The following is a 45,514-nucleotide window of genomic DNA, read 5'->3' as shown; positions in this document are numbered from 1 at the left end:
ATTTCCGTCTTTGAGGCATCAGTCCCTCTCTCAGGACTGTCCCTTATATCCTTGTCTCAGTTTTGGGGTGCACTCCACAGCCCTACTGCCTACTGCCTACTGCCCTCCTCAAATCCCCAACCACCGCCCGCCGGTCATTCCGCCGCCAGGCGAGGTGGACCGACACGCTGCGTTTGAACCAAGGCAGGTCGCGGAAGACAACGCCCGCGGGAGCGGCGCTTCGCAAGCTTTCCTGAACCGTCGCCAGACCGAGACCGGCGCTGACCAGGCCGAGCGAGGTCAACGGATCGGCGGTCTCATAGGCGATGTCGGGCATGAAGCCGGATTCGGCGCAGGCCGCCAGGAACTGCGCGCGATTGGTGTCGCCGGGCTGACGCACGACGGTGATCCAGACGCGACCGTCGAGCTGACCGGGTTGGATGTCGGCGACACCAGCCAGCGGATCGCCCTGCGGCATTGCCAGAACCAGCGGCTCGCGCCGCACCAGCATGCTTTCAAGATCGGAGTCGCCTTCCGGTGCGGGCGAATAGACGAAACCAAGGTCGAGGATGCGCTGCCGCAGATCCTCGAACTGCGCGGCCGTCCGCCGGCTGCGCAGTTGCAGATGGAAATCCGGCCGCGCGCGGCGGAAATCCCTCAGCATGTCCGCGACCAGTCCCGAATGCACCGCGCCTTCGACATAGCCGATGGCGAGGCTGCCGGCGGCGCCGCTGGCGAGGTTGCGGCCGAGCTCTTCCAGCCGCGCCGCATTGGCAAGCAAGGCACGGGCCTCGGCAAGGAAGGCCCTGCCCTCGGCATTGAGGTGGACGCGCTGCTTCGCCCGCTCGAACAACGCGACGCCGAGTTGCTCCTCGAGCTGGATGATCTGCCGGCTCAAGGGCGACTGCGAGATGTGCAATTGCTCGGCCGCGCGGCCGACATTGCCAGCCTCGGCGACGGCGACGAAATATCTTACCTGGCGCAGGTCGAGCATTTTTAGCCTCCAACAATTAAGACCTTTCCGATCTCAACTATAGCCTAAGCAGTCTTGGACAGTCTGACCAGCCAGCGCGATATCTCCGGGCATCAACCGGCCACAAAGGAGACCGCCATGCAGTTCTTTGCCCTGCTCACCCGCAATACTCAAAAATTCAGCGACGCCGATTTCGCGCCGCTGCTGCCGCCCGAATCCGAACAGCGCAGGACGCTCTACGCGCAAGGCGCCGTGCGCCAGATATGGAACCGCGGCGACGTTCCTGGCACCGGCATGATGTTCGAGGCGGTCGACGACGCCGAAGTGCGCGGCCACCTTGCCACGCTGCCGCTGATCGAAGCCGGCATGATGGACATCGCGGCGCTCGTGCCGCTCAACCCCTATCCGGGTTTTGGGCCGAAGCGCTGAACGTCGGATGATCGGGGCTGTCGTGCCCGCGGCAGCCTCACACCGGCCAGCGTTGCTGCATCGAAATCCATACGATCAACGGCACGGCGACCAGCAGCGCCAAGTCCAGTCCGGCCCTTCTGGCCTTGCCGGCATTTTGCCGTTGCACCTGTCGCCACACCCGAAATCCCGCGGCAGGGACAAGCAGCACATAGACGGCGCCCAGTATCCAATAGAGGGCCGTATCGGTCGCTGGAACGCCTGCCAGCTTCAGCACGCCGCCAATCAGGATCATCGGCACCGCAGCGGCGAGACCTGCCACCAGCCAGGCGGCAAAGGCAATCAGGACGCCCGGAAACGACGTCGCCGACAGCGCGACAAGCACCGCCAAAAAGATGAGCGAAGCGATAAAAGCGCGCTGGCTCACGGCCAGGCGTCCTGCATCGCGTTCAGCGACAGCCAGGCCATCGAAGGCAGCGCCACAAGCAGCGCCAGCCGCAGCCCTACGGATCGTGCCTGATCGGCCTCGCCGCTTTGGAGACGCCGCCAGATCTGGAGCACCGCAAAGAGGACGAACAGGGCATAGAATCCGCCCAGCATCCACAGAGCCGTCTGACCGGATATCGCCATGCCGTTATTCTCAAGCACCTTGCCGATCAGCATGACCGGCCCGGCGACGAAGAAGGCGATGGCGATGCCGAACAGGAAGCCGATCATCGCGCCCGGGAAAGGTGTCGCCGACAGCGCCACAAGCACCGCCAGCAGGATGATCAGGGTAATGAACGCGCGCTGGCCCATGGCCATATTCCCTCATCGGACGGTGTGTAACGTACCGGTTCGACCTTAATTGCGCGTAACGGCATGGCCGGCCTTCGAGCCGCAGGCCGGAGCCAGAGACCGCCCTCCCCTTGCCGACAACGGAACCGGCGCTATTGTCGGCGGCCATCGAAACAGGGGCGAAAACTTCCATGAGACTTGGCTTTGTCGGCACGGGCACATTGAGCTCGGCCATCGTCACCGGGTTGAAGTCGCTGCCGGGCGAGACGACGCCGGTGGTGGTCTCGCCGCGCAACGAGACGATCGCCGCCGAGCTTGCCGCGCGCCACCCGGACGTGCGCATCGCCGCCGACAACCAAGCCGTGCTCGACCAGTGCGACACCGTCATGCTGGCGGTGCGGCCGCAGATCGCGCGCGAGGTGGTGAAGGAACTGCGGTTCCGGCAGGACCATCACGTCGTCAGCCTGATCGCCACGATATCGCGCGAGGAGATCGCGGGCCTCGTGGCGCCGGCGGCGCATGTCTGCAAGGCGCTGCCGATGCCGATGATCGCCCGCCTGCAGGGCGCGACGATCATCTGCCCACCGGACCCGATAATGGCGGCGTTCTTCGGCAGGCTGAGCGGTGTGATCGAGGTCGAGGACCAGGCCGAGTTCGACGCGCTCAGCGTCGTCACCGCGAACTACGCCAGCTATTTCAGGTATCTCGACACGATCCACACCTGGGTGCGTAGCCAGGGTGTGGCTGGAGACAAGAGCCGCGCTTATATCACCAGCATCTACAAGGCGCTGGCCAACGCTCCGGATACGGCGCCGGACGAAGACTTCATGCATCTTTCGCGGGAGTATGCGACGCGCGGCGGCATCAACGAACAGGTTCTGCGCGAGTTGACGGAACACGGCACGTTCGAGGCTTTTGCCGAGATCCTCGGCCGCGTGCACCAGCGTATTACCGGCGCGTGATCGGGATTACTCCGCTGGAGCGAGCCTCGGCAAGGGTCTGCGCGCGCTGAGCCGATCGAGATAAAGATAGACGACCGGCGTGGTGTAGAGCGTCAGCAGTTGCGAGACGATGAGGCCGCCGACGATCGCCGCGCCGAGCGGCTGGCGCAATTCCGCGCCGGTGCCGGTCTCGATCGCCAGCGGCAACGCGCCGAGCAGCGCCGCGAAGGTCGTCATCATGATCGGCCGGAAGCGCTGGACGCTCGCCTTGTGGATGGCCGCGCGGGACGAGAGCCCTTCCTGGCGTTCGGCCTGCAGCGCCATGTCGATCATCATGATGGCGTTCTTCTTGACGATGCCGATCAACAGGATGATGCCGATCAGCGAGATCACGTCGAACTCCATGCCGGTGACGATGAGCGCGAGCAGCGCGCCGATGCCCGCCGAAGGCAGCGTCGACAGGATGGTGATCGGGTGCACATAGCTCTCATAGAGCACGCCGAGCACGACATAGATCGTGGCAAGCGCGGCTGCGATCAAAAGCAACTCGTTGAGCAGATTGGCGCGGAAGGCGAGTGCGGTGCCGGCCAAGGAGCCGTGGATCGTGACCGGCATCTTGAGCTCGGCCATGGCGCGGTCGATCGCGGCCGAGGCGTCGCCGAGCGTCGCGCCATCGGCGAGGTTGAACGAGATGGTCGTGGCGACGAAATGGCCCTGGTGGTTGACCGAGAGCGGCATCGTCGCCGGTCCATAGGTGCTGAAGGCGGCCAAGGGCACCATCTTCTCGGCCGAGGTGCTGACCGCCGCACCGCTCGACGCGCTGCCATGACCGGTGACGGCGATGGCGTTGGTCGCCTGGTTCTGCAGCGAGCCCGTCAGGCTGCCGGCGAGCGCGTTGGTCTGCTGCGTGCCGCTGGCCATGGCACCGGAGGTGCTGATATAGATGCCGTTCAAGGCGCTCGGGTCCTGCAGGTAGCGCGGCGCCACCTCCATGACGACATGGTACTGGTTGCGGGCGTTGAAGATGGTCGACACCTGGCGCTGGCCGAAGGCGTCGTAAAGCGTGGCGTCGATGCTGGCCGGGGTCAGGCCAAGCCTGGCCGCACTTTCGCGATCGACCGTGATGTTGGTTTCGAGCCCGGCCTCGTCGCGGTCGGAATTGACGTCGGTGAGCTCGGGCGCCTGCTTCAGGAGATCGACCAGCTTCGGCGTCCATTGGTCGAGATCGGCGGTGGTGTCGGCCTGCAGCGTGTACTGGTAGGTCGCAAGGCTCTGGCGGCCGCCGACCCTGATCTCCTGGCGCGGATTGAGGAAGAGCTGCGCGCCGGGCAATTGCCCAAGCTGCGCGCGCAGCCGCGTCAGCACCTCTTGCAGCGGCGCCCGCTCGCCCTTCGGCTTCAGGGCGACCTGAACGAAGCCGGAATTGGTCTGCCGCCCGCCGATAAAGCCGACCACGTTCTCGACCGCCGGGTCGCTCTTCAGGATCTGCTCCAGCTGCTCGAATTTCTGCCGCATCAGCTGGAAGGAGATGGCCTGGTCGGCGCGCAAGCCGCCCATCAGCTCGCCGGTGTCCTGCTGCGGGAAGAAGCCTTTCGGCACCACCGTATAGAGATAGACGTTGAAAACGATCGCCGCGAAAAGCACCACCAGCATGATTTCGGCATTGTCGAGCGACCAGGCGAGCGAGCGGCCGTAGAAGGCGCGGACGCGTTCGAAGACGCCTTCGCCGAAGCGGGCAAGGACCGAGCGTCTGGCCGATGGGCTCGCGCCCGGGTGCAGGAAATGCGCGCACATCATCGGCGTCACGGTCAGCGACAGCACCAGCGAAATGGCGATCGACAGCGAGAGCGTCAGTGCGAATTCCTGGAACAGGCGGCCGAGTATGCCGCCCATCAACAGGATCGGCAGGAAGACGGCGACCAGCGAGGCGCTCATCGACAGCACCGTGAAGCCGACTTCCTTGGCGCCGACCAACGCCGCCCTGCCGCGCGGCGTGCCGTCCTCGATGTGGCGCGTGATGTTTTCGAGCACCACGATGGCGTCGTCGACGACGAAGCCGGTGGCGATGGTGAGGGCCATCAGCGACAGATTGTCGAGCGTGAAGCCGAGCAGATACATCGCGCCGAAGGTGCCGAGGATCGAGACGACCAGCGCGACGCTCGGGATCAGCGCCGCGCGCCAGTCGCGCAGGAAGCAGAACACGACGAGGATCACCAGAAGCACCGCCAGCACCAGCGTCAGCTCGGTGTCGTGCAGCGAGCCGCGAATGGTGGTCGAGCCGTCGGTCGCAATGCTGAGCCGCGCATCGGCCGGCACCGAGGCCTGCAGTGTCGGGATCAGCCCACGGACGCGGTCGACGGTCTCGATGATGTTGGCGTTGGGCTCGCGGTAGAGCACCAGAAGCACCGCCGGCTCGCCATTGGCGAGGCCGAGATTGCGCACGTCCTCGACGGAATCCTCGACATCGGCGATGTCGCGCAGCCTGACCGCCGCATTGTTGCGCCAGGCAATCACCAAGTCGCGGAAATCGGCGGCGTGGCTCGCCTGGTCGTTGGTGTAGAGCTGGTAGCGCAGCGCGCCGTCTTCCTCGAAACCCTTGGGGCTGCGCGCATTGGCAGAGGCAAGGGCGGCCCGTACATCCTCCAGGCCGATGCCGTAGTGGAACAGCGCGCCGGGATTGAGCTCGACGCGCACCGCCGGCAGCGATGAGCCGCCGAGGTCGACATTGCCGATGCCCTCGACCTGCGACAGGCGCTGCTGCAGCACGGTCGCGGCGGCATCGTAGAGCTGGCCGGGGGTAAGCGTACGCGAGGTCAGCGCCAGGATCATCACCGGGGAGTCGGCGGGGTTGTATTTGCGATAGGTCGGGTTGCTGCGCAGGTCCGACGGCAGGTCGGCTCGGGCGGCGTTGATCGCGGCCTGGACATCCCGCGCGGCGCCGTTGATGTCGCGATCGAGGTCGAATTGCAGCACGACATTGGTCGAGCCGGTGCCCGAGCGCGAGGTCATCTCGGACACGCCGGCGATCTGGCCGAGATGGCGCTCGAGCGGAGCGGCGACATCGGTCGACATCGTGTCGGGGCTCGCGCCCGCCATCGAGGCCTGCACCGAGATGGTGGGGAAGTCGACCTTGGGCAGAGGTGCCACAGGCAAATTGAAATAGGCGATCAGGCCGGCGGCGGCGAGGCCGATCGCGAGCAGCGTGGTGGCGACCGGCCGCGCGATGAACGGCGCCGAGAGGTTCACGGCACGGACCCGCCGGCAGACGCTTCGGCGACGCCGGCGCCGCGCCGCGTCAGCCGGTCGAAGGCAAGGTAGATGACCGGCGTGGTGAACAGCGTCAGCACCTGGCTGACGATCAGCCCGCCGACGATGGTGATGCCGAGCGGCTGGTGCAGCTCGGAGCCGGCCAGGCCGCCGACCAGCAGCGGCAGCGCGCCGAACAACGCTGCAAAGGTCGTCATCAGGATCGGGCGGAGCCTCAGCAGGCACGCCTCGTAGATCGCCTCGCGCGGATCGAGCCCCTGCAGCCGCTCGGCCTGCAAGGCAAAGTCGATCATCATGATGGCGTTCTTCTTGACGATGCCGACGAGCAGCACGATGCCGATGATGCCGATGACGTCGAGGTCATGGCCGGCGAGCATCAGCGCGACCAGCGCGCCGACTGTCGCGGATGGCAGCGTCGACAGGATGGTCAGCGGATGGATGAAGCTTTCATAGAGCACGCCAAGCACGACATAGACGGTGGCGACGGCGGCCAGCACCAGAAGCAATTCATTGGACAGCGAGCTCTGCAGCGCAAGGGCCGCGCCCTGGAAACCGGTCGTCAGGCCGGCCGGCGGCTGCATGTCCTTTTCGGCGGAGGTGATCGCCGCCGTGGCGTCGCCGAGCGAGACGCCGGGGGCTAGGTTGAAGGAGATGGTCGCGGCCGGGAACTGCGCAAGGTGGTTCACCAGCAACGGCGCCTGGCGGACATTGATGCTGGCGATCGCCGACAGCGGCACCTGGCCGGAGCCCGAGGACGGCAGATAGATCGAGCCCAGTGAGGCTGGCGTCTGGCCGACCGAAGGATCGGCTTCCAGGATGACGCGGTATTCGTTCGACTGGGTGAAGATGGTCGAGATGATGCGCTGGCCGAAGGCGTCGTAGAGCGCGTTGTCGACGGTCGCCGGCGTGATGCCGAAGCGCGCGGCGGTAGCCCGGTCGATGGTGACGTCGACGGCAAGCCCGCTCTGCTGACTGTCGCTCGCGACATCGGCAAGCTCGGGCAGCGCCGAGAGCCTGTCGGTGAGCCTGGTCGTCCACGCCGCGAGCTCGATCGGATCGGAATCCTGCAGCACATACTGGTATTGCGAAGCGCTGATGATGGAATCGACCGTCAGGTCCTGCACCGGCTGCATGTGCAGCGAGATCCCGGTGACTTGGGCGGTCTCCTGCGTCAGCCGCCTGATGATGGCGCTGGCGTCGGCCTGGCGCTCGTCGCGCGGCTTCAGGTTGATCAGCATATGGCCGCTGTTGGCGGTCATGTTCTGGCCGTCGACGCCGATGAAGGACGACAGGCTCGCCACGTCCGGATCCTTCAGGATCGCGTCGGCCAGCGCCTGCTGATGCGCCGCCATGTCGGCATAGGAGGCCGAGCCCGCCGCTTGCGTGATCGCCGAGATGGCGCCGGTATCCTGCACCGGGAAGAAGCCTTTCGGGATGGCGATGTAGAGATAGACGGTTAGCGCGAGCGTCGCGACCGCCACCAGCAGGGTCAGCGCCTGGCGGTCGAGCACCCAGCGCAGCGCGGCGGCGTAACCGTTGGCGATCGCATCGAAGGCGCCTTCGCTCCAGCGCGCCAGCGCGCCCGGCCGGCGCTCGGCCGGTGGCTTCAACAGCCTTGCGCACATCATCGGCACCAGGGTCAGCGAGACGATGGCCGAGATGACGATGGCAATGGCCAAGGTGATGGCGAATTCGTGGAACAGGCGGCCGACCACGTCGCCCATGAACAGAAGCGGGATCAGCACCGCGATCAGCGAGACGGTGAGCGAGATGATGGTGAAACCGATCTGGGCCGAGCCTTCGAGCGCGGCGGTCACCGGGTCGTCGCCATGCTCGATGAAGCGCGAGATGTTCTCGATCATGACGATGGCGTCGTCGATGACGAAGCCGGAAGCGATCGTCAGCGCCATCAGCGACAGATTGTCGAGGCTGAAGCCCCACAGATACATGACCGCGAAAGTGCCGACCAGGGACAGCGGCACCGAGAGGCTCGGGATGATCGTCGCCGGGATGTTGCGCAGGAACAGGAAGGTGACGAGCACGACCAGCAGCGCGGCCATCGCCAGCTCGAACTCGACGTCGTCGACCGAGGCGCGGATGGTGGTGGTGCGGTCGGTCAGCGGCTCGACGGAGAGTGCCGCCGGCAGGCCGGCGCGCAACTGCGGCAGCAGCGCCTTCACGCCATCTACGACGCGGATGACGTTGGCGCCCGGCTGGCGCTGGATGTTGAGGATGATCGCCGGCGTGCGGTTTTCCCAGGCGCCGAGCCTGGAGTTCTCGGGCCCTTCGATGATGTCGGCCACCTCGCCCAGCCGCACCGGCGCGCCGTTGCGATAGGCGATCACCATGTCGGCATAGGTCTTGGGATCGGCGACCTGGTCGTTGGCGTTGATGGTGTAGGAGCGCGCCGGCCCGTCGAAGCTGCCCTTGGGCGTGTTAACGTTGAGGGTGCCGATGGTGGTGCGCAGGTCGTCGATGTTGAGGCCCATGCCGGCCAGCGCCTTGAGCTTGACCTGCACGCGCACGGCCGGCCGCTCGCCGCCGGAGATCGAGACCAGGCCGACGCCCGGAAGCTGCGAGATCTTCTGCGCCAGCCGCGTCTCGGCATAGTTCTCGACCTGCGTCAGTGGCAGCGTCTTGGAGGTGATCGCCAAGGTCAGGATCGGTGCGTCGGCCGGGTTGACCTTGGCGTAGATCGGCGGCGCCGGCAGGTCGGCAGGCAAAAGATTGCCCGATGCGTTGATCGCCGCCTGCACCTCCTGCTCGGCGATGTCGAGGCTGAGGTCGAGGCTGAAGCGCAGCGTGATCACCGAGGCGCCGGCGGAGGAGCCCGACGACATCTGCTCCAGTCCCGGCATCTGACCGAACTGCCGCTCGAGCGGCGCGGTCACCGAAGTGGTCATCACCTCCGGGCTGGCGCCGGGATAGAAGGTCTGCACCTGGATCGTCGGGTAGTCGACCTCAGGCAAAGCCGAGAGCGGCAGGAACAGATAGGCGATCATGCCGACGATCAGGATGGTGGCCATGATCAGCGTGGTCGCCACCGGCCGCAGGATGAACGGCCGCGACGGATTCAGCCAGCCGGAAACCAGGCCGCTCGGCGTGTTCATTGGCTTGCGCCGCTGTCGCCGCCATTGTCGCCAGCGCCGGCATTGCCGCCGCCGTCGCGGCGATGGTGGCGGTGATGCTTGCGGCCGGCAGCATCGCCCGATGCGTCCGTGCCCTCGCCCGCCTGGCCGCCTTGGCCGGTGGAGGCTGCGGAAGCGTTGCCCGAACTGGCAGCGTGCGTGTTGCCGGAGTTGGCCGGCGGCGTGCCGGCAGCCGGGCTGCCTGTCCCAACCGCTTGCGGCTGCGCGGGCGCGGCGCCGGCGGCCGGCACTGTCCCCGAAGCTGGCGCGGCGCTATTGTCGGGCACGGTGACCTTGGCGCCGTCCTTCAGCCTATCGACCCCGTCGACCACGACCTTGGCGCCAGGCGCCAGACCGGAGAGCAACTGCGTGACGGTGGCGCTGCCCGGGCCGAGCGCAACGGTCTTCACCGAGACGGTGCTGTCGTCGTTGAGCTGATAGACGAAGGTGCCTGGCGCGCCGTGCTGGATAGCGGCGTTGGGCAGCACGCTGACCCCGGTCAAGGTGCGCACAAGCAGATGCACGTTGACGAACTGGTTGGGGTAGAGCACGCCATCGGTGTTGGGGAAGACGGCGCGCAGCTTCACCGTGCCGGTGGTCGGATCGATCTGGTTGTCGATCGTCTGCAGCGTGCCTTCGGCGATCTGTTTGGTATCGTTGCGGTCGAACAGAACGGCCTTGAGCCCGGCATTGCCATGCGTCTGTTCCAGCACTTGCGCCAGGCTGTCCTCGGGCAGCGAGAACAGCACCGAGATCGGCTGCATCTCGGCAATCACCGCAATGCCGGTGGCGTCGCCCGGCGTGACGTAGTTGCCCTGGTCAATAAGGCGCAGGCCGATGCGGCCGTCGGCGGGCGCCGTGATATGGCTGTTGGCGATGTTGACCTGCACGGCCTCGATCTGCGCCTGGTCGGACACGACGGTGCCCTCGTCAGACTGGACGGTGGCGCGCTGCAGGTCGACGGCCTGCTGCGTGATGGCGTTGGAGGTGAGCTTCAAATCGCGGTCGAGGTCGAGCTTGGCATCGGCAAGCAGCGCCTGGTCATGCTCCAATTGGCCCTGCCACTGATGCAGCGAGGCGTTCAGCGTGCGGTCGTCGATCTGGGCGAGGAAGTCGCCCTTCTTTACATTCTGGCCTTCGGTGAAGCCGATCTGGGTGATCTGGCCGCTGACCTGCGCGCGCACCGTAACCGTCGAGAGCGGCGTCACGGTGCCCAGCGCCTCGAGCACGATCGGGATATCGGCCTGCGTCACCGGCGCCACGGCGACCGGCTGCGCCAGATCGCCACCGCGGAAACGGCCGCCGCCGCGGTGGCCGCCTTGCTGCTGAACCTGAACGGGATGCAGCCAGAACGCGGCGCCTGCCGCCGCCAGGACGAGAAGCAGCGCGACGATCCAGCCGCGCCGCGAGCGGCGCGCGACCGCCGGCCGGACCTCGGTCGCGTCTCTGTCGGGGAGCATGTGCTCGCTGCGGGCCAGAGGCTCGCTCAGCGGCATTGGCTCGGTGCGGCGCTTGCGCCGGCTGACGACTTCGTCGTCCACTTCTGTCACCTACTTCATCAAGCCGCATCAGGGAGGTTCGCCGCGCGGAGCCGCCCGCCGAACCGTCGCCGATCGCGCCGTCAACATGCTCGAGGCAGGTCATAGGGGCGCGATCTTGCCCGAAGCATAGGCTCGCGGATTTTGCCGCGCAATTCCGACGCACATTAAATTCCTGTAAGAAATTGAATGGGTTAGGACCAAAAAATAGCCTTCAATTCCCGAGAAAAGACGCGATTTCGGGACGAAAATCGGAGGCGGCGGACAATGCCGTCCATCGCTTTAGACAAATGGCCACAAGGCCTTAAGAGGCGAGACCGGGGGTGGCCGAAAGCGGCACGCTCCCGCGCCGGACCTGGCCCGCAATCACCTCAGGATTGCCGGAGGGATACTCGCGAAGGTGTGAAGTCCGCCAACCGCGCAGGCAAGAGATGTGGCTTTGGAACCAAGCCCGCGCGTTAGCGTTGCCTCACATAACGACAATTTGGAGATCGTCATGCTGCGAGGCGGATTGCTTTGGCTTATCGGGATTCCGTTGCCCATCATCATCATTCTCTGGCTGCTGGGCTACCTGCACTAGAGCGTTTCACCGTTTCACGGAAACGGCGAACCGCTCTATTCCTTTGTTTGTACGCAATTCCGGACGGAAAACCGCCCACACTTTTCCTGGAATTGTTCTAGCAGCATCCCACCCACGTCCAGGCGGGCGCGGAAGGCGAAGGCACAATCTACTTGCCGTCCTTCTTCCGCCGGCTCGGCAGGGCTTCGATCTCTTCGGCGGACAAGTCCTTCACCTTGTTCCAGAAGCGCGATTTCGCCGAGTTGAGCAGGCCATCCGGATCGAGCCGTTTCTTCCACGCCAGATGCTTGAAATCCGGCTTCATGCTGCCGCCCTCGACATAAGGCACATGCGGGCTTGAGGTGCCCAGGCCATGCGCCTCGTAGACGGCCGTGATTTCCGCCAGGCGCATGTCGGTGGTGTAGCGCAGGATCGGCAGGTCGAAGGCGACCAGCCTGCCGTCGAGCAACGCGAATTCGTGATGCATCAGCACTTCGTCGCCAAAGGTTTCTTGCAGCGGGTCGATCAGGGCGCTGTCGAGCGGCGCGGGGTACGTCACCTGCAGGTTGGTGACGGTGCGGTCCTGTTTCAGCGCCTGCAGCGTGGTGTGGTTGTAGGAGAACTCGGACAGCGCCGGCAGGCCGGAAGCCGCGATACCTTCCGCATCGAGGTTGATCTCGACGGTGCCGCCATGGTCGCGCAGCGCATCGCGAACCGCTGCCGCATCCGGCTCGGCGACGATGACGATGGCGAGGTCGCGCCCTCGCCGCGCAATTTCTCCCAGCTTGGCGATCGAGGCCGCGATGCGGCCGTCGACCGTGGTCAGCAGCTTGAGGTTCAGCGCGCGCGCGTTGCCGAGCGCCATGCCAGCCTCGAAAGCCTGCCGATAAGTGTCGAACGAAGCGATGATGTTGCGCCAGCGCGGCGACGCGACAGTGCCGAGCGTCACTTCTGTGATGACGCCGTTCAGCCCCCAGGCATGATGGATGGCGAGGATTTCGGGGCCGGTGAAGACGTGGCGTTTCGGCTCTTTCTCCATCGACAGCACCGCGATCGCCTGGATGTTGCGGCCATCGCGCAGCATGCCGTGGCGGATCGAGCCGATGCCGCCGGAGCCGCCGGCGATGAAGCCGCCTATTGTGGCGATGGCTTCGGTCGAGGGCACGATCGGCAATTCGCGGCCGTGGCGCGCGAGTGCTGCGTTGATGTCGCCAATGCGGGCGCCGGCTTCGGCGCGCACAGTGCCGGGGCCGATCTCCAGCACACGCGAGATGCCGGTCATGTCGACGATCAGCCCGCCATCCATCGGCACGGCCTGGCCGTAATTGCCGGTGCCGCCGCCACGGATGACGACCGGCACATGCCACTCCGCCGCCACTGAAAGGCAGCGCGCCAGCTCGTCCACCGTTGCGGGTGCCGCGACGAGATCGCCGAAACAGGACGACAGCTCGCGGCTGAGGATCGGGCTGTACCAGAAGAAATCGCGCGAACGCTTCTTGACGATCGAGGGGGTGTCGAAGGTCTCGATGCCGTCAAGCGCCTTGGCGAAGGCCTGCCAGTCGATGTCGGTTTTGCCGGAGATGGACATGGGTCGCCTCGCCTACCGTCGGCTCGTGGTGAAACGAGCACGGGCCAGTGGGCGTCCGCAATAGTCACTGCAGCTTGGATGAGTCCGGCTTTCGTCGAGCATCTCGCTTCTCCGCTGGTCGCGCCGCGACCGGTCGAATTGCGGCTCGTTTCTTGAAAGCCCTGTGCCATGGGGTGGCGCGACTGTCGTTGAGCCTGCGCCATCTGTCAACCGCCTGCCGGCGCTTGACAAAGCCGCCTGCCTGTTGGACGTTTCTTCTTACCATGGCACCGGGTTCGAGCCGCTTTCTCCGACCGGCAAGGCGTCGGAACGAAACGGACCCGCGATGCCAGGCAATCCAGAAATCCCTACCGACATCGAGCAAGGCCAGCGCCTGATGGCGTACGCGTGCGTGTCGGCGAATTCGATTGCGGCATGCCGGTTCCCAAGCATCGCAAGGATCGCAAGATGAGTGAGACCGTCCCCGCCATCGACATCGCGCCGCTGTTCGGCCCGCCCTCGCTCGCCCGCGACGAGGCCGACCGCCAGATCTTCACTGCTGCCTCCGGCATAGGCTTCATGACCGCGCGCGGCTTTCCTGGCGCCGAGCTTCTGACGCGCGAGCGGCGCGGCGAACTCCTGAAGATTTTTGAGCTGCCGGATGCGGAAAAGCAGAAGCTGCTGCGCTGGAATTTCGATCCGTCGAAATCGAACTACTATCGTGGCTGGTTCCCGTTGCAACCGACTGCCGTGTCCTACAAGGAAGGCATCGACATGGGGCCGGACATCGCCCATGCCGATGCCGAATTCGCGGCCGACGATCCGCTGCTCGAACGCACGCCACTGCCGGCCGAAGGCGATGTTCCAGGATGGAAGGCGGCGGCAGCGCATTACTACCGCTCGATGGAAAAGGTCGGTGCGGCGCTGATGGCCTCGATCGCGCGCAGCCTCGGGCTCGAGGACGACATTTTCGACGGCCATTTCCAGGGCGGCATCTCGACGCTCAGGCTGATCCGCTATCCGCTGCGCACCGAGGATGGCGCGGTCGACCTGTCGAAGCCTGAATATTCGGTCATGCACAAGGGCGAGCGGCGGCTGGTCATCGGCCGCGAGCACGCCGATTCCGGCTTCGTGACGCTGTTGGCGCAGGACGGGGTCGAAGGTCTGCAGGCCAAGAGCCATGCCGGCGAATGGATCGACGTGCCGCCCGCCGACGGCACGCTGGCGGTGAATTTCGGGCAGTTGCTGGAGCGCTGGACGGGCGGCGTGGTGCAGGCGACGCGCCACCGGGTGATCGCGCCGAAGACGGCGCGCTATTCCATCCCCTTCTTCTACGAGCCGCGCGTCGACGCCGAGATCGCGCCGCTGCCGATCAAGGGCTTCAGCGACTTCGCGCCCTTCCTCTATGGCGACTATCTCTGGGAGTCGGCGACCAATTTCGTCGAGATGGCCGGCGTGAAGAACCTGCGAAAGCCAAGGCGACCGGCGGCCGCCTGATCCTGATCAACCAACAAGGGGGACGAACAATGAGCACAGACATGCGCAAGCTGCCTTCCATCCTCGGCGGATGGGAGGCGGCCGTGAGGCGAGGCAGGGTCGATCGTCGCGAGTTCCTTGCCGTGGCGAGCGCGCTCGGCGCCTCCACCGCTGTGGCTTACGCCATCGCCGGCCTTGCCGCGCCGACCGAGGCGCGAGCCGACGAGCCGAAGCGCGGCGGCGTGCTGAAAGTGGCCATGCTGGTGCCGGGGCTGAAGGACCCGCGCACGTTCGATTCCTCCGATCTCGGCAATATCGGCCGGCAGTTCCTCGAGCCGCTGGTGCGCTACACCGAAACCTTCACCTTCAAGCCGATGCTTGCCGAGCGCTGGGAGGTGAATGACGACGCCACCCGCTACACGCTGCATCTGCGCAAGGACGCAACCTGGAACAATGGCGATGCCTTCGGCGCCGACGACGTGATCTTCAACTTCACCCGCTGGTGCGATACAGCGGCCGCCGGCAACTCGATGGCGCGGCGCTTCGCCGGCCTCACCGAGGGCGACAGCGGCAAGCTGCGCGCCGGCGCGATCGAGAAGGTCGACGACCATACGGTCGTGCTCAACCTTTCGGCGCCGGACGTCACCGTGATCCCCAATCTCGCCGACTATCCGGCGCTCCTCGTGCATCGCGATTTCGACGCCGGCGGCGGCGATCTCGCCAAGCATCCGATCGGCACCGGCGCCTTCGAATTGGTGTCGCTTGATGTCGGCCAGCGGGCCGTGTTCAAGCGCCGCGCCAACGGCAAATGGTGGGGCGGCGAAGCGCTGCTCGACGGCATCGAGATGATCGACTACGGCGTCGATCCGAACGCGCTGGTCAGCGCTTTCGAGGCCGGCGAGGTCCACACCAATCTCGACAGCAATGGTGACTTCATCGCGGTGTTCGACGGCATGGGCCTGACCAAAAGCGAGATCCTGTCGGCCTCGACCGTGGTCGCCCGCGCCAATGCGACGACCGCGCCCTATACGGACGAGCGCGTGCGGCGCGCATTGCAGCTTGCCGTCGACAATTCGGTGGTGCTGAAGCTCGGCCTCGCCGGCGCCGGCGAGGTGGCGGAAAACCACCATGTCTGCCGCATCCATCCCGACTATGCCGAACTGCCGCCGATCAAGCGCGACCTCGACGAGGCCAAGCGCCTGATGAGCGAGGCCGGGCAGATGGACTACGAGCACGAGTTGTTCTCGATCGATGACGACTACCGCAAGAACACCGCCGACGCGATCGCCTCGCAGCTGCGCGAAGCCGGCTTCAAGGTGAAGCGCACCGTGCTGCCTGCCTCGACCTACTGGAATGGCTGGGCGAAGTTTCCCTATTCGACCACCAACTGGGCGATGCGGCCGCTGGGCGTCCAGGTGCTGGCGCTCGCCTACCGCTCGGGCGAGGCGTGGAACGAGAGCGGCTTCGCCTCGAAGGAATTCGACGCCAAGCTCGACGAGGCGCTGAAGACCGCCGATGTCGAGAAGCGCAAGGCGGTGATGAAGGATGTCGAGACGATCCTGCAGCAGTCCGGCGTGATCATCCAGCCTTACTGGATGAAGCTCTATTGCCACTCGGCCAAGCAGGTGATGAACCGCCACGCGCATCCGACCTACGAATTAGACTTCACCGACGTGTGGCTCGCGGCTTAAGGCAGGTTCAGCTAGCCCCGGTCAACTCGACGGCTGTCCGCACGCGGGCGAGCACCTCGCTCAGCATATCGTGCATGGCCTTGCGCGCCCTGGCGGCGTCGCCGGCCTCGATCGCCTTCAGCACCTTGCCATGCGCCTCGAGGTCGCCGACCGGGTGACCGAACAGCGCGTTGGTGGTCGGCACACTGTATTGCAACGCGGTGTGGATCAGCGCCGAGAGCGGCAGGAAGAACCGGTTGCCGGTGGCGGCAAGCACGGCTTCATGGAAGGCTGCATCCGACGACACCGGATCGCCCTGGCCGGAGGATGCGGCGCGCATCGCCTCGAAGGCCTCGCGGATGGCGGCGATATCCTCGGGATTGTTGCGGCCCGCGGCAAGCGCTGCCGCCTCGCATTCGAAGGCCAGACGCACCTCCAGAAGCTCGGTGATGAAATGGCGTGGCGTCGCGCTCTCGCGCAGCCATCCCAGCACCGACGGGTCGAGGAAGTTCCAGTCCTTCAGCGGGCGGATGCGCGAGCCGCGCCGCGGGCGGGTCAGCAGCAGGCCCTTGGCCGACAGGATCTTCACCGCTTCGCGGGCGGCACTGCGGCTGGCGCCGAAGCGGGCGCATATCTCCTCCTCGCCGAGCAAAGTCGCGCCGGGGGGAAACAACCCGCCAAGAATCTCGCGGCCGAGGATGTTGGTTATCTCATCTGTTACCGACGAGGTCTGAGTACCTGCCATGGTCCCGCCCGTTTGAGTCTTCACGCAGTGTTACACGTGCGGATCGATACCGCACCGACTAATTATCGGCGCTGCGGTCGCCGGTCAGCCGCGCGAAGATCAGCGCCAGCAGGATGATGGCGCCGTAGACGGCGTCGATCCAGAAGCTCGGCACCTGCGACAGCGTCAGCACATTCTGCAAGACGCCAAGCAAAAGCACGCCGGTCAGCGCGCCGATCAGCCGCCCTCGCCCGCCATTCAGGTTGACGCCGCCGATCACCGAAGCGGCAAAGACGTAGAAGATCATGTTCTGGCCCTGGCTCGACACGACAGAGGCGATGCGGCCGGAAAGCATCAGCCCAGCGAGCGCGGCGAGCAGGCCAGCGACGATGTAGGTGCCCCAGACGATGCGGTCGACCTGGATGCCGGCGACGCGGGCCGCTTCCGGGTTGCCGCCGATGGCGTAGAGCGCTCGGCCGAGGCGGTGGTAGCGCAGCACGATGCCGAAGACGAGATAGAGCAGCGCCGCGATCCAGATCGAGGCCGGCACGCCGGCCCATTTGGCGTTGCCGAGATAAAGGAAGGAATCCGGCAGGTCGAACAAGGTCGTGCCGTTGGTGAGGCCGAGCGTCATGCCGCGCAGCAGGATCAGGATCGACAGCGTGACGATGAAGGGCGACAGCCGCATCGTCACCACCAGGAAGCCGTTGATCGCGCCGACCGCGGCCCCCGTGACGAAAACCAGCGCGATCGCCAGCGCCGGGTTGAGGCCGATGCCGGAACCGCCAAGCGACGGGTCGGTGGCGATCAGCCAGGCGCCGAGCATCGGCGCGAAGCCGACGATCGATTCCAGCGACAGGTCGATCTTGGCCAGAAGCAGGATCAGCGTCTCGGCGATGACCAGGATCGACAGCTCGGACGACTGCTGCAGGATGTTCACGATGTTGTCGGCGGTGAGGAAGGCCGGGTTGTTCAGCCAGCCGACGAAGCCGATCAGGATCAGCGCCGGGATCAGCGTCAGCTCGCGCAGGCCAAGGCCGGCAAGGCGCGTCCTGAAATTCTGCTGGTTGACGGCCACTGCGCTCACGCTTCCACTCCCTCGATTGCCGCGATCAATTCGCGCTCGTTCCAGCCGGCGGCGAATTCGCGCACGATGCGGCCCTTGAAGACGACCAGGACGCGCTGGCAGTTGCGCAGCTCGTCGACCTCGTCGGAGACGACCAGCGCCGCGGTGCCGCCTGCCTGCGCTTTCGCCACGATGTCGAAGATCGCTTCCTTGGCGGCGACGTCGACGCCTTGCGTCGGGTAGACCAGCACCAGCGCGCGCGGGCTGGAGGCGAGCGCGCGGCCCATCACCACCTTCTGCTGGTTGCCGCCGCTGAGCTCGACCACAGGCTGGCGCGGCGAGCTCGCCACCACCGAAAGCGCGTCGTAGAGCCGGCGCGCCGCCGCGTTCATCCTGCCCGGCGCGATCCAGCCGAAGCGGCCAAGCGTTCCCTGGACCGTCAGCGTCAGGTTTTCCGCCACCGAAAGCTGCGGCAGGATCCCACGGCCGCGCCTGTCGCGCGGCACATAGCTGACGCCGAGCCTTTGCGCGGCCGGCACATTGCCGAAGCCGAGCGGCTTGCCGGCGACATGGACCTCGCCGGATTTCGGTTTGACGAGGCCGACGATCGCTTCGGCGACTTGTTCCTTGCCGGAGCCGCCAAGACCGGCAAGGCCGACCTGCTCGCCGGCCGCGACGGTGAACGAAATGTCCCCGAAGACGCCGGGCAGGTTCAGGCCTTCGACGGTCAGCGCCGGCGTCGCCGCCTTGTCCAGCACCGGCGCCGGACGCGCGGCGCGCGCGATCTCGGCGCCGACCATCGCTTCGACGATTTTCGGCTTCGGCAGGTCGGCGACGGCGGCGTCCGGCACGATGACGCGGCCGTCGCGCAGCACGGTGACGCTGTCGCAGATCTCGTAGATCTCCTGCAGATGATGCGAGATGTAGAGCAGCGTGACGCCGTCGCGCTTCAGGCGGCGGATGCGCTCGAAGAGCCGCGCCACCTCCTTCGATTCCAGCGCCGCCGTCGGCTCGTCGAAAATGATGAAGCGCGAACCCTTGGCGAGCGCCCGCGCGATCTCGACCACTTGGCGCTGCTCGACGCGCAGATCGGAGGCGCGGGCGTCGACATCGATGCCGAGCTCCCATTCCTCGCAGATACGGCGCGCTTCGACGCGCAGCCTCGACCAGTTCACCCAGCGCGAGGATCCCGGATAGGCGTTGGCGAACAGGTTTTCCGCCACCGTCATGGTCGGCACCAGCGTGGAGCGCTGGTAGACGCAGGCGACCTTGTTGCGCCATTCCTCGCTGGTGCGCCTTGCGGGTGCTGCGACATCGCCAAACAGCACGCTGCCGCTGCTCGGTTCGGCGAGTCCGGTGAGAATGCTCACCAGCGTCGACTTGCCGGCGCCGTTGCGGCCGACGAGGCCACGCGCGACGCCTTGCGGAATTTTCAGCGAAATGTCGTGCAGCACCTGAACCGCCCCGAAGAGCTTGTTCACATGCCTGACTTCGACGGCGGCTGGCTGCATGTTGGACCCGACAAAAAAGACCGGAGCGCTACCACCAGGGATGAGGATAGCGCTCCGTAAGCTGCGGAGAATGCCTATTTGGCGGCGTTGCCCCAGAGCGCGGGATCGCTCGCATTGGCGGCGGTCACGACGGGCGCGGGCAGCAGGTCCTGCAGGCTGCCGTCCTGCTTGACGATCTCGCTGTCGTGGTCGGTCGGGCCGGCCTTGAACTTCTTCCCGGCAACGGCGGCCTGCAGGTAATAGAGGCCGTATTTGACGTAGAGGTCGACCGGCTGCGATATGACGGTGTCGACATAGCCGTCACGCACCTGCTTCAGCGCGCCCGGCGTGCCGTCGATGGTGACGAGGAAGATATGCTTGTCCTCGCCGACCTTGCTCATCTTGTTGGCGCTCTTGAGCACGCTCAGCACGCCGGCCAGCATGACGGAGTCGCTCTGCATGTAGATGGCACCGAGATCGGGCGTCGACGACACGATGGTCTGCGCGGCGGCGACCGCCTTCTCCGTCTTCCAGTTGGTCGGCTGGGCATTGACCTTGATGCCCTTGAACTGCGACTTCATGCAGTCCTCGAAACCTTTGGTGCGCTCGCGTCCCGCGGTGGTGGCGAGATCGCCCTGCAGTTCCAGCACCACGCCCTTGCCGCCCAGCGCCTTGCCGATCGCCTCGCAGGCGGCCTTGCCCATCTGGACGCTGTTGGAGCGCACCACCATGAACACCTTGCCGCCGGCGACGCCGTTGTCGATCGACACGACCGGCACTTTCTTGCCGGCCGCGAAGGCGACGGCGGGCTCGACCGCCTTGCTGTCGGTCGGCACGACGATGATGCCCTTGGCGCCGGCGGCGATCAGATTGTGGATGTCGGTGACCTGGCGGCCGGCATCGCCGTTGGCGTTGGCGACGGGCAGCGTCTTCAGCCCGGCTTTCTTCGCCGCATCGATCGTCATGTTGACCTCGATGCTCTGGAACGGGTCGGTGAGATAGCCGGCCGAATAGCCCATGGTGAAGCTGTCGTCGGCCAAAGCCGGCGCGGCAAAGAGCATTGAGGCGCCGAGCAGCGCCCATTTCCTCGAAATCATTGTCCTTCCTCCCAAGCAGCGGTTGTCAGCTTAATCTGCTTAATCTGATTTATCAGATGAATCGAGTTGAAACAAGCCGGGCTTTCCTGCTAGCTGTGGGGAACGAAATCTCGGAGAGCCGGTTTGTCGCCAACATCCTCCATGCGCGCGGTGGTGCTGCGCCAGCCGCTCGACCTCCATGTGGAGGAGCGGTCCGCCCCCTCGCCCGGCCCCGGCGAGGTACTGGTGCGCATTGCGCGCGGCGGCATCTGCGGCTCTGACCTGCACTATTTCCGCCATGGCGGCTTCGGCACTGCCCGCATGAAGGAACCGATGATCCTCGGCCACGAGATCGCCGGCCGCGTCGAGGCGCTCGGCGCGGGCGTTTCCGGGCCAGCGGTGGGCACGGCAGTCGCCGTCAATCCAGCCAACCCCTGCGGCGCCTGCGACTTCTGCAGGACCGGACAGCCGATCCATTGCCTCGACATGCGCTTCCTGGGGTCGGCGATGCGCACGCCGCATGTGCAGGGCGGCTTTGCCGAGCATCTCGTGTGCCGCGCCGAAAACGCCGTGCCGCTGCCGAAGGGCTCCGACCCTACCGCCGGCGCCTTTGCCGAGCCTCTTGCCGTGACGCTGCATGCCGTCGCCCAGGCGCCGGTCTATGGCAGCCGGGTGCTGATCATGGGTGCCGGGCCGATCGGAACGCTCCTGGTGCTCGCGGCGCGCTTCGCCGGCGCGCGCGAAATCGTCGTCACCGACGTGCAGGACAAGCCGCTGCAATATGCCGCCAAGGTCGGCGCCGACCGCACCGTCAATGTCGCTACGAATGCCGAGGCGATGGACTTCTATGCCGCCAACAAGGGATATTTCGACGTCGTCTTCGAGGCCGCCGGCCAGGGCGCCACGGTGGCCAGCGCATTGCAGTTCATTAAGCCGCGCGGCACCTTGGTGACCGTCGGTCAGGGCGCGACGGCGGAGCTTTCGATTTCGATGATCGTCACCAAGGAAATCCAGGTGAAGGGCAGCTTCCGTTTCGACACGGAATTCGCCCTCGCGGTCGACCTGATCGGCTCCGGCCGGATCGACGTCGCGCCGCTGCTCAGCAACACTTTGCCGTTGGCCGAAGCGCGAAAAGCCTTCGAGCTGGCCAGCGACAAATCGCAATCGATGAAGGTGCAAATTGCGTTCGACTGATTATCTCGGCCGTCTCTTCGGCCTCGAAGGCAGGCATGCCTTCGTCACCGGCGCCAGCCGCGGGCTGGGCCTCGCCTTCGCGGAGGCGCTGGCCGCCGCCGGCGCGCGCGTCACCATCGGCGGCCGCAAGGCCGACGAGCTCAAGGCCGCCGCCGACCGGCTGCGCGCCGAGAGCTACACGGTGGCGGAAGCCGTGATCGACGTCACCGACACGCAATCGGTCGACGCTGCCATCGCGGCTTCGGAAGCCGGCACCGGGCCGATCGACATCCTGGTCAACAATGCCGGCATCCAGCGCCGCGCGCCGCTCGAGACCTTTTCCGACGCCGACTGGGATGCCCTGATGGCGACCAATCTCGACGGCGTGTTCAAGGTAAGCCGCGCCGCGGTCAAGGGCATGATCCAGCGCCGCAAGGGCGTCATCATCAACGTCTCCTCGGTGCAAAGCGCGCTCGCCCGCCCCTCGATCGCGCCCTACGCGGCGAGCAAGGGGGCGATCACCATGCTGACCAAGTCGATGGCCGGCGAATGGGGCCAGCATGGCATACGCGTCAACGCCATCGCGCCCGGCTACTTCAAGACCGAGTTGAACGCCGCTCTGGTCGCCGACGAGAAATTCTCCAGCTGGCTCACCGGCCGCACGCCGATGCGGCGCTGGGGCGATGTCGAGGAATTGGCGGGCGCCGCGGTGTTCCTGGCGTCAGACGCCGCGAGCTTCGTAACGGGGCAGACGCTGCTGGTGGATGGCGGCATTACCAGCGTGTTGTAGCGCCCTCACCTCGACTCCCACGTCACATCCGCCGGCATGCTGTGCTCCAGCACAAGGTCGACATTGGGCAGGTCGTTGCCGCGAACCTTGGCGACCGCATACTCATCCGGGTAGCTCAGGTCCGTCCAGCGCTTCAGCAGCCTTCGCTCGAGCTCGGCGCGCGGCGCGGTGAGGAAGACCGACAGGTCGAACAGGCGGGCAAGGCCGGACCACGGCGCGCGGTCGAGCAACAGGTAATTGCCCTCGACGATGACATAGCGGGTCGTTGGCGCGATCAGCCTTGCGCCGGCGCGTGACAGGTCGAGCGGGCGGTCGAAGGTCGGCACCGCGACGCTTTGCGTGCTGTCGCGCACGCGCCGCAAGGTCAGCTCGAAATTGTCGAAGTCGAAGGTCTGCGGCGCGCCCTTGCGCTGGCGCAGGCCGAGCTGGTCGAGCACCGCATTGTCATAGTGGAAGCCGTCCATCGGCAGGATTTCGGCGCCCTCCGAAGCGAGCTCGGTCTGCAGCCGTTCCGAGATGGACGATTTGCCCGCGGCGGGCGGCCCGGCAATGGCGATCATGGTGCGCACGCCGCCAGAATCGGTCGCAAGGATGCGCGAGACGAGATCGTTCCAGTCGCTCATGGTCGGTCCTCGGGCCTTGGCCGGTTGCGATGATGAAAAGGGTTTGACCAGCGCCGCCTCGCCAAGGCGGTCAACTCGGCGCTGCGCCCGCAGGGAGTGTCGGGCGGCGACGCTGGTCAAAGCGGTGAGGTCAATCGCCCGCAATCCAGCGGATGATGTTGCCCATCAGCCGGCCATAGAGCGGCCATGCGAGGAAATCCTGCGACAGCCAATGCGGGCCGATGTCGGTCGTCCAGGCGGCGGTGCGGCCCTTGCCAAGCTCGCGTACCGAAAGCAGCGGCCAGTCCGCGCCGCGATAGTGGCAGGAGGCGAGCAGCCGCGAGCTGCCGTCGCGGCGGAAATCGGTCTTGTTCATGCCGAGGACCGGCGGCAGCGGCCCCTCGATGCCGGCAAGGATCGGATGCGATGCCTGAAGGATGGAGGGCTGCAGCCCTTGCGGCACTTCCAGCCCGTCGCTGAAAGGCAGGCAGCGCACCGGCAACACATCCTCCACCGGCGTGTCGTGGAAGCGCGCCGTGCCGAACATGCCCTGGAAGCCCATATAGCCGCCGGCCAGCATCAGCCCGCCGCCGCCCTCGACATAGGCTTTCAGAACGTCGAGGCGATTGACGCCGACGCGGCCGGCGCGCGCCTCGGGCGTCACCAACAGGCTCAGCGCGCCGACATCGGAGATCACCACCGCCTTGCAGGGCGCCAGCGCTTCGAGGTCGTAAGGGAATTCGGCCGGGCAGCGCTCGCCGCCGATCTGGGTGACCGAAATGCCTTCGGCGGCCAGGGCCGCGTTGAAGGCGGTGGCGCCGTTGACATAGGCGGCGCTGGTCAGCACCTCGGCGCCGGAAGCCACCGATGTCGTGGCCGAAAAGGTTTCGCCCGCAAGCAGGATCTTCATTGCGCACCCGTGCTGTCGATCGAGAGAATGCGGCGGGCGCCGCGGCGCCCGCCGGGTTTAGGGGATCAGAACTTGAACTCGGCCAGATTTTCCGGTGTCACGATCTTGGCCGGGCCGAGCACCAGCTCGCCGCCGGCGCCGATCGTGTATTCGCCGAGACGGCCGGCCTTGAACTTCTCGCCTTCCTTGCCGGTGATCTTGCACTGCGCCAGCGCCTGAGCGGTCTGGTAGGTCAGGTAGCCAAGATCGGAGACGTTCCACCAGATGTCCTGGGCCGAGCCGTCCTTGATGTATTTCGAGATCAGCGTGGCCGGCGCCAGGCCCGTCAGCTTGACCTTGCCCATCAGGCCGGCTTCTTCCAGCGCGCGCGCCGCGGCCGGCAGGCCGATGCCGGCGGGAACGATGATCGCCTTCAGATCGGGGAAGGCCTGGACGAGCGCCAGCGCCTGCTGCTGGTTGACCTGCTCGCTTTCCTCGCCATAGGCGACCTGCACCAGCTTCATCTTCGAAAATTTCGGCTCGGCCGCCATCTTCTTCTTCATGAAGTCGATCCAGGCGTTCTGGTTGGTGGCCGTCGGCGTCGACGACAGGATGGCGAAGTCGCCCTCGCCGCCCATCAGATTATAGGCGCTTTCCAGCATCATCTCGGCAAGGCTGTCGCCCTTGGCCTGGTTGACGAAGATCGCGCGGGCATCGCCTGCGACATCGGAATCGTAGGACACGACCTTCACGCCCTGCTGCGCCGCGCGCTTCAGCGCCGGCGCGACGGCGTTGGCATCATTGGCCGAGATCGCGATGACGCCGACCTTCTGCGTGACCAGGCTGTTGATGAAATCGATCTGCGCTTCCGCAGTGGCCTGCGAGGGCGCGACCTGGATCGCCTTGCCGCCGATCTCCTTGGCGGCCTCCTCCGCGCCCTGCTGGGCGACCTTGAAATAGGGATCGGTATCGAGCTTGGGCAGGAAGCCGACGGTCACCGGCTCCTTGGCGCATTCGTCGGCGTAGGCCAGCGAAGCAGGGGCAAGCAGAACCGAGGTTGCGAGCAGAGCTAGTCGAAACGCTTTCATTGTTACTCCTCCATCAGACTCCGGGCTTCGAAAAGGGGCCCGAGATCACCCCTTGGTCTCGCGCAAGGCGCGCGATCTTGAGAGACGCTCCTCCAAAGAGCGCCAGTAATTGCCGACCAGCAGCGAGCCGATCAGAAGCAGGCCGATGATCATCCCTTGCGCGTCGCCGCCGATCTGGTTGAGCGCGAGCACGTTGCGGATGATGGCGATCAGCACCAGCGCCAGCATGACGCCGGTCAGCTTGCCCTTGCCGCCGAAGACGCTGACGCCGCCGAGCAGCACGATGGTGATGACGTCGAGCTCCATGCCGAGCGCGTTGTTGGCGCGCGCATTGGCAAGGCGGGCCGTGTAGACGATGCCGGCAATGGCTGCGACGACGCCCGAGACGACGAAGAGCGAAAGCACCATGCGGCGCGTGTTGATGCCGGAGTAGCGCGCGACTTCGGGGCTGCCGCCCAGCGCGTAAAGCCGCTTGCCGGTCGCGGTCTTCTGCAGGACGATCGCGAAGACCGGCGCCAGCAGCACGAAGGGCACGATGGTCCAGGGGATCTGCGTTCCCGGCAGATTGTTTATGCCGAAATCGACGATCTCGGGCGGCAGGATGTTGACCGAGCCGGTGCCAAGCAGGATGTAGCCGATGCCGCGATAGAGCGCCATCGTGCCCAGCGTCACCACCAACGACTGCAGGCCGAGCGCCGACACCAGAAAGCCGTTGAAGGCGCCGAGCAAGGCGCCGAAGAGCAGAGTCAGCGGGATCGCGGCGAAGGTGGGCGTGCCGGCCTGGACAGCCAGGCCGAAGATCACCGAGGTCAGGGCCAGCACCGAGGCGATCGAAAGGTCGATCTCGCGGCAGATGATGAGCAGCGTCATCGGCAGGATCAGCAGCGCCTTTTCCGACGCGCTGGCGGCAAGCTGCGAGAGGTTGAAGCCGGAGACGAAGTTCGGCACGAAGATCGCGGCGTAGAGGAAGACGGCGAGACAGGCGGCTGCCAGCAACAGATCCCAGAAGTCGATCGAGCGGAGGAACTTCGTCATCTCATCCTCGCCTGTCTTGCCTGCTCGGCGCGCCGCACGATGAAGGTGTCGATGCCGATAGCGACGAGGATCACCAGGCCGTAGACGCCCTGCAGCCACAGCGGATCGACGCGAACCAGGGTCAGCCCGTTCTTGATGACCAGCAGCGTAAGCGACCCAAGCACGATGCCGAGAAGCGTGCCGGAGCCGCCGCGGATGGCGACGCCGCCGACCACGGCGGAGGCGATGACAGTCAGCTCGAAGCCGAGCGCGACGCGGGCGTCGATGGTGGCGTAGCGCGAGGCCCACAGCGCGCCGCACAGGCCGCCGAGCAGCCCAGCCAGCCCGAAGGCCATCAGGATGCGCCGGTCGACAGGAATGCCGATGAGACGCGCGCCGTCGGGATTCGAGCCGGTGGCGAACAGCTCGCGCCCGATCGCCGTGCGGTAGAGCAGCACATAGCCGGCGCCGAGGATAACAATGGCGATGGCGACGATCAGCGGCACGCCAGCGAGCTTCAGCCCGGTCATGTCGAGCCATCTCTGCGTCACCTCGTCGGCGCTGACCTGGTCGCCGGCGGCCCAGATCGAATTGAAGCCGCGGAAGATCGACATCGAGGCGAGCGTGACGACGATCGCCGGGATCTTTCCCCGGGTGACGACGAGGCCGTTGATGAGCCCGCAGACCGTGCCGACAGCGCAGGCGGTCGCGAGGCCAATGGCGATGTCGAGGCCGGGATAGGCCTGCACCATGCTGGCCGCCATATAGGCCGACAGGCCGATCACGGAGGCGATGGAGAGATCGATGTTGCGGGTGATCAGCACCAGCATCTGGGCCAGGGCCGCAACCACCAGCAGCGCCGCGTCCATCGAGACCGCGGTCAGGTTCGCGGCGCTGACCATGCGCGGGTTGATGATGGTGACGGGAATGGCCACCACGAGCATCGCGGCAAGCAGGCCGAACTCGCGGCGCTTGAGGATATTTGCCGGGCCTTTGCTTGCCTCATCGAGCGCGGCTTGCGCGGCCTCTGTCGGCGCGCCGGTCTGCTCGACGGTGCGGGTCGCCGCCTCGAGCACCTTTTCCTGGGTCGCTTCGCCGCTCGCGAATTCGGCCGTGCGATGGCCCTCGCGCAGCACGACGATGCGGTCGCATATGCCGATGAGCTCGGGCATTTCGGAAGAGATCAAAAGGATCGCCATGCCCTGCGCGGCAAGGTCGGCGATCATGGCATGCACCTCGGCCTTGGTGCCGACGTCGATGCCCTGCGTCGGCTCGTCGAGGATCAGGACGCGCGGCTCGGTGCGCAGCCATTTGGCCAGCACCACCTTCTGCTGGTTGCCGCCGGACAGTTCCTTGACCGGCTGGCCGTAGCCGGCGAAGCGCAGCTTCATGCGCTTCAGCCAATCGGCGACGAGACCGATGGCACGGTCGGTGCCGTAGAGGCCGAAGCGAGATGCCTTGTCCAGCACCGGCAGCACGGCGTTGTCGAGTACGCCGAAATCCATCACCAGGCTCTGGCCCATGCGGTCTTCCGAGACATAGGCGATGCGCGCGTCCATGGCGTCGCGCGCGGAAACAAAGCGCACCGGCTTGCCGTCGATGAGGATCTGGCCGGCGTCCGGCTGGTCGATGCCGAACAGCACGCGCGCGATCTCGGTGCGGCCGCTGCCTACGAGGCCGCCGAGGCCGACCACTTCGCCGGCATGGAGCTTGAGGTCGATATTGGCGAAGGCGCCGGCGCGCGACAGCCCGCTTCCCTCCAGCACCAGCGCGCCGGGTTTTTCGCGGCGGTCCGGATAGAGATCGCTGACCTCGCGGCCGACCATCATGGAGATCGCCGCGGCGCGACCAAGCTCGGCCTTCGGCTTGACGCCGACAAGGCGGCCATCGCGCAACACCGCGATGCGGTCGGCGATGCGGAAGATCTCGTCCATGCGATGGCCGACGAACATCATCGCCACGCCGTGCGACTTGAGATCGGCGACGACGGCGAAAAGCCGCTCCACCTCACGCTGCGAGAGCGCGGCCGTCGGTTCGTCCATGATCAGCACGCGCGCATCGAGCGAGAGCGCGCGGGCGATCTCGACCAGCTGCTGCTCGGAGGTGCGCAAGGCGCCGAGCCTGGTGTCGGCCGGCACGGCAAGGCCGACGGTCGCCAGCACTTTCCGCGCGCCGACGAGCATGGCGGCGTTATCGATGCCGCCGAAACGGTCGCGCGGCATGTGACCGAGATAGATATTCTCCGCGACCGACAGGTCGGGAAACAGGCCCGGATGCTGGTGCATGACCGCGATGCCGGCGGCCTGGGCGTCATGCGGGGAACGGAAGCTGGCTGCCTTGCCGTCGACCTCGACATGGCCGTCCGTCGGCGCGTGCACACCGGCCAGCAGCTTCACGCAAGTGCTCTTGCCGGCGCCGTTCTCGCCGAGCAGCGCCAGCACCTCGCCCGAGCGCAGGTCGAAGGAAACGTCCTTCAGCGTGATGGTGCCGCCAAAGGCCTTGGTGGCGCCGACCAGCGCCACTGGGGCAACTGCCCCTGCCGTCGTCGCGACGGCTTCGCCATGCGTGCCCTGCTGCAGCACGGTTCCTCCCCGGTCGTAGTTATTTTTTCAGTTTGCTATATTAAATGCGCCAAAGCCGCAACCGGAAAATTGACTTCCTGGTGCGCAACGCGCAGTGTCGCGCCGTGCTCACCCGTGGTCCGGCATCGTTGCGGCCGTGATTGCAGATGGAGCCGGCCGCGCTTGCGGCAAGACCTGGGAGATGGCGTTTTGTCCGGAAAAGGCAGCAATTCGGTCAAGGTTCGGCACTACAACGAACGTTTCGTGCTCGACGCCATCCGCCGCCTGAAGGAGGCGTCCAAGTCGGATCTGGCGCGTGCCGCCCATCTCACCCCCGCCGCCGTCGCCGACATCGTCGATGGGCTGGAGTCCGCCGGTTTCGTAAAGCAAGTGGGAAAAAGGTTCGGGCAGCGCGGATCGCCTTCGATCCTCTACCGTCTGGCGCCAGAGCGCATCTACAGCGTCGGCATCAAGATCGGCCGGCGCGCGCTGGAAGCGGTGCTGGTCGACTTCGCCGGCGAGGTGCGGGCGCGTGCATCGCACGAATACCGCTATCCGGACCCGGATCTGGTGCGCAAGGCCGGCAACACTTCGCTTTCCAATTTCGAGGCGCTGGTCGACGGCCTCGACGATGCCTCGATCGTCGGCGTCGGCATCGCCTCGCCCTATTTCCTCGGCGGCTGGAGCGAGGAGCTGGGTTTTCCGGACGATCTCGGCGATCGTTGGGAAGCGATCGACCTCATGACCTTCTTCGCAACGCCGCCGAAGGTTCCGGTGTTCATCGAGAACGACGCCACCTCGGCGGCGTTGGCCGAGCTCGTGCAAGGCGCCGGCGCGCGCTTCCACGATTTCATGCATATCTCGATCGACACCTTCGTCGGCGGCGGCTTGGTGCAGGGCGGCAAGGTGCATACCGGCCCGCACGGCAACAGCGCCGCGCTCGGCCCGCTGCCAGTCTCGCCGTCAAGCCTCGATTCGGTGGTGGCCAAGCCCGCGCGCTACCAGAGCCTGCTGCACCGCGCCTCGATCTATGTGCTGGTCAATCATCTCAAATCGCGCGGCATCGAGATCGTCCGCGTGCGCGAGCTCGACCCGATGCCGCCCGGCGCGCGCGAGCCGCTGTTCGAATGGATCGAGGATTGCGCCAATGCGCTGGTCGAGGCGATCATCGCCATCACCTCGGTCATCGACATCGAGGCGATCGTGCTGGACTCGATCCTGCCGCGCTCGATCCATCTCGAATTGCTGGCGAAGGTGCAGAACCAGTTCAACCGGGTCAGCGCCATCGGCATCGTCGCGCCGGAAATCGTGCCCGGACAGTTCGGCCCGGAGGCCTCGCCGATCGGCGCTGCGATGCTGCCCTTCTCGGCGTTGCTCGCGCCCGACAGCAGCGTGCTGATGATCGGCAAGGACCGGACGAAGCTCTTGGGCAGCCTCTCGGCGCTCGCCGGCCAGGGCTGAAAGGCAAGGGTCAGTCCGCGCGGGACCGCTGGTAGACCTGAGCGATGATTTCATGCACGGCCAAAGCGCTGTCGCCACGCGGCAATGGACGTCCGGAAGCGATGTCGTCGATGAAAGACGAGACGCATTGCTTCCACGCAGCCGTCAGGTCGGCATGATCGCCGGCCACCGCCATGGGTCGAGAATTCAGATCGGCGTCGAAATAGCGTAAGGGTGCCTGGTCGCCATTGGCTTCGGGCCAGTAATCCAGCCCTCCTTGGTCACCGACGACGCGCACGCGGTTTTCGTCGGGGCCGGCATAGGCCCAGGCCACATCGCATCTGATCTCGACACCCTTGTCCGAGCGCAGGGAAAGGCTCGCCCGATCCTCGACGTCGAACTGCGTTGCAGGCGCCTCGACCGGCTGATGCGGGCTCCAGTCGCCAAGTCCTTTGCCAAGGGGACCGAAGCTGCGCCAGATCCGCGAATCGGCCACGGCCGCGTTGGCGCTCCCGGACAGCCACAATGCCAGGTCGATGACATGCGGACCAAGGTCTGCCAGCACGCCGCCCCCCGCCGTCTGCTTGCGGGTGAACCAGGTTCCGAAGCCGGGAATACCGGCTCGGCGCAACATGCGCACCTCGACCGTCTGGACATTGCCGATGCGGCCGGCCTCGATGGTCTCCTTGATGAACCGCATGGACGGCCGGTGGCGCTGTGGCAGGTTGATGGCGAAGCCGATGCCGGCAGCCGAGGCGCCATCCACCATGGCCCGGGCATCCTCGAGCGAGGTCGCGAGCGGCTTTTCCATCAGGATGTGCAGCCGCGCCTTGATCGCGGCTTCGGCCGCCTGGCGATGCAGGAAATTCGGCAAGGCGACGGTCACGGCATCGAGGCCATCGACGTTCACCGCGCCTTCGATGGTCTCGGCAACCGCCGGAATCCCGAACTCGGCGGCCAACTTACCGGCGGTCTCTCTGTTACGGCCGTAGATCGCCGCCACGTCGACCCTGGCATCGCCGAGCAAGGCGGGAAGATGGGCACGGCGCACGATCATTCCGGTGCCGAGCACGGCAAGCCTGAGCTTCTTCACTGCGCTATCCCTGAAAAAGGGCCGGCGGGAATTCCCGCCGGCCTGTCTGTTCTTTGCGGATCAGTTCTTGCCGCAGGTGTCGGCCATGTCGGGCGTGCACTTGACGAAGCCGGTGTCGATATAGGGCGGCACGGTCTTGCCCTGCTTCAGGTCGTGCAGCGCCTCGATCGACTTGTAACCCATATTGTAAGGGCTCTGGCCGACGAGGTAGTGGGCGAGCCCGTCCTTGAGCAGCGGCAGCTGCGGTGCGAAGGCGTCGCCGAAGGAGATGACGAGATCCTTGGAATCGACGCGGTCCTTCACGCGCCCGACCGCCTGCCTGTAGGCCGACGGCGCGTACTGCGCCCAGCCGCCGACGGCGACGAAGGCGTCGAGCTTGGGATTGGCGACCAGCACGTCGTTCATCTGCTGGGCGGCGAGGCTGATGTTGTCATTATTGTAGATTGGGCAGCCGTCGACTTCGGTCCAGCCGTTCTCGCCGGCAAGACGCTTCACCGGCTTGTCCTTCGAGACGTTGGCCAGCGTGTCGCGAATGCCCTGGACGCGCAGGTCGAGGTTGAGCGAGCCGGCCGTGCCGGTCTGGATGCAGACCGTGCCGCCCTTCGGCTTGTATTCGACGACTTTCTTCGCCAACTCGACGCCGAAATTGTAATTGTCGGTGCCGATGAAGGTTGAGCGCAGGCCGGCGTCTTCCTGCAGCAGGTCGCCGTCGAAGGTCACGATCGGGATGCCGGCGGCCTTCGCCTTTTCCAGCAGCCGGGCCACGGACTTCGGATTGGTCGCGGAGACCGCGATGCCGTCGACGCCCTTGGTCAGCACGTCGTTGATGACCTGAAGCTGCTGGGCCTCGTTCACCTCCGACGGACCGATATAGTAGCATTCGACGCCGAGGTCCTTGGCGGCCTTCTCGCAGCCCTCCTTGACCGGGGCGCTGAAGACGTCGTTCACCGTCTTGACGATCACCGCATAGGTCTCGGCCGAAGCCGGAGCGGCCGTCGTGCCGGCGGCAAGCGCTGCCGCGATCGCGGTTGCGGCGAGCCGCAACGTCAGTCTGTTGATGATGCCTGTCATGATGTTTTCTCCTCTCTTTTGATGTCTTGTCTGCACGAATTGCGCGATCCTTCCCGGACATGGTCTGCGGACCAGGCGCATGGGCCTGGTCTGTCCGGGGCGGTGCTAGGCGCGGGTGGAGCGGAACCGTTCAAGCAGTACCGCGAACAGGATGAAGAGGCCGACGAAGGTGCCCTGCCAGAACGGGTTCACGCCGGCGAGCAGCAGCGCGTTGCGGATCACTTCGATCAGCACCGAGCCGATGACGGCGCCGAAGGAGGTGCCGAAGCCGCCGAGCAGGTTGGCGCCGCCGATGACGGTCGCGGCGATGACCTGCAGCTCCTGGCCCTGGCCGAGCGCGTTGGTGGCGGCGCCCATCCAGCCGACGAGGAAGATGGCGGTCATGCCGGTCATGGCGCCGAGCAGCGCATAGGCCGAAACCTTGACGCGATCGACCGGAATGCCAGAGAGGCGCGCGGCATTTTCATTGCCGCCGATGGCGCGCACGTAGCGGCCCCATTTGGTCATCGACAAGAGCCACTGCATGACGACGGCCGAGACGATCACCGCCCACAGCACGTTCGGCACGCCGAGGAAGGAGCCGCTGCCCAGCGCCAGCAGCGTGTCGCCGGCTTTGCCGAAATCGTAGACCACCTGGTTGTTGGTGACGACCAGCGTCTGCGAACGCACCAGGCTCATCATGCCGAGCGTGACGATGAAGGGCGGCAGCTTCAGATACGAGACCAGCGCGCCGTTGACGATGCCGACGAACGCGCCGACGAGAAGCACGAACAGCACGACGACGGCGAAGGGATAGCCGCTGGCGCAGAACAGGCCGAGCAGCACGCCGGTCAGGCCGAGCGTGGAACCGACGGAGATATCGATGCCGCCGGTCATGATCACCGGCGTCATGCCGATCGCCATCAACGCCGTGAAGCAAAAGTTCTGCAGGATGTTGGCCATGTTGGCGCCGGTGAGGAAGCGCGGGGCGATCATGCCCACCACGGCGCCGATGATCAGCACCGCGACGACGATCCAGAATTCCTGGCTGCGCAGCAGCTCGCCGAGCTTGCTGCGTTCCGACAGGTTGAAGACCGAATCCAAATTGCTGGCGTCCGGAGACTTGTTCATCTCATCCTCCCCTGTTGCCTCAAGCCGCGGCCTTGGCGCCGACGATCAAGGCGGTGATTTCCTCGGGCGAGCTGGTCGAAGCGAGCTTGTTGGCGACCAGATGGCCGCGCCGCAGCACCATGATGCGCTCGCACACGCCGAACACGTCGGGCATGCGGTGCGAGATCAGGATGACGGCGACGCCGCGCTCCTTGAGGCGCTTGATCAGCGCCAGCACCTCGGCGACCTGGCGCACCGAGATCGCGGCGGTCGGCTCGTCCATCAGCACCAGCTTGGCGTCGGCCAGGCGGGTGCGGGCAATCGCGACCGCCTGGCGCTGGCCGCCCGACATGCGCTTGACCACATCGCGCGGCCGCGTCTCCGACTGCAGCTCGCGGAACAGCTCGGCGGCGCGCTCGCGCATCTTGCGATGGTCGAGGAATTTGAACGGGCCGACCGAGCGCATGATCTCGCGGCCGAGGAAGACGTTGGCGGCCGCGCTCAGATTGTCGCAGAGCGCCAGGTCCTGGTAGACGATCTCGATGCCGGCGCGGCGGGCATCGGACGGCTGACTGAACTGCACCTCCTTGCCGTCGAAGATCATCTTGCCGGACGAGGCCGGGAAGTTGCCGGCGATCATCTTGACCAGCGTCGACTTGCCGGCGCCGTTGTCGCCCATCAGGCCGACGATCTCGCCGGGCTCGATCTTGAATGACACCTCCTCGACGGCGTGGATGGCGCCGAACTGGCGCGAGATGTTCTTCAGCTCCAACAGGCTCATGGCAGGGACTCCCGTTCTTGCTTCGCTTGAGATGCCGGCGTCGATCGAGCCGCGGCGTAGTCGTCGGCGGCCTTGAGGCCGCCATAGAGGACGGCGCGCCAGCCGAGCCCGGCCCAGCGCAAATCCATCGGGCGGCCCGTCTCGGCGAAGGGCGCCCGCAGCGCCACCAGTTGCTCCAGCTGCCGGCGCGGGAATGCGTCGATCGCGCAGACCCCTCCCCCGAGCACGATCGTGGCCGGGGAAAACAGAGCCACCGCCGTGCCGATAGCGAGCGCCTGATCGCGCACGAACCGGTCGACGTCCGCGCGAAGCTCGGGGATGCGCCGGGACTGAACAAATATCTCGGTGACGGGAACGCCGTGCCTGGCGGCGATCACTTCCAGGGCGCGGCCGGAGACGTAGGTTTCCAGGCAGTCGGTGCGTAGTCCTTCGAGCGTCCTGCCCTCATTGCCGAAAGGCATATGACCGATTTCCAGCGCCCAGCCGCCACCGCGAAAAGCCTCGCCGCCTTGCAGGAAGGCGCCGCCCACGCCGGTGCCGAAGAACAGGCCGAGCACGCTGTCTGCGCCTTTCGCAGCGCCGGCGATCACCTCGCCCGCCAGCACCAATACGGAGTCGCGTTCGATGATGACCGGGAAGCCAAGCAGCGCGCCGAGTTCGCTCGCCAGATGGTGGCCGTTGAGCTCGGGCACATTGCCCGCGAAGAGCACGCGGTCGCCGTCGGTATCGATGAAGCCTGGAACGGTCGAGACCATCAGTTCGGGGGTGAGGCCCGCCTCGGCGCAGAACTCCTTGACGAGCTTGGCGAAGCTGCCGACGGGATCGGCATTGCGCAGCAAGGCGGACGGGAAGAGCCGCTCGCCGGCCTGCGGGACACGATCCACGACCATGCCGCATTTGACCGAGGTGCCGCCGACATCGACGACCAGGATCGAGCGGATCGAGGCGCGTGTCATCGGTCGCCTCCCCTGTCCGAAAGGAAGCCTGCCAGGGCGTCGCGGAACTCGGCGACATAGGCGGCGCGGTCGATCGTCTTCGACGTGATCTCGGCCAGCCGGCTGCCCGGGATGAGGCTTGCCAGCTCGCGCGCATAGGCCAGCGGGTGGACGTAATCCTGGTCGTTGCCGATGATGAGAGCCGGCTGCCGGATGGCCTCGATCCGGGCGCGGCTCACGCCTGGCCAATCGAGCGGGATGCGCGACAGAAGCGCGATGGTGGTGTCGGGCCGCGGGCGCTTGAAGAAACCGATGAGCGAGGCCGCGTTGTCCGGCGAGGCCGCAAGGACCTCGAGGAATTCCGGCGAGGCGCGAAAACGCTCCGCGCCTTCTTCGGCGCCGTATTGTTCGAGATATTGCGCCGCGACATGATAGCCATGCTGGCGCTCGATGGAGGGGCCATCCACCCATGCCGGCCGCGCCAGCACCAGCTTTGCCACGCGTGGGGCGTTGAAGCTTGCCAGCCTCAGCGCGATCGCCGCGCCCAATGAGATGCCGCCGACCGTCGCCTGTTCGACGCCGAGATGGTCGAGCAGGGCCAAGGCATCCTCGGCGAATTGCGCGATCGACAGGCGCAAGGGATCGCCAAGCTCGGAGGCGCCATGGCCCCGGCACATCAGCGTGACGCGTTGCAGGGCGGCGTCTTGCGGGAACACCTCGACCGGCTGGTCGAGAGGCGCGCCGAGCCCGTGCTGCCACAGCACCGGCTGTCCTTTGCCCCCGACATCGAAGGTCAGCGCGCAGCCGTCGGCGGTGGTGAAGGTGCCGGCGGTCACGACACGTCCTCGAGAAGCGCGCGCAGGGCGGCGCCCGATGCGGCCGCATCCTTGTGCTCGAAGCCATGCGCGACGACCGCCTGGTCGTAGCCGCAGGAGCGCAAGAGCCGCAGGAAACGGTGGAGGTCGACAGCGCCGGCGCCGGTGGCGACAACCTTGCCGGCCCGGTCGATTTCCTTGGCATGCGCCAGGATGATGTGCTCGCCGAGCAGGTCCACCGCCTCTTCCATGACGCGGGCCTGGTCGCTCAGCCTGTCGCCGACGAGATTGGCGGCATCGAGGATGATGCCGAGGCGCGGGTTCCCGACCTCGTCGAGGATCCGCCGCGCCAGGCCGGCGTCGGCGACGACGTTGCCGGGTTCGGGCTCGATGCCGAGCCGCACGTCGTGCCTCTCGGCAAGCTCGAGCGCGACGTCGAGCTCGGCGCGCATGTCGGCCCAGGCGGCCGGCGAGGCGTTGTCGGGGTGGGCTGCCCACATGTCGTCGGCGTTGCGCGAGCCGGTGCACAGCGTCACGATCGGCGCGCCGAGCAGCGGCGCGGCGGCGACCACATTGGCGAAGCGTGCACGGGCCGTACGGCGCACCGCAGAATCCGGATGGGCCATGTTGTAGGTGCCGGAAAGGCCGGCAATTGCCAGGCCTCGGCTGCGAGCGGCTTCGGCAAAGGCCGTCAGTTCGTCGGCAGGAACGCTGTCCGGAAGGCTGGCCAGTCCGAGGCATGACAGGTTGAACTGCATGCCCTCATAGCCGTCCTGCCCGATCGCCGAGAGCAGCTCGTTGGCAGGGCCGAGTGGATAGGTCCGGGCAAAGATCGCGGGATACATCAGACCGGTCCCGAGGCGTCCGACAGATCGACGGGCTTGCCGCTGCGGACCGACTGGCCGATCGCCACCATGGCGCGGATTGAGGCGACGCCGTCCTCGATCGAGGCGCCATTCATCGGCACGCCGGTGAGCACGACGTCGGCAAAGCCTTCGAGCTGGCGGCGGTAGAAATGGCCGTCGGCGCCAAGCACGCGCTCCGAGGAGGCGCTGCTCTCGCGAAAAATGTCGACCTCGCTCGACTTGTAGTACCAGGGATTGAAGATCTTGCCGATGGCGCTGCCGTTCTCGCCGTAGAGCTGGAAGCCTTCGTGCCAGTCCATCCGGATCGGCAGCGTCAGATCGAGATGGCCGAGCGCGCCGCTCTCGAACTCGGTGTCGACGAACCAGCAATGGGCACCGAAGCGTTCGAGCAGGCGCGCCTGGACCGACTTGATCGGCCCGGCCAGATAGCGCGCGAGATCGACGAGATGGCTGCCATGCGCCAGCATGAAATAGCGCTGGCGGTAGGCCTTCTGGTCCCCGGCCGGCTTCAAGGCATGGGCGCCGGTCCTTGGCACCGGCTGCACCGCGTCGGTCATGGTGTAGCGATGGGTGGAATCGCAGTACCAGGCCTTCAGTGCCAGCAGAGAGCCCATCTCGCCGGTGGCGAACTCATGCGCGGCCTGGATGCCCGGATCGAAGCGCAGCATATGGCCGATCTGCAGCACCAGGCCGGTGCGCTCGACATGGGTCTTCAGTTCCTCCGCCTCCTCGACCGACATGGCGATCGGCTTTTCGCAGAGAACGTGCTTGCCGGCCGAAAGCGCCTTGATCGCCGCCGGAACGTGGAAGGCATCGGAGATGCCGATGACGATCGCCTCGATCTCCGGATCTGCGAGCATGCGGTCAAAATCGTCGTAGATGCTGATCGCGTCGTAGAAGGAGCCGAACCGCCGCGCCAGATCGGCATCGGCGTCGCACACGGCCTGCAGGACGACGTTCCTGCCCTTCTGCGCCGATTCCAGATGCGCGAACTGGGATATCGGCCCGCAGCCGAGGATACCGATACGCAGACAACGGGCGTCTTTCTTGACGGGCACAGGCTCGCTCCCTGATATTTGTTTTTGTCTTATACAAAAACAAATATCACAAACCGCTGCGCGTCAATATGGTTCATGGGAAATTTCGGCGATTGCTCACCTTATTTTGGTGAATTGGCGCAAACGCTGGGGATTGGCTGAAGCTTCCAATCTTCGTCATTCCCGGGCGGAGCAGCCGCGAAGCGGCGTCGCGGAGACCCTGGAATCCATTCCATGACCTTGATCGAATACGCAGCGGAGCAGAATTCTGCACCGCAGCAGCGCTCACAGGTAACGGAATGGATCCTCGGGTCTGCGCGCGTCGCTTCGCTCCTTGCTCTGCCCGTGGATGACGACTCCGCGGGCGTTTCGGCCAATCTCCAGGCATGCCACCTACCAACGCGGACATCGCAGACCGGGTGCTGCGGAACTACAGCGTGTTGGTTTCGAGGTCCGGGAGAGCGAAAAGCGTGTCGCGGATGGTGGCGGCCGCGCCGATCGCGGCGCCATCGGCGCCGAACTGCGCCACCCTGATCTCGGGCATCGCGAAGCCCGCCAGAAGCCGCCGCTTGATGTCGGCCTGGATGCGCCGGCTGAGCTTGGGATAGAGGCCGGCCAGCGGACCGCCAAGCACGATGCGGCCGGGATCGAGCAGATGAATGGCGTTGACGAGGCCGGCTGAAAGGCCGCTGACCCAGGCGTCGAGCACGGCGTCTACTGCCTTGTCGCCGACATTGGCAAGCAGCATCTGGACGCCGTCGGCCACCGGCTGGCCCTCTTCGAACAGCCGCGTGAAGAGCTTCGCGCCGGCGAGCATCTCGAACGTATCGACGCGCCCGGCGGCGGAAACGATGGTGTGGCCGATTTCGCCGGAGTAGCCGTGCCCGCCCATCACGACGCGGCCGTCATCGATGATGGCGCCGCCGATGCCCTCGGCCAGGAGAACGACCAGCATGCTCCCGGCCTTGGCCGTGGCGGAGGCAGCGAGCTCGGCATTGGCGAAGGCGAAGGCGTCGTTGCAGACCATGACCGACCAGTCGGCCGGCGACCTGGCCGTCAGTTCCGACTGCAGCGGATAGTTGCGCCATTCCAGGAACGGCGCATGCACCACGCTGCCGTCGCGGCCGACCAAGCCTGGCACCGAAATGCCGATGCCTTCCACCTTCTCCTGCAGAGCGGGATTTTCGTTCAGCAGCCTTTCAATCAGGGAGAGCAGCCTTGCCGCTATATGCCCGGCGTCGCGGTAGCGCGGGCCGGTCGGCTCGACAATCCGGCTGACGACGTTCATCTGCAGGTCGAGCAGCACTCCGGTCAAGGAACGCGTGCCGACATCCACCCCGACAAAATACGCGCCCGAAGGGTTGAGCGACACGCCCACGCCCGGACGGCCTTTGCGCGATTCGGGGGACATTTCGGCGCTCTCGACGACCAGGCCGGCATCGAGCAGCACGCGCATGGCGTTGCCGGTCGTCGCTCTCGTCAGGCCCAGTTGCCGGGCCATGTCGGCACGCGAGAGCTGCCGGCCGTTTTGCAGCAGTCTCAGGCAACGCCTGGCGTTGATGTGGCGCAGTAGGCTTGTCGTGTTCAAGGCGACGTCTTCGGTTTGGGACCCGAGCAAATAGCATCCGGCGCCAGCAATCCAAAGAGGTTTCCGTGCCGCCTCAAACCGGCAGGCTCGTCTCTCCCACCGACAGATGCTGCTCGATGGGCGGATCGATCTTGGTGTCCTTGACGAGACCGGCCAGCACCCTGTCCACCGACAGCCTGCCGGAACCGGCCAGCGCCAGGATGAACATGCCGCCGGCGATCGCAAGGTCCTTTTCGAAATGCAGCAATTCGTTCTGGCTGGCGAAGTTGGTGTGGAAGAGGCCAGCCGTCATCAGGCAGAACAGGCCGAGGCCGAGCGCGCCGAGCCGCGCCAGGATGCCAAGCGCCACCGACAAGCCCGCGCCAAGCTGCAGCGCGATGGTGGCGAGAAGCAGCGGCGTGCCGACGCCGAGCGCGGCCATCGCCTTCTGAGCCCCTTCGAAATGGGTCGCCAGCTGCAGACCCTCATGCACGAAGATCAGGGACAGCAACAGCCGGCCGGCAAGCAGGACGACGTCCCTGGCGTGAAGTTTCTCGGCAAGTTCGATCGGTGTCATCGTCGGGCTCCAATCTGTGGAAACAGGTATCTTGGAAATGAGCGGGGGCGCCACGCGTCCGCATGGATGCGCGCCCGCGCGCTCGAGGTTGAAAGGTCGGAGCCGGCGCGAGGGAGAGGAACGCCGGCTCCGGTTTTCGGGCGCTACCGCCGTGGCGCCCAAAAGTCGGTACCCATGGGGGGCAAGGTCAGTGCCAAGCCCCCTCTCCGGCCGCTTCGCGACCACCTCTCCCCACTTTGGGGGGCGAGGAAACGGGCGGTGTTACTTCGTCACCTTGGTGTCGATGGCCTGCTTGAGGTCGGAAAGCTCCTCGCAGCCAGCCGGGCAGAGTTTCTGCAGTGAGGCGAGCTGTTCGTTGGCCTTGGCCATGTCGCCGGTCTCGACATAGAGCTCGCCCAGATATTCATGCGCGGCCTTGTGGTCGGGCTGAAGCTCCAGCGCCTTGGTGTAGTAGGTCAGCGAGGTCTGGTAGTCGCCGGTCTTGCGCAGCGTGAAGCCGAGCAGGTTGTAGACGTCGGCCTGCTGGGTGTCCTGCGCGAGATCGCGCAGGTCTGCCAGCGCGCCCTTGTAGTCCTTGGCCTCGATCTTGGCCTTCACAGCCGTCAGGTCCGGCGCGTCGGCGCCTTCGATGTCGTCCACCGCATAGGCCGGAACGGCAATGGCGATAGGGGCCGCGGTCAGCACGGCGATGGCGCCGAGCACCGCGAAAAGTGCGTGTTTCATGGGAGTTGTCGCTTTCTGCTCAGGATCCGATTTGAGATCAGATCTGCATTGGGGTGAAGGCGTAGGCGTTGCCGTCCTTGACGAAGCTGCCTGTGCCGGGGAACGGGAAGTGCGAGCCGCAGATGCGGACATTGTCGGCGATCACCTGGTCGATAATCCGGTGGCGCGTGGCAATCGCCATCGGTCCGTCCTGGTCGTAGCTGCCCTGCCATTCGGGATGCGGGGCGAGCAGCGCCGGCACGTACATGGTGTCGGCCGAGACGAGGAACTGCTCGGGGCCGGCATCGACATGGTAGACGGAATGGCCAGGCGTGTGGCCGGGCGCCGCCATGAGGCGGATGCCGGGCACCACTTCCGCACCGTCGTCGACCAACTTCCAGTTCTTCCATTTCGGGAAGTTCTCGGCGATGCGCTTGCCCGCCGGCTTGCGGCCCTCGGGCAGCTTGGCGAGGCGGCTCGGATCGGTCCACCAATTATACTCGGTGGCGTTGACGATGAGCTCGGCATTCGGGAACACCGGATTGTTGGTGCCCTTCTCCATCAGGCCCCAGACATGGTCCGGATGGAAATGAGAGATCATGATGGTGTCGATCGCCTTGTAGTCGATGCCGGCGGCCTTCATGTTGGCAGGCAGATGCGTGGCGTTGGCCTGCCACTGGCCGACGCCGGAGCCGGCGTCCATCATGATGGTGCGGCCGTTCATCTGGAGCACCACGACAGTGAGCGGGATCGGCATGAACTCGGTGGTCTGCCCCGCCTTTGCGAGCGCGGCCTTGGTGTCGTCGACCGACACGTCCTTGATGAAAGCCGGGTCGTGGGGCTTGCGCCAGATGCCGTCATAGACGGCGGTGACCTCGAGCGAGCCGACCTTGTATTTGTAGAAGCCGACCAGCGGTTCGATCGGGGTTTCGGCGTGAGCCGCGGGGGCGAATTCCAGCTTCCCGGCAATGCCGAAGGCGGCAGCGGCGGCGGCGGATCCGAGCATCATGCGGCGTGTCATGTTGAACATCAGTAATCTCCTCTTGTGGCTTCAAATTTGCTTCAGGTTCCAGGCGGTAGTCCAATGGCTTGCCGCATGTCGTTGTCCCAAAACCGCTGCGCACTTTTGGGCGACGTGCAGGGAATGGCGGAGGGCCCGGTGCGACCCTCCGCCGGCTGCGGAAACCGGAGCCGGCCGGTCCGACTGAAGACCGGCCGGCGCCGGGGAGATCGGGTCGTCTGGTCGTTGAGCCCGGGCGAGGCGTGCCTTCCTCGCACAGGATCAGGACCTTCGGTCCCGCCCTCCTGGGCGAGGACCTTTCGGTCCCGCCGGCTCAGCGACCCCAAATGCCCTGGCCGGGCTCTTCCGCAGCAATCCTGGCCGCCGGCTTCACGTCGTGGCGGTCCATGTCCGGCTTCGCGATGGAAGCGGTGGTGGTGGTGTCGATGGCGACGGCCTGCTCGCCGCCATTCGTCCAGGGGAAGCGATCGCTGCCGGCAAAGGCGCTGCCGGTGGCAACGAGGATGGCGAGAGCGGCGAAGACGGTTCTGTTCATATGCGTAGTCCTCCGGGTTGGTTGATGCGTGCCTTGGGAGGATGGCCTCGCTACACAGCAAGACCCGGAAGGCCCGGGCTTTATTCCCGGGGCGCGGAAGAATTTTTTGGGGATGCGTTAAATCGGGGCTGAGGCCGCCTGGCGCCGGCCGTCATCGAACTGTCACACCCAACCGGGTGGCGCATGCTAGAAACTGCATGGCCGCCCCCGCGACCCGACCGCATCAAGAGCCGGCGACGCCGCCATGAACATTGCCCTGCCTGCCGAAGGCACAGACCTGTCGCCCTACCTGCCGGACGAGCACGGGCTGTTCTTCATCTACTATTTCAAGGAAGACGGTTGCCGCACCAAGGATCCCGCCGAGGCGCACTGGACCTGGCGCAGCTACCAGATCACCGACATGCGCGCCCGCAAGGAGATCGGCGCCGAGCTGGCTTTGCCGGCACCGGTGCGCGATGCCTTCCTGTCGCCCAGCCATGGCTGCCAGATCGATTTCGAGGACGACTTCCTCTATGGCGACCTGCCCGACCTCAGGCACGACTTCGCCGAGGCGCGCGGGCTCACGCATTTCCGCTTCGCCTTCAACGACAGGATGCTGATCGGCGCCCGCAAGCAGCCGCTGGAATCGGTCGACAAGATCCGCAAGCTGGTGGAGGGCGGCACGCGAAAATTCCGCACGCCGTCCGAGCTGATCGAGGCGGTGATGGGCCAGTCGCTCGACGGCATGGCGGCCGAGCTCGACAAGATGGGCGACACGCTCGACGGCATCGAGGATCGCATCGTGTGCGATGCATGGCACAATGAGCGCCAGGCGCTGGTCGACGCGCGCCGGCAGCTGGTGCTGATCCACCGGCAGATGGCGACGCTCACCAACCTCTTCCGCCACCTCGACCATTCGCATCGCAACGAGCTGCCCGACCCGATCAACGACATGGCTACGCGACTTTCGCACCGGGCGCACACGCTGCATCACGACGGCGAGCAGTTGCAGGCGCGCACGCGGCTGTTGCAGGACGAGCTGATGGCGAAGCTGACCGAGCAGTCGAACCAACTGCTCTACATCCTCTCCGTCATGACAGCGGTGCTGCTGCCGATGACCATCATCTCCGGCCTGTTCGGCATGAATGTCGGCGGGTTGCCGCTGGTCGACACGCCGCACGGCTTCTGGGTGGTGACGGCGATTTCGGTCGTCATCGCCGGCATTGTTTATAAGATCGTGCGGCGGCTGGGGCGCGTCTGAAGCAATCGGACTACGCGGTGGCCCGCAGATCCTCGACGACGGTGCCGGCGGCCTGGACTTCGGCTTCGTGGCCGGGTTCGCGCCACGTCTCGGCAAGCCCGGCCGCGTACCACTCACGCATGGCCGGCAGGTCGAGCAGCCGCCGCGGATAGGCACTCGCTTCGCCTTCGAAAGTCAGGCCATAGGATTGCGCCCTGAATGCGATGGGTGCGAAGAAGGCATCGACGGCGCCAAAACGGTCGCCGGCCAGGAACGGCCCGCCGAAACGCGCAAGGCCATCGTTCCACAAGTCTCCCATGCGGAAGATGTCATGCCTCAGCGCGCCGGACATCGGCAATGGCTCGACCCGCACGCCACAGCTCATCGGGCAGAGATTGCGCAGCGCGGTGAAGCTCGAATGCATCTCGGCGGCGGCAGAGCGCGCCCAGGCGCGCGCCTTGGCCTGCGACGGCCAGACGTCTTGATGGCGTTCGGCAAGGTATTCGGTGATCGAGAACGAATCCCAAACCGCCCAGCCGTCATCGACAAGGCAGGGCACGCGGCCATTGGGCGAGAACGACCGGTAGAGGACGAAACTCGGTCCGGCCGGGAACGGCGTCAGCCGCTCCTCGAAGGGAATGTCGAGGGCGCGCATCAGCAGCCATGGCCGCAGCGACCAAGACGAATAGTTCTTGTTGCCGATATGCAGAACGTACATCGGACGTCCTCTTGCCTATCTTGCCGCAGGGGCCGTCCGAACCTCGCGCCCCCTGAACATCGACCAGCTGTAGACGGCGAGCGCGGCCCAGATCAGCGCGAAGGCAATCGCTTGCGTCGTGCCGAACGGCTCATCGAAGATCAGCACGGCGATCAGGAACACCATGGTCGGCGCGATATATTGCATGATGCCGATGGTGGACAGGCGCAGCAGCCTGGCGCCGAAGGCAAAGAGCAGCAGCGGCACCGCGGTGACCGGGCCGCAGCCGATCAGCAATGCGGTGTCGGCACCGGTGCTGGAAATGAGATGATCCTGGCCGGTGGCGATCAGGTAGACGATGTAGCAAAGCGCCGGCACCGACAGCAGCAGCACTTCGAGCAGGAAACCCTGGCTCGGGCCGATCGGCAGCGTCTTGCGGAAGAAGCCGTAGGCGGCGAACGAGAAGGCAAGCGCCAGAGACACCCAGGGGAGCTTGCCGGCCTCGACGGTGAGCACCGCCACCGCGACCGCCGCCAGCGCCACCGCGACGATCTGCAGCCGGTCGAGCCGCTCGCCGAGCAGCACCGCCCCGACGACGATGACGACGAGCGGGTTGATGTAGTAGCCGAGCGCCGTCTCGACGGTGCGGTCCACGGCGATCGCCCAGACATAGATGCCCCAGTTGACCGAGATCAGCATCGCCGTCAGCGCGGCCATGGCCAGGCTTTTGGGCGAGCGGATCGCCGCCTTGAAGTCGGCTGTGCGGCCGGCCCAGATGAGCACCGCCGCGGCGATCGGCACCGACCAGACGACGCGGTTGGCGATCACCTCGGCAAGCGGCAGATGCGCCACCGCCTTCATGTAGAAAGGCAAGAGCCCCCAGAGGAAATAGGCCCCAAGCGCCAAAAGGAAGCCGCGGCGACCCTTGGCATCCTCATCGAGATCGGCTGTAGCGGTGACCATGGCTCAACGCTATGGCCCAGCGGACCGTCCAAGACCATCACAAAATTATGATGGATCAACGGACTTTTCGTGATGGTTCAAGGCTTGCGCACGGTCTCCTCGCCCCACGCAGTGGGGAGAGGTGGCCCGGTGAAAGCCGGGTCGGAGAGGGTCAGCGCGGCGGCTGACAATTTGCCGCCAAGGACAAAGCTGGTTTGTGACCGGCCTCGCGCTCTCTCTTGAATCGGCTCTGACTTCGCGTAGGTCGCCCCCCGCTCCGTCTCGGCTTCGCCGGGTGTCCAGCCGATAGATGGGTAACAGTTTGAACCGGATACATGGGTTACAGTTTTCCCCCTGAGTTGCTGTCCGCC

At 65.9% G+C, this 45,514-nt stretch carries 39 protein-coding genes; 8 read left to right on the top strand and 31 right to left on the bottom strand.

Going from position 1 to position 45,514, the window contains the following annotated elements; translation table 11 throughout:
* Nucleotides 1-82: 82 nt before the first annotated feature.
* Nucleotides 83-973 carry a LysR family transcriptional regulator gene (locus FJ471_RS18745; RefSeq protein ID WP_140805631.1) on the bottom strand — a complete coding sequence of 297 codons (891 nt, stop codon included), beginning with the start codon at nt 971-973 and terminating at the stop codon, nt 83-85.
* A gap of 117 nt (nt 974-1,090) precedes the next feature.
* On the opposite strand from FJ471_RS18745, the gene FJ471_RS18740 reads away from it, so the two are divergent.
* Entirely contained in the window at nt 1,091-1,381 is a 291-nt protein-coding gene (locus FJ471_RS18740) for a muconolactone Delta-isomerase family protein (protein ID WP_140805629.1), read from the top strand.
* A 37-nt stretch (nt 1,382-1,418) separates the two neighbouring features.
* Here FJ471_RS18740 and FJ471_RS18735 read toward each other — a convergent pair whose 3' ends face one another.
* Together FJ471_RS18735 and FJ471_RS18730 are read right to left on the bottom strand one after the other, a co-directional pair.
* Nucleotides 1,419-1,787 (bottom strand): hypothetical protein, encoded by a 369-nt coding sequence (locus tag FJ471_RS18735; RefSeq protein ID WP_140805627.1) that lies wholly within the window; start codon nt 1,785-1,787, stop codon nt 1,419-1,421.
* Nucleotides 1,784-2,158 (bottom strand): hypothetical protein, encoded by a 375-nt coding sequence (locus tag FJ471_RS18730; RefSeq protein ID WP_140805625.1) that lies wholly within the window; start codon nt 2,156-2,158, stop codon nt 1,784-1,786. The genes FJ471_RS18735 and FJ471_RS18730 overlap by 4 nt, the downstream gene beginning before the upstream one ends.
* Before the next feature lie 170 nt (nt 2,159-2,328).
* Here FJ471_RS18730 and FJ471_RS18725 point away from each other — a divergent pair, with 170 nt between their 5' ends.
* Complete coding sequence (locus FJ471_RS18725; RefSeq protein WP_140805623.1) at nt 2,329-3,099, top strand: pyrroline-5-carboxylate reductase; 771 nt, start codon at nt 2,329-2,331, stop codon at nt 3,097-3,099.
* 6 nt (nt 3,100-3,105) lie between these two features.
* Here the strand turns inward: FJ471_RS18725 and FJ471_RS18720 are convergent, their stop codons facing one another.
* The 4 genes from FJ471_RS18720 to FJ471_RS18705 form a co-directional block, all read right to left on the bottom strand.
* Entirely contained in the window at nt 3,106-6,324 is a 3,219-nt protein-coding gene (locus FJ471_RS18720) for an efflux RND transporter permease subunit (protein WP_140805621.1), read from the bottom strand.
* Entirely contained in the window at nt 6,321-9,422 is a 3,102-nt protein-coding gene (locus tag FJ471_RS18715) for a multidrug efflux RND transporter permease subunit (protein ID WP_181179550.1), read from the bottom strand. The genes FJ471_RS18720 and FJ471_RS18715 overlap by 4 nt, the downstream gene beginning before the upstream one ends.
* Nucleotides 9,423-9,451: 29 nt before the next feature.
* Nucleotides 9,452-11,014, bottom strand: coding sequence for an efflux RND transporter periplasmic adaptor subunit (locus tag FJ471_RS18710; protein ID WP_246684760.1), 1,563 nt, complete (start codon nt 11,012-11,014; stop codon nt 9,452-9,454).
* Nucleotides 11,015-11,739: 725 nt separating this feature from the next.
* Nucleotides 11,740-13,158, bottom strand: a complete 1,419-nt coding sequence (locus FJ471_RS18705) for an FAD-binding oxidoreductase (protein ID WP_140805618.1) — start codon at nt 13,156-13,158, stop codon at nt 11,740-11,742.
* A 447-nt stretch (nt 13,159-13,605) separates the two neighbouring features.
* On the opposite strand from FJ471_RS18705, the gene FJ471_RS18700 reads away from it, so the two are divergent.
* Together FJ471_RS18700 and FJ471_RS18695 are read left to right on the top strand one after the other, a co-directional pair.
* Nucleotides 13,606-14,634 (top strand): 2OG-Fe(II) oxygenase family protein, encoded by a 1,029-nt coding sequence (locus FJ471_RS18700; protein WP_140805616.1) that lies wholly within the window; start codon nt 13,606-13,608, stop codon nt 14,632-14,634.
* A 29-nt stretch (nt 14,635-14,663) separates the two neighbouring features.
* A complete protein-coding gene (locus FJ471_RS18695; protein WP_140805614.1) occupies nt 14,664-16,304 on the top strand; it encodes an ABC transporter substrate-binding protein in 1,641 nt (546 codons plus the stop codon).
* A 7-nt stretch (nt 16,305-16,311) separates the two neighbouring features.
* On the opposite strand, the gene FJ471_RS18690 is transcribed toward FJ471_RS18695, so the two are convergent.
* From FJ471_RS18690 to FJ471_RS18675, 4 genes are all read right to left on the bottom strand, one after another.
* Nucleotides 16,312-17,028 carry a FadR/GntR family transcriptional regulator gene (locus FJ471_RS18690; protein ID WP_140805612.1) on the bottom strand — a complete coding sequence of 239 codons (717 nt, stop codon included), beginning with the start codon at nt 17,026-17,028 and terminating at the stop codon, nt 16,312-16,314.
* A 58-nt stretch (nt 17,029-17,086) separates the two neighbouring features.
* A complete protein-coding gene (locus FJ471_RS18685) occupies nt 17,087-18,094 on the bottom strand; it encodes an ABC transporter permease (protein WP_140805610.1) in 1,008 nt (335 codons plus the stop codon).
* Nucleotides 18,091-19,584, bottom strand: a complete 1,494-nt coding sequence (locus FJ471_RS18680; protein WP_140805608.1) for a sugar ABC transporter ATP-binding protein — start codon at nt 19,582-19,584, stop codon at nt 18,091-18,093. The genes FJ471_RS18685 and FJ471_RS18680 overlap by 4 nt, the downstream gene beginning before the upstream one ends.
* Nucleotides 19,585-19,658: 74 nt before the next feature.
* Nucleotides 19,659-20,660, bottom strand: coding sequence for a sugar ABC transporter substrate-binding protein (locus FJ471_RS18675; protein ID WP_140805606.1), 1,002 nt, complete (start codon nt 20,658-20,660; stop codon nt 19,659-19,661).
* A 141-nt stretch (nt 20,661-20,801) separates the two neighbouring features.
* Between FJ471_RS18675 and FJ471_RS18670 the strand changes: the two genes are divergently transcribed.
* The gene (locus tag FJ471_RS18670; RefSeq protein ID WP_140805633.1) at nt 20,802-21,833 is read left to right on the top strand and encodes an L-idonate 5-dehydrogenase; all 1,032 of its coding nucleotides are present in this window, start codon (nt 20,802-20,804) and stop codon (nt 21,831-21,833) included.
* Nucleotides 21,820-22,602 carry a glucose 1-dehydrogenase gene (locus FJ471_RS18665; protein ID WP_140805604.1) on the top strand — a complete coding sequence of 261 codons (783 nt, stop codon included), beginning with the start codon at nt 21,820-21,822 and terminating at the stop codon, nt 22,600-22,602. Before FJ471_RS18670 ends, FJ471_RS18665 begins: the two co-directional genes overlap by 14 nt.
* A 5-nt stretch (nt 22,603-22,607) precedes the next feature.
* Here the strand turns inward: FJ471_RS18665 and FJ471_RS18660 are convergent, their stop codons facing one another.
* The 5 genes from FJ471_RS18660 to FJ471_RS18640 form a co-directional block, all read right to left on the bottom strand.
* Nucleotides 22,608-23,225, bottom strand: coding sequence for a nucleoside triphosphate hydrolase (locus FJ471_RS18660; RefSeq protein WP_140805602.1), 618 nt, complete (start codon nt 23,223-23,225; stop codon nt 22,608-22,610).
* Nucleotides 23,226-23,355: 130 nt separating this feature from the next.
* Nucleotides 23,356-24,114, bottom strand: a complete 759-nt coding sequence (locus tag FJ471_RS18655) for a glutamine amidotransferase (protein WP_140805600.1) — start codon at nt 24,112-24,114, stop codon at nt 23,356-23,358.
* A gap of 65 nt (nt 24,115-24,179) precedes the next feature.
* Nucleotides 24,180-25,181, bottom strand: coding sequence for a rhamnose ABC transporter substrate-binding protein (locus tag FJ471_RS18650; protein ID WP_140805598.1), 1,002 nt, complete (start codon nt 25,179-25,181; stop codon nt 24,180-24,182).
* 45 nt (nt 25,182-25,226) lie between these two features.
* On the bottom strand, nt 25,227-26,216 hold the full coding sequence (locus FJ471_RS18645; RefSeq protein ID WP_140805596.1) for an ABC transporter permease: 990 nt from the start codon (nt 26,214-26,216) through the stop codon (nt 25,227-25,229).
* The gene (locus tag FJ471_RS18640) at nt 26,213-28,777 is read right to left on the bottom strand and encodes an ATP-binding cassette domain-containing protein (RefSeq protein WP_140805594.1); all 2,565 of its coding nucleotides are present in this window, start codon (nt 28,775-28,777) and stop codon (nt 26,213-26,215) included. The genes FJ471_RS18645 and FJ471_RS18640 overlap by 4 nt, the downstream gene beginning before the upstream one ends.
* Before the next feature lie 189 nt (nt 28,778-28,966).
* Between FJ471_RS18640 and FJ471_RS18635 the strand changes: the two genes are divergently transcribed.
* Nucleotides 28,967-30,217, top strand: coding sequence for an ROK family transcriptional regulator (locus FJ471_RS18635; protein ID WP_140805592.1), 1,251 nt, complete (start codon nt 28,967-28,969; stop codon nt 30,215-30,217).
* A gap of 10 nt (nt 30,218-30,227) precedes the next feature.
* Here FJ471_RS18635 and FJ471_RS18630 read toward each other — a convergent pair whose 3' ends face one another.
* The 13 genes from FJ471_RS18630 to FJ471_RS18570 form a co-directional block, all read right to left on the bottom strand.
* Nucleotides 30,228-31,289, bottom strand: coding sequence for a Gfo/Idh/MocA family oxidoreductase (locus FJ471_RS18630; protein ID WP_140805590.1), 1,062 nt, complete (start codon nt 31,287-31,289; stop codon nt 30,228-30,230).
* Between the two features lie 60 nt (nt 31,290-31,349).
* A complete protein-coding gene (locus FJ471_RS18625) occupies nt 31,350-32,360 on the bottom strand; it encodes a sugar-binding protein (protein ID WP_052467913.1) in 1,011 nt (336 codons plus the stop codon).
* Nucleotides 32,361-32,465: 105 nt separating this feature from the next.
* Nucleotides 32,466-33,470, bottom strand: coding sequence for an ABC transporter permease (locus tag FJ471_RS18620; protein WP_140805588.1), 1,005 nt, complete (start codon nt 33,468-33,470; stop codon nt 32,466-32,468).
* A gap of 19 nt (nt 33,471-33,489) precedes the next feature.
* Nucleotides 33,490-34,230, bottom strand: a complete 741-nt coding sequence (locus FJ471_RS18615; protein WP_140805586.1) for an ATP-binding cassette domain-containing protein — start codon at nt 34,228-34,230, stop codon at nt 33,490-33,492.
* Nucleotides 34,227-35,186 carry an ROK family protein gene (locus FJ471_RS18610; RefSeq protein WP_140805584.1) on the bottom strand — a complete coding sequence of 320 codons (960 nt, stop codon included), beginning with the start codon at nt 35,184-35,186 and terminating at the stop codon, nt 34,227-34,229. The genes FJ471_RS18615 and FJ471_RS18610 overlap by 4 nt, the downstream gene beginning before the upstream one ends.
* Nucleotides 35,183-36,001 (bottom strand): alpha/beta hydrolase, encoded by an 819-nt coding sequence (locus FJ471_RS34855; RefSeq protein WP_181179532.1) that lies wholly within the window; start codon nt 35,999-36,001, stop codon nt 35,183-35,185. The genes FJ471_RS18610 and FJ471_RS34855 overlap by 4 nt, the downstream gene beginning before the upstream one ends.
* Nucleotides 35,998-36,825, bottom strand: coding sequence for a sugar phosphate isomerase/epimerase (locus FJ471_RS18600; RefSeq protein WP_140805580.1), 828 nt, complete (start codon nt 36,823-36,825; stop codon nt 35,998-36,000). The genes FJ471_RS34855 and FJ471_RS18600 overlap by 4 nt, the downstream gene beginning before the upstream one ends.
* Nucleotides 36,825-37,904, bottom strand: coding sequence for a Gfo/Idh/MocA family oxidoreductase (locus FJ471_RS18595; protein WP_140805578.1), 1,080 nt, complete (start codon nt 37,902-37,904; stop codon nt 36,825-36,827). Before FJ471_RS18595 ends, FJ471_RS18600 begins: the two co-directional genes overlap by 1 nt.
* A 409-nt stretch (nt 37,905-38,313) precedes the next feature.
* A complete protein-coding gene (locus tag FJ471_RS18590) occupies nt 38,314-39,471 on the bottom strand; it encodes an ROK family transcriptional regulator (protein WP_140805576.1) in 1,158 nt (385 codons plus the stop codon).
* A gap of 73 nt (nt 39,472-39,544) precedes the next feature.
* Nucleotides 39,545-40,027 carry a DoxX family protein gene (locus tag FJ471_RS18585; protein WP_140805574.1) on the bottom strand — a complete coding sequence of 161 codons (483 nt, stop codon included), beginning with the start codon at nt 40,025-40,027 and terminating at the stop codon, nt 39,545-39,547.
* A gap of 261 nt (nt 40,028-40,288) precedes the next feature.
* Nucleotides 40,289-40,750 (bottom strand): tetratricopeptide repeat protein, encoded by a 462-nt coding sequence (locus FJ471_RS18580; RefSeq protein ID WP_140805572.1) that lies wholly within the window; start codon nt 40,748-40,750, stop codon nt 40,289-40,291.
* 37 nt (nt 40,751-40,787) lie between these two features.
* Complete coding sequence (locus FJ471_RS18575; RefSeq protein ID WP_140805570.1) at nt 40,788-41,759, bottom strand: MBL fold metallo-hydrolase; 972 nt, start codon at nt 41,757-41,759, stop codon at nt 40,788-40,790.
* 304 nt (nt 41,760-42,063) lie between these two features.
* Nucleotides 42,064-42,285 (bottom strand): DUF680 domain-containing protein, encoded by a 222-nt coding sequence (locus FJ471_RS18570; RefSeq protein WP_140805568.1) that lies wholly within the window; start codon nt 42,283-42,285, stop codon nt 42,064-42,066.
* A gap of 244 nt (nt 42,286-42,529) precedes the next feature.
* Here FJ471_RS18570 and FJ471_RS18565 point away from each other — a divergent pair, with 244 nt between their 5' ends.
* Complete coding sequence (locus FJ471_RS18565; protein WP_140805567.1) at nt 42,530-43,525, top strand: transporter; 996 nt, start codon at nt 42,530-42,532, stop codon at nt 43,523-43,525.
* A 10-nt stretch (nt 43,526-43,535) separates the two neighbouring features.
* On the opposite strand, the gene FJ471_RS18560 is transcribed toward FJ471_RS18565, so the two are convergent.
* Nucleotides 43,536-44,222 carry a glutathione S-transferase family protein gene (locus FJ471_RS18560; RefSeq protein WP_140805565.1) on the bottom strand — a complete coding sequence of 229 codons (687 nt, stop codon included), beginning with the start codon at nt 44,220-44,222 and terminating at the stop codon, nt 43,536-43,538.
* Nucleotides 44,223-44,237: 15 nt separating this feature from the next.
* Nucleotides 44,238-45,164: an EamA family transporter RarD gene (gene rarD, locus FJ471_RS18555; RefSeq protein ID WP_140805563.1), complete on the bottom strand. Its 927-nt coding sequence runs from the start codon at nt 45,162-45,164 to the stop codon at nt 44,238-44,240.
* Nucleotides 45,165-45,514 lie beyond the last annotated feature (350 nt).

Source organism: Mesorhizobium sp. B2-7-1 (assembly GCF_006440735.1).
Taxonomy (GTDB): Bacteria; Pseudomonadota; Alphaproteobacteria; order Rhizobiales; family Rhizobiaceae; genus Mesorhizobium.
This window is presented reverse-complemented; position numbering and strand designations above follow the sequence as displayed.

What these genes read in the sequence shown, in the direction of transcription:
- FJ471_RS18745 (WP_140805631.1), bottom strand. Translation starts at nt 973, where the DNA reads ATGCTCGACCTGCGCCAGGTAAGATATTTCGTCGCCGTCGCCGAGGCT.
- FJ471_RS18740 (WP_140805629.1), top strand. Translation starts at nt 1,091, where the DNA reads ATGCAGTTCTTTGCCCTGCTCACCCGCAATACTCAAAAATTCAGCGAC.
- FJ471_RS18730 (WP_140805625.1), bottom strand. Translation starts at nt 2,158, where the DNA reads ATGGGCCAGCGCGCGTTCATTACCCTGATCATCCTGCTGGCGGTGCTT.
- FJ471_RS18725 (WP_140805623.1), top strand. Translation starts at nt 2,329, where the DNA reads ATGAGACTTGGCTTTGTCGGCACGGGCACATTGAGCTCGGCCATCGTC.
- FJ471_RS18705 (WP_140805618.1), bottom strand. Translation starts at nt 13,158, where the DNA reads ATGTCCATCTCCGGCAAAACCGACATCGACTGGCAGGCCTTCGCCAAG.
- FJ471_RS18700 (WP_140805616.1), top strand. Translation starts at nt 13,606, where the DNA reads ATGAGTGAGACCGTCCCCGCCATCGACATCGCGCCGCTGTTCGGCCCG.
- FJ471_RS18695 (WP_140805614.1), top strand. Translation starts at nt 14,664, where the DNA reads ATGAGCACAGACATGCGCAAGCTGCCTTCCATCCTCGGCGGATGGGAG.
- FJ471_RS18690 (WP_140805612.1), bottom strand. Translation starts at nt 17,028, where the DNA reads ATGGCAGGTACTCAGACCTCGTCGGTAACAGATGAGATAACCAACATC.
- FJ471_RS18680 (WP_140805608.1), bottom strand. Translation starts at nt 19,584, where the DNA reads ATGCAGCCAGCCGCCGTCGAAGTCAGGCATGTGAACAAGCTCTTCGGG.
- FJ471_RS18675 (WP_140805606.1), bottom strand. Translation starts at nt 20,660, where the DNA reads ATGATTTCGAGGAAATGGGCGCTGCTCGGCGCCTCAATGCTCTTTGCC.
- FJ471_RS18670 (WP_140805633.1), top strand. Translation starts at nt 20,802, where the DNA reads ATGCGCGCGGTGGTGCTGCGCCAGCCGCTCGACCTCCATGTGGAGGAG.
- FJ471_RS18660 (WP_140805602.1), bottom strand. Translation starts at nt 23,225, where the DNA reads ATGAGCGACTGGAACGATCTCGTCTCGCGCATCCTTGCGACCGATTCT.
- FJ471_RS18655 (WP_140805600.1), bottom strand. Translation starts at nt 24,114, where the DNA reads ATGAAGATCCTGCTTGCGGGCGAAACCTTTTCGGCCACGACATCGGTG.
- FJ471_RS18650 (WP_140805598.1), bottom strand. Translation starts at nt 25,181, where the DNA reads ATGAAAGCGTTTCGACTAGCTCTGCTCGCAACCTCGGTTCTGCTTGCC.
- FJ471_RS18645 (WP_140805596.1), bottom strand. Translation starts at nt 26,216, where the DNA reads ATGACGAAGTTCCTCCGCTCGATCGACTTCTGGGATCTGTTGCTGGCA.
- FJ471_RS18625 (WP_052467913.1), bottom strand. Translation starts at nt 32,360, where the DNA reads ATGACAGGCATCATCAACAGACTGACGTTGCGGCTCGCCGCAACCGCG.
- FJ471_RS18620 (WP_140805588.1), bottom strand. Translation starts at nt 33,470, where the DNA reads ATGAACAAGTCTCCGGACGCCAGCAATTTGGATTCGGTCTTCAACCTG.
- FJ471_RS18615 (WP_140805586.1), bottom strand. Translation starts at nt 34,230, where the DNA reads ATGAGCCTGTTGGAGCTGAAGAACATCTCGCGCCAGTTCGGCGCCATC.
- FJ471_RS18610 (WP_140805584.1), bottom strand. Translation starts at nt 35,186, where the DNA reads ATGACACGCGCCTCGATCCGCTCGATCCTGGTCGTCGATGTCGGCGGC.
- FJ471_RS18600 (WP_140805580.1), bottom strand. Translation starts at nt 36,825, where the DNA reads ATGTATCCCGCGATCTTTGCCCGGACCTATCCACTCGGCCCTGCCAAC.
- FJ471_RS18585 (WP_140805574.1), bottom strand. Translation starts at nt 40,027, where the DNA reads ATGACACCGATCGAACTTGCCGAGAAACTTCACGCCAGGGACGTCGTC.
- FJ471_RS18580 (WP_140805572.1), bottom strand. Translation starts at nt 40,750, where the DNA reads ATGAAACACGCACTTTTCGCGGTGCTCGGCGCCATCGCCGTGCTGACC.
- FJ471_RS18575 (WP_140805570.1), bottom strand. Translation starts at nt 41,759, where the DNA reads ATGTTCAACATGACACGCCGCATGATGCTCGGATCCGCCGCCGCCGCT.
- FJ471_RS18570 (WP_140805568.1), bottom strand. Translation starts at nt 42,285, where the DNA reads ATGAACAGAACCGTCTTCGCCGCTCTCGCCATCCTCGTTGCCACCGGC.
- FJ471_RS18565 (WP_140805567.1), top strand. Translation starts at nt 42,530, where the DNA reads ATGAACATTGCCCTGCCTGCCGAAGGCACAGACCTGTCGCCCTACCTG.
- FJ471_RS18560 (WP_140805565.1), bottom strand. Translation starts at nt 44,222, where the DNA reads ATGTACGTTCTGCATATCGGCAACAAGAACTATTCGTCTTGGTCGCTG.
- rarD (WP_140805563.1), bottom strand. Translation starts at nt 45,164, where the DNA reads ATGGTCACCGCTACAGCCGATCTCGATGAGGATGCCAAGGGTCGCCGC.